The organism is Streptococcus agalactiae ATCC 13813 (genome assembly GCF_000186445.1).
GTDB classification, from domain to species: Bacteria; Bacillota; Bacilli; order Lactobacillales; family Streptococcaceae; genus Streptococcus; species Streptococcus agalactiae.
Genome location: NZ_GL636070.1, coordinates 478,418 through 523,947 on the forward strand (window position 1 = coordinate 478,418; position 45,530 = coordinate 523,947).

At 35.5% G+C, this 45,530-nt stretch carries 39 protein-coding genes and 2 pseudogenes; 28 read left to right on the top strand and 13 right to left on the bottom strand.

Annotated features, from left to right (window positions below):
* Nucleotides 1-583: 583 nt before the first annotated feature.
* From HMPREF9171_RS110690 to cydC, 6 genes are all read left to right on the top strand, one after another.
* Nucleotides 584-1,483, top strand: a complete 900-nt coding sequence (locus HMPREF9171_RS110690) for a prenyltransferase (protein WP_000174552.1) — start codon at nucleotides 584-586, stop codon at nucleotides 1,481-1,483.
* Between the two features lie 12 nt (nucleotides 1,484-1,495).
* On the top strand, nucleotides 1,496-2,704 hold the full coding sequence (locus tag HMPREF9171_RS110685) for an NAD(P)/FAD-dependent oxidoreductase (protein ID WP_000659003.1): 1,209 nt from the start codon (nucleotides 1,496-1,498) through the stop codon (nucleotides 2,702-2,704).
* Nucleotides 2,705-2,806: 102 nt separating this feature from the next.
* Complete coding sequence (locus tag HMPREF9171_RS110680; RefSeq protein ID WP_000151494.1) at nucleotides 2,807-4,234, top strand: cytochrome ubiquinol oxidase subunit I; 1,428 nt, start codon at nucleotides 2,807-2,809, stop codon at nucleotides 4,232-4,234.
* Nucleotides 4,235-5,254 (top strand): cytochrome d ubiquinol oxidase subunit II, encoded by a 1,020-nt coding sequence (gene cydB, locus HMPREF9171_RS110675; protein ID WP_001275290.1) that lies wholly within the window; start codon nucleotides 4,235-4,237, stop codon nucleotides 5,252-5,254. It abuts the gene before it with no gap.
* Nucleotides 5,254-6,972, top strand: a complete 1,719-nt coding sequence (gene cydD, locus HMPREF9171_RS110670) for a thiol reductant ABC exporter subunit CydD (RefSeq protein WP_000884539.1) — start codon at nucleotides 5,254-5,256, stop codon at nucleotides 6,970-6,972. Before cydB ends, cydD begins: the two co-directional genes overlap by 1 nt.
* Nucleotides 6,965-8,713: a thiol reductant ABC exporter subunit CydC gene (gene cydC, locus HMPREF9171_RS110665; protein WP_000472831.1), complete on the top strand. Its 1,749-nt coding sequence runs from the start codon at nucleotides 6,965-6,967 to the stop codon at nucleotides 8,711-8,713. Before cydD ends, cydC begins: the two co-directional genes overlap by 8 nt.
* An 83-nt stretch (nucleotides 8,714-8,796) precedes the next feature.
* On the opposite strand, the pseudogene HMPREF9171_RS01000000112930 reads toward cydC, so the two are convergent.
* From HMPREF9171_RS01000000112930 to HMPREF9171_RS110650, 4 genes and pseudogenes are all read right to left on the bottom strand, one after another.
* A pseudogene (locus HMPREF9171_RS01000000112930) lies at nucleotides 8,797-9,776 on the bottom strand (polyprenyl synthetase family protein).
* 45 nt (nucleotides 9,777-9,821) lie between these two features.
* A complete protein-coding gene (locus HMPREF9171_RS110660) occupies nucleotides 9,822-10,181 on the bottom strand; it encodes a hypothetical protein (protein WP_000771943.1) in 360 nt (119 codons plus the stop codon).
* A 3-nt stretch (nucleotides 10,182-10,184) separates the two neighbouring features.
* Entirely contained in the window at nucleotides 10,185-12,470 is a 2,286-nt protein-coding gene (locus tag HMPREF9171_RS110655; protein WP_001270170.1) for a Xaa-Pro dipeptidyl-peptidase, read from the bottom strand.
* 23 nt (nucleotides 12,471-12,493) lie between these two features.
* Complete coding sequence (locus tag HMPREF9171_RS110650) at nucleotides 12,494-13,153, bottom strand: Crp/Fnr family transcriptional regulator (RefSeq protein WP_001016379.1); 660 nt, start codon at nucleotides 13,151-13,153, stop codon at nucleotides 12,494-12,496.
* 155 nt (nucleotides 13,154-13,308) lie between these two features.
* Here HMPREF9171_RS110650 and HMPREF9171_RS110645 point away from each other — a divergent pair, with 155 nt between their 5' ends.
* The 3 genes from HMPREF9171_RS110645 to gla all read left to right on the top strand — a co-directional run bounded on the left by HMPREF9171_RS110645 (nucleotide 13,309) and on the right by gla (nucleotide 15,998).
* The gene (locus HMPREF9171_RS110645) at nucleotides 13,309-14,511 is read left to right on the top strand and encodes an MFS transporter (protein ID WP_000389617.1); all 1,203 of its coding nucleotides are present in this window, start codon (nucleotides 13,309-13,311) and stop codon (nucleotides 14,509-14,511) included.
* 17 nt (nucleotides 14,512-14,528) lie between these two features.
* Nucleotides 14,529-14,981 (top strand): universal stress protein, encoded by a 453-nt coding sequence (locus HMPREF9171_RS110640; RefSeq protein WP_000192462.1) that lies wholly within the window; start codon nucleotides 14,529-14,531, stop codon nucleotides 14,979-14,981.
* A 168-nt stretch (nucleotides 14,982-15,149) separates the two neighbouring features.
* A complete protein-coding gene (gene gla, locus HMPREF9171_RS110635) occupies nucleotides 15,150-15,998 on the top strand; it encodes an aquaglyceroporin Gla (protein ID WP_000570241.1) in 849 nt (282 codons plus the stop codon).
* Nucleotides 15,999-16,075: 77 nt separating this feature from the next.
* On the opposite strand, the gene HMPREF9171_RS110630 is transcribed toward gla, so the two are convergent.
* Nucleotides 16,076-16,972, bottom strand: a complete 897-nt coding sequence (locus HMPREF9171_RS110630; RefSeq protein WP_001006192.1) for a sulfite exporter TauE/SafE family protein — start codon at nucleotides 16,970-16,972, stop codon at nucleotides 16,076-16,078.
* A gap of 124 nt (nucleotides 16,973-17,096) precedes the next feature.
* Here HMPREF9171_RS110630 and HMPREF9171_RS110625 point away from each other — a divergent pair, with 124 nt between their 5' ends.
* Nucleotides 17,097-17,852 (top strand): CppA family protein, encoded by a 756-nt coding sequence (locus HMPREF9171_RS110625; protein ID WP_000171846.1) that lies wholly within the window; start codon nucleotides 17,097-17,099, stop codon nucleotides 17,850-17,852.
* On the top strand, nucleotides 17,849-18,778 hold the full coding sequence (locus HMPREF9171_RS110620) for a serine hydrolase domain-containing protein (RefSeq protein ID WP_000598171.1): 930 nt from the start codon (nucleotides 17,849-17,851) through the stop codon (nucleotides 18,776-18,778). Before HMPREF9171_RS110625 ends, HMPREF9171_RS110620 begins: the two co-directional genes overlap by 4 nt.
* Before the next feature lie 34 nt (nucleotides 18,779-18,812).
* Here HMPREF9171_RS110620 and HMPREF9171_RS110615 read toward each other — a convergent pair whose 3' ends face one another.
* Together HMPREF9171_RS110615 and pflB are read right to left on the bottom strand one after the other, a co-directional pair.
* Nucleotides 18,813-19,187, bottom strand: coding sequence for a pyridoxamine 5'-phosphate oxidase family protein (locus tag HMPREF9171_RS110615; RefSeq protein WP_000931881.1), 375 nt, complete (start codon nucleotides 19,185-19,187; stop codon nucleotides 18,813-18,815).
* Nucleotides 19,188-19,287: 100 nt separating this feature from the next.
* Nucleotides 19,288-21,600 carry a formate C-acetyltransferase gene (gene pflB, locus HMPREF9171_RS110610; protein WP_000246713.1) on the bottom strand — a complete coding sequence of 771 codons (2,313 nt, stop codon included), beginning with the start codon at nucleotides 21,598-21,600 and terminating at the stop codon, nucleotides 19,288-19,290.
* Between the two features lie 184 nt (nucleotides 21,601-21,784).
* On the opposite strand from pflB, the gene dinB reads away from it, so the two are divergent.
* Nucleotides 21,785-22,879, top strand: a complete 1,095-nt coding sequence (dinB, locus tag HMPREF9171_RS110605) for a DNA polymerase IV (protein WP_000904560.1) — start codon at nucleotides 21,785-21,787, stop codon at nucleotides 22,877-22,879.
* A 70-nt stretch (nucleotides 22,880-22,949) separates the two neighbouring features.
* Here dinB and HMPREF9171_RS110600 read toward each other — a convergent pair whose 3' ends face one another.
* The 4 genes and pseudogenes from HMPREF9171_RS110600 to rnhC all read right to left on the bottom strand — a co-directional run bounded on the left by HMPREF9171_RS110600 (nucleotide 22,950) and on the right by rnhC (nucleotide 27,597).
* The gene (locus HMPREF9171_RS110600) at nucleotides 22,950-23,432 is read right to left on the bottom strand and encodes a hypothetical protein (RefSeq protein ID WP_000255474.1); all 483 of its coding nucleotides are present in this window, start codon (nucleotides 23,430-23,432) and stop codon (nucleotides 22,950-22,952) included.
* Nucleotides 23,433-23,763: 331 nt separating this feature from the next.
* Nucleotides 23,764-25,966: pseudogene (gene recD2, locus HMPREF9171_RS110595) on the bottom strand (SF1B family DNA helicase RecD2); the annotation flags it as partial.
* 128 nt (nucleotides 25,967-26,094) lie between these two features.
* On the bottom strand, nucleotides 26,095-26,688 hold the full coding sequence (gene lepB / locus HMPREF9171_RS110590) for a signal peptidase I (protein WP_000657514.1): 594 nt from the start codon (nucleotides 26,686-26,688) through the stop codon (nucleotides 26,095-26,097).
* A 15-nt stretch (nucleotides 26,689-26,703) separates the two neighbouring features.
* Nucleotides 26,704-27,597, bottom strand: a complete 894-nt coding sequence (gene rnhC, locus HMPREF9171_RS110585) for a ribonuclease HIII (RefSeq protein WP_001092529.1) — start codon at nucleotides 27,595-27,597, stop codon at nucleotides 26,704-26,706.
* Nucleotides 27,598-27,707: 110 nt separating this feature from the next.
* On the opposite strand from rnhC, the gene zapA reads away from it, so the two are divergent.
* The 5 genes from zapA to trxA all read left to right on the top strand — a co-directional run bounded on the left by zapA (nucleotide 27,708) and on the right by trxA (nucleotide 31,886).
* The gene (zapA, locus tag HMPREF9171_RS110580) at nucleotides 27,708-28,019 is read left to right on the top strand and encodes a cell division protein ZapA (RefSeq protein WP_000448289.1); all 312 of its coding nucleotides are present in this window, start codon (nucleotides 27,708-27,710) and stop codon (nucleotides 28,017-28,019) included.
* 2 nt (nucleotides 28,020-28,021) lie between these two features.
* Nucleotides 28,022-28,564, top strand: coding sequence for a CvpA family protein (locus HMPREF9171_RS110575; RefSeq protein WP_000949955.1), 543 nt, complete (start codon nucleotides 28,022-28,024; stop codon nucleotides 28,562-28,564).
* Between the two features lie 84 nt (nucleotides 28,565-28,648).
* Complete coding sequence (locus HMPREF9171_RS110570; RefSeq protein ID WP_001060314.1) at nucleotides 28,649-30,988, top strand: endonuclease MutS2; 2,340 nt, start codon at nucleotides 28,649-28,651, stop codon at nucleotides 30,986-30,988.
* Nucleotides 30,989-30,991: 3 nt separating this feature from the next.
* Nucleotides 30,992-31,492, top strand: a complete 501-nt coding sequence (locus HMPREF9171_RS110565; protein WP_000446808.1) for a phosphatase PAP2 family protein — start codon at nucleotides 30,992-30,994, stop codon at nucleotides 31,490-31,492.
* Between the two features lie 79 nt (nucleotides 31,493-31,571).
* Complete coding sequence (trxA, locus tag HMPREF9171_RS110560) at nucleotides 31,572-31,886, top strand: thioredoxin (protein WP_001162959.1); 315 nt, start codon at nucleotides 31,572-31,574, stop codon at nucleotides 31,884-31,886.
* A 45-nt stretch (nucleotides 31,887-31,931) separates the two neighbouring features.
* Here the strand turns inward: trxA and HMPREF9171_RS110555 are convergent, their stop codons facing one another.
* On the bottom strand, nucleotides 31,932-32,525 hold the full coding sequence (locus tag HMPREF9171_RS110555) for a helix-turn-helix domain-containing protein (RefSeq protein ID WP_000402391.1): 594 nt from the start codon (nucleotides 32,523-32,525) through the stop codon (nucleotides 31,932-31,934).
* Nucleotides 32,526-32,701: 176 nt separating this feature from the next.
* Entirely contained in the window at nucleotides 32,702-33,856 is a 1,155-nt protein-coding gene (gene mutY, locus HMPREF9171_RS110550) for an A/G-specific adenine glycosylase (protein ID WP_001872062.1), read from the bottom strand.
* Nucleotides 33,857-34,916: 1,060 nt separating this feature from the next.
* On the opposite strand from mutY, the gene rpsF reads away from it, so the two are divergent.
* The 11 genes from rpsF (at nucleotide 34,917) to HMPREF9171_RS1000000113315 (ending at nucleotide 45,409) form a co-directional block, all read left to right on the top strand.
* Nucleotides 34,917-35,204, top strand: coding sequence for a 30S ribosomal protein S6 (rpsF, locus tag HMPREF9171_RS110545; protein ID WP_001151773.1), 288 nt, complete (start codon nucleotides 34,917-34,919; stop codon nucleotides 35,202-35,204).
* 11 nt (nucleotides 35,205-35,215) lie between these two features.
* A complete protein-coding gene (locus tag HMPREF9171_RS110540; protein WP_000609586.1) occupies nucleotides 35,216-35,707 on the top strand; it encodes a single-stranded DNA-binding protein in 492 nt (163 codons plus the stop codon).
* 44 nt (nucleotides 35,708-35,751) lie between these two features.
* The gene (gene rpsR, locus HMPREF9171_RS110535; RefSeq protein WP_000068665.1) at nucleotides 35,752-35,991 is read left to right on the top strand and encodes a 30S ribosomal protein S18; all 240 of its coding nucleotides are present in this window, start codon (nucleotides 35,752-35,754) and stop codon (nucleotides 35,989-35,991) included.
* A 169-nt stretch (nucleotides 35,992-36,160) separates the two neighbouring features.
* A complete protein-coding gene (locus HMPREF9171_RS110530; RefSeq protein WP_000812121.1) occupies nucleotides 36,161-37,105 on the top strand; it encodes a magnesium transporter CorA family protein in 945 nt (314 codons plus the stop codon).
* Between the two features lie 24 nt (nucleotides 37,106-37,129).
* A complete protein-coding gene (locus HMPREF9171_RS110525) occupies nucleotides 37,130-37,801 on the top strand; it encodes a DUF1129 domain-containing protein (RefSeq protein ID WP_000174846.1) in 672 nt (223 codons plus the stop codon).
* A 131-nt stretch (nucleotides 37,802-37,932) separates the two neighbouring features.
* Nucleotides 37,933-40,761 carry an excinuclease ABC subunit UvrA gene (gene uvrA / locus HMPREF9171_RS110520; protein WP_001152951.1) on the top strand — a complete coding sequence of 943 codons (2,829 nt, stop codon included), beginning with the start codon at nucleotides 37,933-37,935 and terminating at the stop codon, nucleotides 40,759-40,761.
* A gap of 333 nt (nucleotides 40,762-41,094) precedes the next feature.
* Nucleotides 41,095-42,594 (top strand): MDR family MFS transporter, encoded by a 1,500-nt coding sequence (locus tag HMPREF9171_RS110515; protein WP_000208365.1) that lies wholly within the window; start codon nucleotides 41,095-41,097, stop codon nucleotides 42,592-42,594.
* Nucleotide 42,595: 1 nt separating this feature from the next.
* A complete protein-coding gene (locus tag HMPREF9171_RS110510) occupies nucleotides 42,596-43,312 on the top strand; it encodes a DUF4811 domain-containing protein (RefSeq protein WP_000584722.1) in 717 nt (238 codons plus the stop codon).
* 99 nt (nucleotides 43,313-43,411) lie between these two features.
* Complete coding sequence (locus HMPREF9171_RS110505) at nucleotides 43,412-44,479, top strand: M24 family metallopeptidase (RefSeq protein WP_000505344.1); 1,068 nt, start codon at nucleotides 43,412-43,414, stop codon at nucleotides 44,477-44,479.
* Nucleotides 44,480-44,490: 11 nt separating this feature from the next.
* Complete coding sequence (locus HMPREF9171_RS110500; RefSeq protein ID WP_001081097.1) at nucleotides 44,491-44,943, top strand: deoxycytidylate deaminase; 453 nt, start codon at nucleotides 44,491-44,493, stop codon at nucleotides 44,941-44,943.
* Nucleotides 44,944-45,244: 301 nt separating this feature from the next.
* The gene (locus HMPREF9171_RS1000000113315; protein ID WP_000927757.1) at nucleotides 45,245-45,409 is read left to right on the top strand and encodes a hypothetical protein; all 165 of its coding nucleotides are present in this window, start codon (nucleotides 45,245-45,247) and stop codon (nucleotides 45,407-45,409) included.
* Nucleotides 45,410-45,530: the final 121 nt, after the last annotated feature.

Genomic DNA, 45,530 nt, shown 5'->3' on the forward strand with positions numbered 1-45,530 from the left:
AACACTTTACAAACAACAAAATGCAGCAGTGACACCGCAAGTATCAAGCCCTAAATCAGAACGTCAGTTAACAGATTCAGAAATCTATGAACGTGCTCAAAAACAAGTATTGCCAAATTATATTCAAGGTTCTCTCTCAGGTATCCTTAACCAACATTCAACTTTAAATGCTTAAATATATAAAGTAGATTAATGATTAAATAGTTAAGCTATTTAAAACAAATTGGAGCTAGTGTTACACTTTTCAAAGTGTAACACTAGTTTTTTTAGTATGCTGATGGCTCTTAGAGACCATACAGCTGATGAAAATACTAACTAAGCAGTGCAATCAGAGGACCTTCAAAGGCTGGTGCCAACATAAGGAGTAACTGAAGGTTGCAATACTATTTTTCCGAATATTACATGGCATAGTGTGATGAATAGGACTCCTCAAAATAGTATTTAGTGTTCTAAGTGTGATTAACTCATTTTAAGAAAAATTTTTTGTATTTTTAATCAAAAATCAAGCCCTATTGTTTTAAAAATGGTAGAAATTGCATTATAATAGTATTGTTGAAGATTATGTATAGAGAGGACTTTAATAATGACATTACCAATCTTTCTAGAGTTGGTAGAAATGAAAGCCAAAACAGCTAGTGTTTTACCATTTTTGATTGGTTTGTGTTTTAGTGCTTATTACTACAATTCAGTACACCCTGTATATGTCGGTTTATTCTTCGTTGCTATGTTTTTATTCAATATGTTCGTTGACATTTGGAATAATTACAATGATTATCGGAATGCTGTGGATTTGGATTATAAGAATGACACTAACATTATTGGTCGTGAGAACCTATCCCTACGCCAAATAGAAGTTATTATGGCAAGTTTAGTCATTACTTCTAGTATGATTGGTTTAGTTTTAGTTTCCCAAGTCGGTCTGCCTCTTTTATGGATGGGACTTTTTTGTTTTGGAATTGGTGTTTTATATTCCTTTGGTCCGAGACCTTTATCTAGTCTGCCCTTAGGAGAAGTATTTTCTGGCTTGACAATGGGATTTATGATTAGTTTAATTTGTGTATATCTAAACACTTATCAAAACTTTTCGTGGGATATCCTCAACTTAAGCAAAATTTTCTTGATTTCCTTGCCGAACACCTTATGGATTGCCAACCTAATGTTGGCGAATAATCTGTGCGACAAAGAAGAAGATGAAAAAAATCATCGCTATACCCTTGTACATTATACAGGGATAAGAGGTGGACTCTTGCTGTTTGCTATTTCTAATAGTATAGCTTTATTGGCAATTGTTTTTGAATTTCTTTTTGGACTTGCGCCTGTTACAGTACTCTTGAGTTTGTTATTAATACCATTTATTTATAAGCAGACAAAACTATTGTGGCAAAAACAGGTTAAGAGAGAAACATTTGTTTGTGCGGTACGTATTCTAGCACTGGGATCTGCAACCCAAGTCTTAACGTATCTAATTGGAATCATTTTTTAGAGGAGTTTTATCATGAAAGAAATCCTAGTTTTAGGTGCTGGTTATGCCGGTTTGAAAGCAGTTCGTAATTTACAAAAACAATCAGGTGATTTTCATATTACCCTTGTTGACATGAATGATTATCACTACGAAGCTACAGAATTACATGAAGTAGCTGCAGGCTCTCAGCCAAAAGAAAAAATTACATTCCCAATTAAGGATGTTATCAACACTAATAAGGTTAACTTCATGCAAGATGAGGTGCTTAGAGTCGATGCTGAAAATAAAACAGTAACAGTTAAAAATAACGGTGAACTCCATTATGATTATGTCGTAGTTGCCTTAGGCTTTGTATCTGAAACTTTTGGCATCAAGGGTGCTATGGAGAATGCTTTGCAGATGACCAATATTTCGCAAGCAGAAAACATCCATAATCACATTGTTAATACAATGAAGTTGTATCGTGAGACAAAAGATGAAAATCTTCTCAAACTCTTAGTATGTGGTGCTGGTTTTACAGGCATTGAGTTAGCCGGAGCTATGGTTGATGAGCGACCAAAATATGCTGCTTTAGCGGGTGTAAAACCTGAACAAATTGAAATTATTTGTGTAGAGGCAGCAACTCGCATCCTACCAATGTTTGATGATGAATTAGCGCAATATGGTGTCAACTTAATTAAGGATTTAGGTATTAATTTGATGCTTGGAAGTATGATTAAGGAAATCAAACCGGGTGAAGTTGTTTATGGTACTAGTAAAGAGGATGAAGAACTCAAATCTATTACCGCAGGTACTATCATTTGGACAACAGGTGTTAGTGGAAGTCCGGTTATGGGAGAATCAGGATTTGATCAACGTCGTGGACGTGTAATGGTCAACAGTGATTTGCGTGATCCAAAATACGATAATGTTTATGTTATCGGTGATGTGTCTGCATTTATGGACACTGAGTCTGGTCGCCCATTCCCAACAACAGCTCAAATTGCAACTCGTATGGGAGCTCATGTTGCTAAAAACCTTTTACATCAAATCAAAGGTGAAGCCACAGAAGACTTTTCGTATAGTCCGCAAGGCACAGTTGCTTCAGTAGGAAATACGCATGGACTTGGTGTTGTTGGAAAAACTAAAATTAAAAAATACCCTGCATCGGTTATGAAGAAGATTATCATGAACAAATCACTTGTTGATATGGGTGGACTTAAAGAACTTCTAGCTAAGGGACGTTTTGATTTATATCATTAAGATATTAAAGTAAGTTATTTACCAATTGTTACGAAGCTAGGAAACTAGCTCTTGCAGATATTTCTATAAAAGAAATGATTAAAACAAAATAAGAGGTTTTGTATGACAATTGAAACTTTAGCTCGTTTTCAATTTGCGATGACTACAGTTTTCCACTTTTTCTTTGTACCATTTACAATTGGTACATGCCTAGTGGTTGCTATTATGGAGACAATGTATGTTATCACAAAAAATGAAGAGTATAAAAAATTGACAAAATTTTGGGGTAATATCATGCTCCTTAGTTTTGCAGTTGGTGTTGTGACAGGTATCATTCAAGAGTTCCAATTTGGAATGAACTGGTCAGACTATTCACGTTTCGTAGGTGATATTTTTGGAGCTCCATTGGCTATTGAAGCTTTATTAGCTTTCTTTATGGAATCTACTTTCCTTGGTTTATGGATGTTTACATGGGATAACAAGAAAATTAGTAAAAAATTACATGTGATATTCATTTGGCTAGTGGTTTTTGGCTCATTAATGTCAGCGATGTGGATTCTTACTGCTAATAGCTTCATGCAACATCCTGTTGGTTATGAAGTTGTAAACGGTAGAGCGCAAATGACTGATTTTCTTGCACTTATAAAAAATCCACAGTTCTTCTATGAATTTACCCATGTTATTTTTGGTGCCATTACGATGGGTGGTACAGTGGTTGCTGGTATGTCAGCCTTCCGCCTCTTAAAATCAGAACAGCTGAAAGATACAACGGTTGAACTTTATAAGAAATCAGTTCGTATTGGTTTAGTAGTAGCACTTCTTGGTTCAATTTCAGTTATGGGAGTTGGGGATTTACAAATGAAAGCCTTGATTCACGATCAACCAATGAAATTTGCTGCTATGGAAGGTGATTATGAAGATTCGGGTGATCCTGCAGCTTGGAGTGTAGTTGCTTGGGCAAATGAAGCAGAACACAAACAAGTTTTTGGGATCAAGATTCCCTATATGTTGAGTATTTTATCTTACGGAAAACCATCTGGTTCTGTGAAAGGTATGGATACAGCTAATAAAGAATTGGTTGCTAAGTATGGTAAAGATAACTACTACCCAATGGTTAACCTACTTTTCTATGGTTTCCGTACAATGGCGGCGATGGGAACAGCTATTATGGGTGTTTCTGTTTTAGGACTCTTTTTAACTCGTAAGAAAAAACCAATTCTTTATAAACACAAATGGATGCTTTGGATTGTTGCTTTAACAACTTTTGCACCATTCTTAGCCAATACATTTGGTTGGATTGTGACAGAACAAGGACGATACCCTTGGACTGTCTATGGTCTTTTCAAGATTAAGGACTCTGTCTCTCCAAACGTTTCAGTTGCATCATTATTTGTTTCCAATACTGTGTACTTCTTGTTGTTTGGTGGTTTAGCGGTGATGATGATAAGCCTAACAATAAGAGAATTGAAGAAAGGGCCAGAGTATGAAGATGAACACGGACATCATGGTGCCTATACTTCAATTGATCCCTTTGAGAAAGGAGCATACTAAATGAGTGCTTTACAATTCTTTTGGTTTTTCCTAATCGGCCTCCTATTTTCAGGATTCTTCTTCCTTGAAGGATTCGACTTTGGGGTTGGGATGGCTGTTCAAACTTTAACACATAATGAGCATGAAAAAGATCAAGTAGTAGAAACCATTGGCCCAGTTTGGGATGGTAATGAAGTTTGGCTTCTTACCGGTGGTGGAGCAATGTTTGCTTCTTTTCCATACTGGTATGCTTCACTATTTAGTGGTTACTATTTGATTCTCCTTACGATTCTCTTTGGATTAATTATTCGTGGTGTTTCCTTCGAATTTAGACATAAAGTTCCTGCAGAGAAAAAGCAGTTTTGGAACTGGACCTTAACAATTGGTTCTGCTATTGTTCCATTCTTCTTTGGGATTATGTTTATAAGTTTGATTCAAGGTATGCCACTTGATGCTAGTGGTAACTTATCAGCTCAATTCAGTGATTACTTTAATATATTCTCGTTGGTGGGTGGAGTTGCAATGGTATTGCTAGCCTATCTTCATGGTTTAAACTACATTGCATTGAAGACAGAAGGGCCAATTAGAGAGCGTGCCCGTAATTATGCTCAGTTGCTTTATTGGGTACTCTATCTTGGTTTAGCCTTGTTTGCAGTTCTCTTGTATTTCAAGACAGATTTCTTTAGCAATCATCCGATAGTTACGACAATTATGGTTTTGGTTATTGTTGTATTAGCTGTATTAGCGCATGCTTCAACTTTTAAAGGAGCAGAGATGACAGCATTTTTAGCGAGTGGTCTCAGTCTTGTTTCAGTGGTTGTTCTGTTGTTCCAAGGTCTATTCCCACGAGTTATGATTTCATCAATTAGCCCTAAATATGATTTGCTGATTCAAAATGCGTCCTCAACGCCATATACTTTAAAAGTAATATCGATTGTCGCAATTACTCTAGTTCCCTTTGTTCTAGCTTATACAGCATGGGCATATTATATCTTTAGAAAACGTATTACCTTGCCAGTGATTGTGACAGGAGAAAAATAATGCTAGATAAAGCGGTTATGCGCTTGTCAGGTATTCATAAGTTGTTAGGATTGCTTGCGGGACTTGATGTTCTTCAAGCAATCTTTATTATCGGACAAGCTTATTATTTGAGTCTTTCTATAACTGGTTTGTGGGAAGGACAAAAACTTTCTTCTCAAACGGTTTATATTTTGTTATTTATGGTCTCATATTTAGGCCGTCATGTTATTGATTACATCAAAAATAGAAAACTTGATGACTTTTCAACAGCACAATCTAGTCTTTTGAGACGTCAATTATTAGATAAGTTATTTGATCTAGGTCCTAAAGTCGTTCAAGAACAAGGAACTGGTAATGTTGTTACAATGGCACTAGATGGTGTTTCTTTAGTTGAAAATTATTTACGTTTAGTCTTGAATAAGATGATTAATATGTCTATTATTCCATGGATTATTCTAGCTTATATTTTCTATTTAGATATTGAATCAGGTGCAATTTTACTTATCGTTTTTCCTTTAATTATCATCTTTATGATTATTTTAGGCTATGCGGCTCAAGCTAAAGCAGATAAACAATATGAATCCTATCAAGTACTTTCTAATCATTTTTTAGATTCATTACGAGGCATTGATACTCTCAAATATTTTGGTCTTAGTAAACGTTATGGTAAAAGCATTTATCAAACTAGTGAATCTTTTCGTAAAGCAACAATGAGTACTTTGAAAATTGGTATTTTATCAACGTTTGCTTTAGACTTTTTTACAACTTTATCCATTGCTATCGTTGCTGTTTTTCTAGGTTTACGATTATTAAATGAGCAGATTTACCTTTTACCGGCTTTAACAATTTTGATTTTATCCCCTGAATACTTTTTACCCGTAAGAGATTTTTCTAGTGATTATCATGCAACGTTAGACGGGAAAAATGCATTTCAAGCGATTCAAAAAGTTCTAAACAAAACTGGTATTAAAGGTGAGCAATTAGTCATAGATGATTGGTCTAAAGAGAGTCATTTGGATTTAGAAAACATTGCTATTGCGTACAACCAAAAACGTGTTGTTGAGGATGTAACCTTACGATTTAGAGGGCATCAAAAGGTTGCTTTAGTAGGAGTTAGTGGTTCAGGTAAGTCTAGCTTAATTAACCTTCTGAGTGGTTTTTTAGAGCCTGATAATGGTTCTTTAAAAGTGGATGGTAGAGAAGTGACTAACCTTGATCAAGAAGATTGGCATAAACAGATGATCTATATTCCTCAAACTCCTTATGTTTTTGAAATGTCATTACGTGATAATATTACCTTCTATACTCCCAATGCTAGTGACGAAGAGGTGATAAGAGCGATTCATATGGTAGGTTTAGATAGCTTGCTAAGCGAGTTACCTGACGGTTTAGAAACGCGTATTGGTAATGGAGCGCGTCCGCTTAGTGGAGGACAAGCCCAGCGTATAGCTCTGGCTCGTGCTTTTCTTGATCAAAATCGTCGTATTATGGTTTTTGATGAACCAACTGCTCATTTAGATATTGAAACAGAGTTAGAATTAAAAGAGAAAATGTTGCCACTGATGTCAGATCGTTTAGTTATCTTTGCAACTCATCGTCTTCACTGGTTGAACCAAATGGATGTTATAGTCGTTATGGAGAAGGGGAGAGTTGCAGAAGTAGGCACTTATCAGGAATTATTAGCTAAAAAAGGATATCTCTATCAACTGAAGCATGCTATGGGAGGAAATAATGTTTAAAATCCCTTTGTTTAAAGAATTAAAGACAGATCAATGGGTAAAACCATTTTTCAAACAATATAAAGTTTCCTTAGTAATTGCTCTTTTCCTTGGTTTTATGACTTTTTTTTCTGCCAGTGCTCTTATGTTTAATTCGGGCTATCTGATTAGTAAGTCAGCTTCACTACCGAGTAATATTCTTCTAGTATATGTTCCAATTGTACTAACACGTGCTTTTGGTATTGGACGCCCTGTTTTTCGTTATATAGAACGCCTAACGAGTCACAATTGGGTATTACGAATGACTTCACAACTGCGCTTGAAGCTTTACCATTCCTTAGAAAGCAATGCTATCTTTATGAAGCGTGATTTTCGTTTAGGAGATGTTATGGGGCTTTTAGCGGAGGATATTAATTATTTGCAAAATTTGTATCTTAGGACAATATTTCCAACGATTATAGCGTGGTTATTATATAGCTTTATTATTATTGCAACAGGCTTCTTTTCTCTAGGGTTCGCTTTAATGATGTTGCTTTATTTAGCTATTATGATTTTTGTTTTTCCACTTTGGTCGATTTTAGCTAATGGTGCTCGTCAGACTCGTGAAAAAGAATTAAAAAATCATCTTTATACTGATTTGACAGATAATGTCTTAGGTATTTCAGACTGGATTTTTAGTCAACGTGGTCAAGAGTACGTCGCCTTGCATGAGCGTTCGGAAAGTGAACTCATGGCTGTTCAGAAAAAAATTCGTTCCTTTGATAATCGTAGAGCTCTTATTGTGGAATTAGTTTTTGGCTTTCTAGCTATTTTGGTTATTATTTGGGCTAGTAATCAGTTTATTGGTCACAGAGGTGGCGAAGCTAACTGGATTGCAGCATTTGTTCTAACAGTATTTCCCTTGTCAGAGGCATTTGCTGGTTTGTCTGCTGCTGCTCAAGAAACAAATAAATATTCTGATTCAATTCATCGTCTTAATGAATTATCAGAAACGTATTTTGAAACAACTCAAAATCAATTGCCTAATAAGCCATACGATTTTTCCGTCAAGAATTTAAGTTTCCAGTATAAACCACAAGAGAAATGGGTTTTGCATCATTTAGATTTGGATATTAAAGAAGGAGAAAAAATTGCTATTTTAGGGCGTAGTGGTTCTGGCAAGAGTACCTTAGCTAGTCTACTTCGTGGCGACTTGAAAGCAAGTCAAGGGGAGATTACCCTAGGCGGTGCTGATGTTTCAATAGTTGGTGATTGCATTTCTAACTATATTGGAGTAATACAACAAGCGCCCTACCTTTTTAATACAACCCTGCTAAATAACATTCGCATTGGAAACCAAGATGCTAGTGAAGAAGATGTATGGAAAGTTCTTGAACGAGTTGGATTGAAAGAGATGGTCACTGATTTATCAGATGGTCTCTATACAATGGTTGATGAAGCTGGACTTAGGTTTTCAGGTGGCGAAAGGCATAGAATTGCTTTGGCTAGAATCTTACTAAAAGATGTCCCAATTGTTGTCTTAGATGAGCCAACTGTTGGACTTGATCCTATTACTGAACAAGCCTTACTAAGGGTATTTATGAAAGAATTGGAAGGTAAGACCTTAGTTTGGATTACACATCACTTAAAAGGTATTGAACATGCTGATCGTATCTTATTTATAGAAAATGGGCAATTAGAGTTGGAAGGTTCTCCTCAAGAATTGTATCAAAGTAGCCAACGTTACCGTCAGCTGAAAGCCGCTGATGATGGTGATCTATGATAATTGATAGGTGCGATAAATAAATGATAATAAAAAACATTCCCTAACTGCTTTTCTAGCAATGTGGAATGTTTTTTTATTATTTAGATTTTGCGTTTTAAAAGGTAATTAGTTAATTGTAGCAACTGTTTTTTTGGAGAGCTTTGGGGTAGCTTATTTATGTCACTAATAGCTTTTTCAGTAAATTTACGAGCTAGATGGCGAGCTTTGTCAACACCTCTATGGGAAACGACGAGATAAGCAATTTTTTCCATGTCTTCAGTAGTCATATCTGTTTTTTTATCTAAAATAGGTTTGAAAATATCAGGATTTTCTTCAATGGCAAGAAGTAGAGGAAGACCGTAAACGCCTTGTGCTAAATCCTCTAAGACAGGCTTGTTAAATGTTTTTTTATCTGCAGTATAATCCAGGATATCATCCAAAATTTGGAATGTCATACCAATGTTAAAGCCGATATGGCCTGCTAGACGAACAACCTCCTTCTCTGCACCACCAAAGTAAGCTCCTTCTTTGCTAGCTAATTTAAAGAGTTCGGCTGTCTTACCTGAAATCGCACGTAAATAGTGATGGATACCTTGTTGTTGATTGTAACGAAGGTGCATCTGGTCCAATTCTCCCATGAGAATTTTACGCATAGATTTTGCATTAATCCTCATAAATGGTGTATCAGCCATAGATTCTAAAATAAGATCGAAAAAGACTGTGAAAAGTAAATCCCCAGTATAAACTGCGATGTCTTTGCCAAACTTGCTTTGAATGGTCATATTTCCACGTCTTAGTGGTGAGTCATCAATGACATCATCATGGATTAATGTAGCAACGTGAAGGATTTCTAAAGAAGCAGCGATTTTCTTTAGTTGCTGAGTATCTTGATTCTCCTTATTACCAAGTTGAGAAAAAAGGTAAAAGAATGCTGGTCTGAGCTGTTTTCCTCCCGCAGCTGTGAGTTGGCTTAGCGCCGCTTCAATATCTTTATTTCTGACCTGTATTCTTTCTTGAATTAGTTGATTGGTTTCATCAATATTTTTTTTAGTTCAGGATAGTTATTCCAATAAGATGACATTAATCAGTCTCCCTCGCGTTGCTTTGTCACTCCATTCTACCTTATTTATTGAAATATTGCTAGGGTATCGTTTAGAGCTTCAAGTTGAGTTTGGAGGAGACTCTTCCAATTATTTATAGCTATTAAATTGAGTGCAAAGTCAAAGTCCTTTAAATTAACCTGAATATAGAATTTTCGATTTAAATGAGCAATCATAAGGATGGAAGTATCAGTAGTATTGCCAAAATACCAGAAATGATTCGAACTTCCAGAACCTTGTAAATCATCAACAATAGTTGCAACAACCTGTGGAATGTTTTTATTATCATGGTCAAAAACTGCTCCGAAGTTACTCTCTTGTAATAAATTGATCTGGTACCAAAAGTGTTGAGAATCATCAAACCGTTCTTTAGTGAGAAGTTTCATAAGTTAATTTCCTTGATTAGTTGGGATAGTTAAATAAGATTGACTCAAATCTACTGTTATAGAGTAACTAGCATTATCTCGAATGGTATGTTCAAAATCAGTTGTATAAAGGATAATCCTTAGATTATCACCTTTACTCAATTGATATATACTTGGTTGGAGGCTAAACTCGATATCAAACCATTGTTCTGGCTCGATAGCCTCAATTGTAAGTAAGTCTGTACGATTTTGAAGGTTCAAGACACCTTTACTGATGACACGATAATGATCTTTAGTAAACGGGAGTTCACGTAAAGCTTCTCTGGCAAAATTTTTACCATTATCAAGGCTGTTTAAGAATTTGATGGTTGGTGTATCTTTGAATCGTTTTTTAGGACCATAGTCTAAGATTTGGGCTGATAAAATGGCCTTTTTGTCACTAGTTTTAACACGTAGATGGAGTTTGCACTGTCCATTCAGGAGATAATTTTTCTTTAGAGGAAGATTAATAGTGATTTGATTGGTTTTATTATTTCCCTTGAAAAGATCATTTTTGAACACATTGAAGTCTTTACAATAAGTATCAAAGGCTTCTTTGTCATAATGGTTATCAATAAGTTTTTTACTATCACCTAAGCCAATTTGCTCTTGATGGTTTCCTCCGAAAGCATCTAAAACTTGCCAAGTTTGCTCAGTAGTATTATCTTGCCAAATGACCTCTTCTAATTGGAAATGATTGTCAATGCCAAGTAGTTCTTGGCTTAGTAAGGCATTCATGCTTTCACGAAAATCAATCGACTGCCAATTATGCATATACACATGTTGACCTTGATGTAAAAAAAGGTGTTTTTTGATGGTTTGAGGAAATGCATTGAAAACTTTGTAGACATGTCTTGGCTTAACATTCCAATCCTGTAGTCCATGAGTGTAAACTACTCGACTTTTGACATTATTGACGTGAGTTAGGTAATTACGGTCATGCCAGTATTGGTTGTAATCCCCACTTTGACGGTCAATTGCTTTTGATTGTTCATTTAACAATGCTTGATAGCAATCGTTGTTTTTGATGTAATCACCAGCTAAGAGGTTTCGTGAGTATGTTAATTCTGTTAAAACGTCTAAATCTTCACCGGGGTAGCCGCCTGGACTACACACAAGCCCATTTTCTCGATAATAATCATACCATGTGGAGATTGCGGCTTCAGCGATAATGACTTTCAACCCCTCAACGCCAGTTGTTGCTAAACCAGTTGACATGGTACCGAGATAAGATTTACCTGTGGTTGCTACAAGGCCATTTGACCAATCAGCCTTGACTTGTTTATCTCGTTTATGACTTGTGAATGCAGTAACCTTACCATTTAACCAATCAATGACTGCTTTAAAGCTTTGTATTTGTTGGTAATCCCCACTGGTCATGAAACCCGTAGAGCCAGCAGTACCCACACCTGAAACGTATATATTAGCAAAACCACGAGAAAGAAAATAGTCATTGAGACTATAACTGTCAATGTGTGTGAAGCTTTCAGTTGCAGGGCTGATGGGTAATTTTGAAGGATATTTTACTTCTTCTTTAAATGGTTTTGTATCAACTTGTATGTGTTTAGGTTGTTTAACTGCTAGCGCACCCTCCATTTGGTATGTTTTTTGGTCTGCGGCAGGATCATTGATACCTTGATGATAGGGGCTAGCTGTCATCATCGTAGGGATAGTATGCTCGGTAGTGGGTCTGATAATGTTAACTTTTACTAAATCATGTTCACCACTAGACATAGTATCTAAGGATGTTTCAACATAGACAACTTCGCGAATCAATTGGTTAGTATTGAAAGTGGCCAGAGACTTCCCATTGAAAAAATGGTAGTGATTATCTGCATGAAGTAAACCATCAGCAACTAATTGGTCGATTAATGTATTGCCAGATTTTCCACGACAGGTGAGTAAGTGATGTAGACTTTGAAAAATATTGTCATATGAGACTGGGAAGTTAATATCTTGTAAGAATGCTTTAGGGTCTTTAAAGTCTACAAAGGGGATAAAGCCTAATAACTGTAAATAAATCCATTGTAAATTTTCTAGTGTTAAGTCACTATTTGATTTAAAAAAGGTTAGAGCATCGGTTTTTGCATCAACGATAAGGAGACTAAGAGCGTAATCAGTATCAGTTTGATTTAAAAAAGAATGTCTGAGAAAAGCTTCCAAATTAGCTTTATCAGAATTCTTTTTGTTTAATGGAAAACCTAGCTCTTTTAGCTCTTCAAAAGCTTCGTTAGGTTTAGTTGGAATGTAGCTGAATTGATTATAACGCATAATATATCCTTTCTATTGTTATATTAAAATACAATATGATCTTTTAATTTCTCAATATTTGTAATAATGATATGTTGTTTTTCAATACGAATAATATGATCGTCTTTTAGTTGTTTCAAAATGCGGCTCACGCTACTTCCTGTGGATATACCGCAAAATTTGCCAAGTTCTTCGTTCGTGATAACAAAATTAATATAGATATCACCGTTATCTCGTTCTTCGCCAAACATCTTACTGAGGTCATATAATTGTGTGGAGATAGCACCAATTCGACCATTAGTGAGCATGCACTGCATTTTTTTCATAGATTTTTCAAGGCGGTTATGATAGAAATCTTTCACATATCCTTGCAGTTCAATATCATTATTGATATCTTTTAGGAAGGTAGAGCGACGTACTTTGTAAAAGTGGGCAGTTTCGGATTCGATTCGAACATTGTAAGGTTCTCCCATGTGTTGGGAGTAGTCTGTATTTAGGATAGAAGTGATTTCTAAGCCTGTCACATAACGCAGATTGAACTCAGTACCATATTTAGAGAGAACACTTTGTTTAACAATACCATCTTTTAGGATATAAGTATAGTCTTCTTCTAAACTTTCAAATGTAAGGTATTTATGGTAGTCTTTTTCGATAATTGGAAGATTATGACTATTAATGTAATTTTGTAAAATTTGATGATTCATGACTTCCTCCAAATGTTTTAGGTTTGATAGACCACCTTAACATTTGTTAATGCAGTCTGATACTAGCACTTATATTATACCATTGAAATATCGTATCTTCTAATATTTTTGTAAAATGTTTATGAAAATGAAATTGAAAAAAGGAGCCATTTGCATTGGAAGACAAATTATTCAACAAACATTTTATAGGCATTACTATTTTAAACTTTATTGTTTATATGGTCTATTATTTGTTTACCGTTATCATAGCTTTTATTGCGACTAAAGAGTTAGGTGTTAGCACTAGTCAAGCAGGATTAGCAACGGGGATTTATATTGTAGGGACTTTGATTGCTCGTCTTATATTTGGCAAGCAATTAGAAGTTCTAGGACGTAAGTTAGTTTTACGTGGAGGGGCTATTTTTTACTTACTAACAACTTTAGCTTATTTTTATATGCCAAGTATCGGAGTAATGTATTTAGTTCGTTTCCTAAATGGTTTTGGTTATGGCGTCGTGTCAACAGCAACTAATACTATTGTAACAGCCTATATACCAGCTGATAAAAGAGGTGAAGGGATTAACTTTTACGGTCTATCAACAAGTTTAGCCGCAGCTATTGGTCCTTTTGTAGGAACATTTATGCTAGACAACCTTCATATTAACTTTAAAATGGTTATTGTATTATGTAGTATTTTAATTGCGATTGTAGTGTTGGGAGCATTTGTTTTCCCAGTCAAAAATATTACTTTAAATCCAGAACAGTTAGCTAAATCAAAATCATGGACTATTGATAGTTTCATTGAGAAAAAAGCAATTTTTATTACAATTATTGCATTTTTGATGGGTATCTCCTATGCTTCCGTGTTAGGTTTCCAAAAATTATATACAACAGAAATTAATTTGATGACAGTAGGAGCTTATTTCTTTATTGTTTATGCACTTGTCATCACTTTAACCAGACCATCTATGGGAAGATTAATGGACGCTAAGGGAGATAAGTGGGTGCTTTATCCAAGTTATCTGTTCTTAACTTTGGGACTTGCTTTATTAGGGAGTGCTATGGGAAGTGTTACCTACCTTCTATCAGGTGCTTTGATTGGTTTTGGTTATGGCACCTTTATGTCTTGTGGCCAAGCAGCATCAATCAAAGGTGTTGAGGAACATCGTTTCAATACAGCAATGTCAACTTACATGATAGGTCTTGATTTAGGGTTAGGTGCTGGACCTTACATTTTGGGACTTGTTAAAGATGGTTTTCTTGGAGCTGGTGTGCAATCCTTTAGAGAATTATTCTGGATAGCAGCGATTATTCCTGTTGTTTGTGGTATTCTATATTTCTTAAAATCATCTCGACAAGTTGAAACTAAAACTATATAAAAGGGAGGAATTAAGCTATGACACAAAAATATGAGCGTATTCTTATTGCTATCGATGGGTCTTACGAGTCAGAATTGGCGGTAGAAAAAGGGATAAATGTTGCTCTTCGTAATGATGCTGAATTACTGCTAACGCATGTTATAGATGCCCATGCTTACCAAAGTGAGGGAGTCTTTAGTGATTATGTTTTTGATAGGCAAGAACAAGAGTCAGCAGATGTGCTAGCCTATTTTGAGAAATTAGCACATTCAAAAGGCCTTACAAAGATCAAAAAAATTACTGAAATCGGAAATCCTAAGACACTTTTGGCAAAGGATATCCCCATAAGGGAAAAAGCAGATTTAATTATGGTAGGCGCAACAGGATTAAACACTTTTGAAAGACTATTGATCGGCTCAACTTCAGAATACATTTTACGTCATTCGAAAGTTGATATGCTAGTCGTTCGTGATAGTAAGAAAACCTTATAAACTAAATAAAATAGAGTACTAGGTAGTCCGAACCTAGTACTCTATTTTTTTATCAAATATATTTGGTTAAAAATTTTATTAATTTTATTTTGTGATAAGCTTTACAATATTAAGCTTACTTGGTAGAATGGTTAATGTTGTAAATATTTTTTTGGGAGGAAACAAGGATTGATCGAAATCACTTGGACTGTGAAGTATATCACAGAATTTATCGCAACCGCTTTTCTTATCATCTTAGGAAATGGGGCTGTAGCTAACGTTGACTTAAAAGGCACAAAAGGAAATAATTCAGGTTGGATTATTATTGCAATTGGTTATGGTTTAGGTGTTATGATGCCAGCGCTTATGTTTGGTAATGTCTCTGGAAACCATATTAACCCAGCTTTCACACTTGGATTGGCATTTTCAGGTCTTTTCCCTTGGGCACACGTTGGACAATACATTCTTGCACAAATTTTGGGAGCAATGTTTGGACAGTTAGTTGTCGTTATGGTTTATCAACCTTACTTTGTTAAGACAGAAAATCCAAATCATGTTCTTGGATCATTTTCAACTATTTCTGCATTAGATGATGGACAGAAATCAAGTCGTAAAGCGGCTTACATTAATGGTTTCTTAAATGAATTCGTTGGTTCTTTTGTTCTTTTCTTTGGAGCTTTGGCTTTAACGAAGAACTATTTTGGTGTAGAACTTGTTGGTAAACTTGTTCAAGCTGGTTATGACCAAACGACAGCAGCAACAAGGATTTCACCATACGTAACTGGTTCACTTGCTGTAGCTCACTTAGGTATTGGTTTCTTGGTAATGACTCTAGTTGCTTCTTTAGGTGGACCGACTGGACCTGCATTGAACCCTGCGCGTGACCTTGGTCCACGTATTGTTCACCGCTTATTACCAAAACAAATTCTTGGACAAGCTAAAGAAGATTCAAAATGGTGGTATGCATGGGTGCCAGTTTTAGCACCAATCGTAGCAAGTATACTCGCTGTAGCCTTGTTCAAACTATTATATCTTTAATAGTTAAAGAAAGATCGGTTTGCCGGTCTTTTTTGTTTTAAATATAAAAATCAGCCAGTCTTGCTAGCTGATTTTGTTTAATGATGACTTTTGGGCATAGTTTTTTTAAAGGAAGAACGTATTAACATTGCTCCAGTAAATAAAACAATACCTACAACCAGTGTTTTCAAGCTGTTAAGGTCAAGGTTAGTTAAGAAGAGAACAGCGACAATAACGCCTAATATTCCCCCAGTAACCAGACCGGCAAAGCCGTTCCAATTAACACGACCACTCTTGATAAATTGTGTACTAGAAGCTGTCATTATCATAGCTGCATCTAGCATCATGACAGGCATAGCAACTGCAGGACTCAGTCCCATTAGGGAGAAGAAGATAAGTTCGGGAGCATAATTACCTAGTCCCATAGTCATTAATACACCAATAATAAAATTGAAGACGATACCAACAAATAACCAAATGCCGTGTAGACCATGTACTGAATCTGAAATACCAGCGCCAGGGTTAGTGATCATACGATAGAGCATAATAATAGCAGCTGTGATGAGCAGTGTTCCTAGAATACGTTGAACAGTAGGAGCGTGCCAATTTTTAGTCATTTTAGCTCCAACAAAAGCCCCAATAAAAGCTGCACCAGCCATTGTTATTAGTGTTAAAGCCTCTACTTTTACAACAAAAATAAAACAGAGTGACTGCAACAAAACTGGAAGTACGTGTGCAGCTGTCATTGTTGCGGGTATTTTACGATCGTCTTCAACAAGCTTAGTTAGTTTAAAAAATGTGGTCGTTGTTGCAAAAGAGCCGATACCAAGAGTATCGAGAGCATCAGTTACAAAACCGATCCACAAACCAGTGAAAAATCGTTTGAAAGGATTTATTTTTTGAGACCTAATATGTCTAACAATCTGATAAAAAGTGATAATCATGGCGATAATCAGAATAAGCTGAATCCCATGTAATAGTAGTGTTTCATTCATAATATCCAGTCTACAAAAAAATAGTGAAACTGTCAATTTGACTTTATGGTATTGAGAGCACAAAGATTCTTGCTAAATTATCTAAAATTATCTAAAATAGACTAGACTGAACAAGGAGGAATTTATGACGTTATTTCATTCATTGACATTTAAACACCCAGTATTACGTGTTAATAATAGAGACTTGAATATTGCATTTTATCAGGAGTCTCTTGGATTTAAATTGATAAGTGAAGAAAATGCAATCGCAGTTTTCTCAGCATGGCAGAACAAAGAGGCTAGCTTTATTATTGAGGAATCCCCAACTTATCGTACTCGTGCGGTGAATGGTACTAAGAAGTTAGCAAAGATTATTGTTAAGTCTCAAGATGCAAAAGATATTGAAAAGCTTTTGGCAAATGGTGCGCAAGCCACTCAAGTATATCAAGGTCAAAATGGTTATGCCTATGAAACAGTTTCGCCCGAGGGAGATCCTTTCTTACTTCATGCTGAAGATGATTTGTCACAATTAGTAGCAATTGAGCGCCCAGAGTTAGAAAAAAATGATGACACTACAAGTCTATCAAACTTTGTTTTCCAATCTATTAGTTTGAATGTACCTGATGCCGTGAAAGCTGAAGCTTTTTACGATAAAGTATTTGCTGGGAAGTTCCCAATTAATTTATCTTTCAAAGAAGCACAGGGACAAGATTTGCAAATTGCTCCAAATGAAACTTGGGATATTGAGATACTAGAATGCTGTGTTAATGAAGATACTAATTTAAATGACTTGAAATCAACTTTTGAATCATTGGGACTTGATGTTTACCTTGATTCTAAAGAAAAGATTTTAGTCATCTCTGATACTAGTAATATTGAGATTTGGATTTCAAAAGAATGATTAAAACTAATACCGTTTTAGAACTCATTAAAGAGCAAATCAAAGATAATCTTTATCATGGTGCAAGCTTAGCTATTTATGAAAATGGAGAGTGGCACGAACATTACTTGGGGACAATTGATGGCAATGAGAAAGTTAAAGCGGGATTGGTCTATGATCTAGCCAGTGTATCAAAAGTTGTCGGCGTGGGAACTTTACTAGCAAAGTTAGTTTATCACGGGACTATTGATATTGATAAGCCATTAAGGTATTATTACCCTACGTTTGATCATCAGACGTTAACTGTAAGGCAACTAGCTACACATAGCAGTGGGATTGATCCTTTTATTCCAAATCGTGATCAGTTGAATGCTACTCAGCTGAAAGATGCCATTAATCATATCAAGGTTTTGGAAGATAAATCTTTTAAATACACTGATATTAATTTTCTTTTACTTGGTTTTATGTTAGAAGAGGTATTAGGGGATAGTTTGGATAAACTTTTCAAACGTTATATTTTTACTCCTTTTCAGATGAAAGAAACCTCTTTTGGTCCTAGAGTAGAAGCTGTTCCAACTGTAGCCGGTATTAACGATGGTATTGTACACGATCCTAAAGCTAAGGTATTAGGAAAGCATACTGGTTCTGCAGGTTTATTTTCAACTATTGATGATTTACAAAGATTTTCTATTCATTATTTAAAAGATGATTTTGCGAAGCCTTTGTGGAATAATTATAGTTTGAGTAAATCAAGATCATTAGCTTGGGATATAGATAAGGATTGGATAAACCATACTGGTTATACTGGTCCTTTTATTGCACTAAATTATCAAAAGCAGGCAGCAGCTATTTTTTTGACAAACAGAACCTTTTCCTATGATGACCGTCCACTTTGGATTAAGAAACGACGACATATACAAGAGGCGATAACATCGTGCTTTGAATAAAAAACTTCTCCTAGAAAATTCTAGGAGAAGTTTTTTATAAAAGTTGGATAACATTTATGGGAGTTACTTCCAATACTTTACGCAGAAAAGGATATTTTTCTTTAACAATTTCAAAATCGCTTCCGCCTTCTAATAGCTTAGCAGTTCCTTCAATTCTAAAGCCTGTACCTTGATAACCATCACTACCCTCGACTTCACGGCTGCCCAGAGTCATAATAATTTTAGAATTATTATTGAGATCATTTTCAAGATGAGTCATTCCTGCTGCAGGAGCTAATATACGCTGGTCATCTGTAATAGTCAGGTAACTATTCCAAGTGTTTGTAACGTGAGGAGCTAATTCGGTCCAGCTTGTTATCGAAACGACACCCTCATATTTTAGAACTTGAAGAAATTTGTGATTTAACATTAGGCCCCTCCTTGAGGTTATATAAAGAAGTAATTAGTACTATTGATAATATAGATAAAAGTAGGTTTGATATAATCAAACCTACTTCATCGAATACAAACTAGTTAGTTAATGCATCGTCCATTGAAAGTACTTCATGGAAGACACGTTGTGTTAACTCAGTTTTTTGCTCAGGAGTTAGATATTTAGTATTGACACAGTAACCTGAGATACGAACGATAACATCTTCACCATTCATAATCTTGTCATAGACATCTTTAAGGTCCATGACATTCAAGTTAACGTGTTGACCACCGTTTTCAAAGTAACCATCAAGGACTGTTACCAAGTTATCAACTTGTTCATCAAATGTTTTACCAAGAGCGCGTGGAGAAACTTGAGTTGTCAATGAAATACCATCATTTGCATGAGCGAAATCAAGTTTAGAAAGTGAATTCAAGTTTTGTAACCAGCCACCTTTAGCTTTGTTAGAAGGGTTAGCACCTGGTGAGAAGAATTCTACTTTAGAAAGGTTTACACTACCATCTTCATTGAGATATACTCCTTTATGTACCGGTGAGTTACCAGTTTGTTTAGAGTAAGCAACGTTTGATGTGATTGTAAGAAGAGAAACAGTTGCTTCAGCTTCTTTATAAAGTTTGTGTTTAGCAAGGCGTCCATGGAAGGCTTCAAGTAACCATTCAGCGATTGAGTCAACACGATCATCATCTTCACCATAACGTGGGAAGTCACCAACTGTTTCGTAGTCGTAGATGTAACCATCTTCGTCACGGATTGGTTTAACAGTAGCGTATTTAATCGCAGATAATGAATCGACAGTATTTGCAAAACCACAGATACCAAATCCCATATTAGCACGTACATGTGAAGGTAAGAATGCCATTTGTACAGCTTCATAGTTGTATTTATCAGTCATGTAGTGGATGATATTCATCGCATCAACATAAGTATCAGTCAACCAGTCAAGAGATTTTTCAAAGTTAGCTTTTACAGTGTCAAAGTTGAGTACTTCGTCACGAATTGGGTCGATGTCAAATACTTTGTAATCTTTATGAACATCATCATAACCACCGTTAAGACCAGTAAGAAGTGCTTTCATAACGTTAACACGAGCACCAAAATATTGAAGGTTGTGACGTTTGTCTTCGTTTTCTGGATCAAGTGGAGATACACAACATGAAATACATGACATTTCACCGTAGCCTTCTTTAGCCATTGTTGATACACCTTCATATTGGATTGAAGAGTGTTTATGACTCATTGACATACAGTAGCGACGGAAAGCATATGGTAATTGGTCTGACCAAAGAACAGTTAAGTTTGGTTCTGGTGAGTTACCGATATTGTCAAGTGTATTTAAGAAACGATAGTCCATTTTGGTAACACGATGACGTCCATCAGCTCCCATACCTGCCATTGAAGTTGTGATAAAGGTTGGGTCACCTGAGTAAAGGGCATCATAAGCTTTAGTACGAGCAAATTTTACAGTACGGAGTTTAAGGACAAAATCATCAACAAATTCTTGGATTTCTGATTCTGTGAATGTACCGCGAGCGAGGTCACGTTCTGCAAAGATATCAAGGACAATAGGAACACGTCCAAGTGATGTTGCAGCACCATTGATAACACGACATACAGCCATGAAAGCAATGTTCACCCATTGAATGGCTTCTTTAGTGTTCATGGCTGGTTTACGAACATCTACGCCGTAAAGGTCACCAAGTTTTACAACTTCACCAAGAGCTTGGTATTGAAGGTTGATTTCTTCACGAAGACGAATTGACTCTTCATCAATATCATTCAATGCATTCCAGTCATTAACTTTTTCTTGCATCAAGTAGTCAGCACCGTAAACAGCTAGACGAGCATATACACCAATGATACGTCCGCGTGAATAAGCGTCTGGGAGACCAGTAACAGTGTGTGCATGGCGAGCACGACGAATGTTAGAAGTATAAGCGCGGAAGATACCATCATTTACTGTTGTAGCGTACTTAGTGAAGATTTCGTGAACAGCTGGATCAGGTTCATAACCATTTTCTTTAAGTGTAGTTTCCGCCATACGGATACCACCTTTAGGCATGAAGTTCAATTTGAAAAGCTCGTCGTTTTGAATACCAAAGATAAGTTCGCTATCTTTGTCGATAAAACCAGCTGGTAATTCAGAAATTGAAGCAACACGAGTATCCATTGGGAAGCGAGTTTCTTCATAGTGAGCTTTTGTTTCTTCAATCACTTTTTTGATGTGAAGTGAACGTTCAGTTGCTCCAGCTAAGAAGCTTTCATCTCCATCGTAAGGTGCATAGTTTGCTTGAACGAAGCGAGCAATACTTGCTTTTTCTTTCCAATCAACACCTTTAAAGCCTTCCCAAGCTTGTTCAAAGATATCTGTGTTTGTTTTAACTGTTGCCATAGTTTTCTCCTTAAACATTGTGACAGATTTAATTTTGTTTACATATCCATTTTAGGAAAAAGTAAACGTTTTCGCAAGCATATTTCTTGACAAAATTATGATTCTTTTATAATACAGTTTTTTTAATCTGTATCATTAAGTTGTAATCTGTTATAATGGAGTAGAGAGAATGGGGGAGAGAACAATGTTAATTTTTCCTTTAATAAATGATACGTCGCGTAAAATTATCCACATTGATATGGATGCTTTTTTTGCATCTGTGGAAGAGCGTGACAATCCCTCTCTTAAAGGAAAGCCTGTTATTATTGGTTCTGATCCCAGAAAAACCGGCGGCAGAGGGGTTGTTTCTACTTGTAATTATGAGGCTCGAAAGTTTGGAGTTCATTCAGCTATGTCTTCAAAAGAAGCGTATGAACGATGCCCTCAAGCTATCTTTATTTCGGGAAATTACCAAAAATATCGCCAAGTAGGAATGGAAGTACGAGATATATTTAAAAAGTATACGGATTTGGTTGAACCGATGAGTATAGACGAAGCTTATTTAGATGTAACTGAAAATAAAATGGGAATAAAATCTGCTGTTAAACTTGCTAAAATGATACAATACGATATTTGGAATGATGTCCATTTGACCTGTTCAGCGGGTATTTCCTACAATAAATTTTTGGCAAAATTGGCTTCTGATTTTGAGAAACCAAAAGGACTTACCCTCATCCTACCAGATCAAGCCCAAGATTTCTTGAAGCCCTTACCAATAGAGAAATTTCATGGTGTTGGTAAACGCTCCGTCGAAAAATTACATGCTTTAGGGGTTTATACTGGTGAGGACCTCCTTTCCTTATCTGAAATCTCTTTAATTGATATGTTTGGTCGTTTCGGGTATGACCTTTATCGTAAAGCAAGAGGGATTAATGCTTCCCCGGTAAAACCTGATAGAGTTCGTAAATCAATAGGAAGTGAGAAAACCTATGGGAAATTACTATATAACGAAGCAGATATCAAAGCTGAGATTTCAAAGAACGTTCAGAGAGTTGTTGCTTCTCTGGAGAAAAATAAGAAAGTTGGTAAGACAATCGTTTTAAAAGTTAGATATGCGGATTTTGAAACATTGACGAAACGTATGACATTAGAAGAGTATACTCAAGATTTTCAAATCATTGATCAAGTTGCTAAAGCGATATTTGATACCTTAGAAGAGTCAGTTTTTGGCATACGACTCTTAGGTGTTACAGTAACGACCCTGGAAAATGAACATGAAGCTATCTATTTAGATTTTTAAAAGTTGGGACGATGACTATATTTAACTCTCTTTGAAAAGAAAAAAGCACTAGATTCTAGTGCTTTTACTTTTAGTTAGCCTCTTCAAGGTCACGTTCGTTGAGTTTTTGTGCTTTTTGATAAGCATGGAAATAAAGAAGACCGAAAATAGCTTGGAAGACGATATTTATAGCTATTGCCCATGGTGCTTTAGTAGTTAGAAAACCCAAAATAACAAGTCCTACAGTAATGGCGAAGCCAAGGTAATAAGGAAGGTAATTAACCATTTGATTTCTTTTAATTGCTCTTAAATTTTTAATACAGAAAATAACAATGGCAATGTTGACTAATACTATTAAAGCAGTGACAAATAGCATAAATGGTGTTGTGGCGCTCAAGACTGCTTCGATATGTTCTTTAGGAAGATTACCTGTGTTCCCTTTATTAATTTCAGTTTTGGCTAGCTGCACTGAAATTCCTGTAAACAATCTGAATACTAAAGACAAACTATTTAATACAATGATAGTGATTGTAGCTGTGCGCAGAGAGCGGCGGACTTTTTCATATGAAACCATAATATCTCCTTTTTCTAAATAAACCTTAATAAAAGTATTAAATTTGAACTACGTTCTTAATACAATGATATTATAACATATTTGGAAGAGTTTTCAAGATTTTATGAAAAAATTTATTTACTATCAAAAATCGCACTTATATCTTGTTGATTAATACCAATCATTGGGTCGATTGTTAAATAATTTTCTTCAGTTAGGCGATAAGTTATTTTTGAAAGATTAGTCTGCTCAATTGGCGTTGCTGTTTTTGGAATGGACGTATTAATTATTGTGCTGTCAGTCTTTTGATCTATTGAACTATCTTCAATTTTTTGAGAATTAGCTATTTCTTGCTTGTTTTCAAATCTTTCTATCAGATAAGTATTGCGCTTTGCCCCCTCGTTTTTAACAGCGAAATCAAATGCACCAATTTCTCCTAAAAGTATTAGTTTACTTTTAGATCTCGTAATAGCTGTATAAATAAGGTTTCGCTGTAACATTCGACCACTCTGTCTCGTTATTGGCAGAATAACAACTTGAAATTCAGAACCCTGTGATTTATGAATACTCATAGCATAGGCTAGCGTTATTTTAAGCCATTCTTTGCGTTGGTAGATAACTTCTTGACCATCAAAAGTCATATAAATCTCATCTTGCTTGCTCTCAGTATATTTAGCTGGTATAAGGTCCGTTATGTAACCAATATCCCCATTAAAAACATTAAGCTCTGTATCGTTGACTAAATGTAACACTTTATCTCCTATTCGGAAATTTATATCATTAAAAGTAAATTGGTTATTATCTTTTAATGGATTGAGGAGATTTTGCATGATAAGGTTAAGATTATTAATACCTGCTTGGCCGCGATACATAGGAGCTAAAATTTGAATTTCATGAGCTTCAATACCGCTCTTAAGTGCAGATTGAACAATTTTAGAAATCATATTTGGGATGATATTAGCAGATGCTTCAAAGTATGAGCGATCGGCTTTTTTAGCTGTAAAGTCCTCTGGCAAAAAGCCCTGTCTCATTTGATTAGCTAAAGTCACAATAGTTGATTCTTCTGATTGTCTAAAAATTTTTTCAAGTTTAACGTGTGGAAGTGCATTTATATTTAAAAGATCTGCTAGAACTTGTCCTGGACCTACAGATGGTAATTGATCACTATCTCCGACAATAATAACTTGTGTGTGCGAGTCCAAAGCGTCAAATAATTGATTAGCAAGCCAAGTGTCAACCATTGAAAATTCATCAATGATAATTAAGGAACAATCTAGATAGTCATCTAGACTTTGATAGTCACTATCTCCGTTTAATCCCAAATGTCTATGAATAGTAGCACTCGGTAAACCGGTAAGTTCATTCATGCGTCTAGCAGCACGACCTGTAGGAGCAGCAAGTACAATAGGAATATCATTTTTGTTTAAATCAATATGATGTAACTCGGAATAGGCTTCAATAATACCATTTATAACTGTTGTTTTACCTGTTCCTGGGCCACCAGTCAAGATAAATACCTTACTTAGTAAAGCTTCTCTAATAGCTCTTTCTTGGATATTATCGTAGTGGATATTTAAAGATTTTTGAATATCTCTGATTTCACGGTCAATATCTTTGTGACTTAGTTGTTTATCAAGAGGCTGATTTAGTATTCGTTGTAAGTTTTTTTTGATGCCTTCTTCGGCAAAAAATAGAGTATTACTAAAAATTTTAGTTCCAATATGTTGCACTTTATCTTCTGCAATTAAATTTGTCAATTCCTTAGCAACAATTGAAGGATCTAGTTCGATTTGACGAGCTTCTTCAAGGAGAGTAATGGTTTTTTCCAAGAGAGTACGAGCCTCAATATAGGTATCTCCTTGCTCCATAGAAGACTCCACTAAAGTATGAATAATAGCAGCACGAAAGCGTTTAGGAGAATCACTTTCAATACCGACTTGTTCAGCAAGTTGATCAGCTATTTTAAAACCGATACCTTGGATATCCTCAACAAGTTGATAAGGATTTTCGTTTATCACTTCAAGTGATTCTTCTTTATGGTGATCAAATATTTGAATAGCAGCACGATTGCTTAACCCATATTCAGCGAGTTTAGCTAAAACTTGCTCTGTTCCATAATTGAGTTTCAGTTTAGCGATGAATGCTTCTCTATTAATTTTTGATAGTCCTGAGATTGTACTTAACTGTTCAGGGGATTCAAGGATTTTATCAATGGTATTATCTCCATAGAGTTCTACGATGCGTTGGGCAGTCTTTTTACCAATTCCTTTAAATTGTTCGCTAGAAAAGTATTTCACAAGGCCACCTGAAGTAGGCTTGGCTCTTTCATAGCGTACACTTTGTAGTTGCTCGCCGTATTTTGGATGTTGGGTTAGTGTTCCCCAAAAAGTATATTCTTCTCCCTCTATAACGTCGGCCATAGTACCAGTAATAATTACTTCTACATCATCAAAATCGCTATCCGTATCTTCGATTTCCAGAAGTAATATTTTAAAAAAATTGCTGGCATTTTCAAATATAATGCGTTCAATGGTTCCTGTAAAAAATACTTCCATTGTACCTTCCTTTTTAATAAACAGTTAAAGGGAGTGATTGTAAATCCCTATTTTAAATGGATTTGTCACTCCCTATTTTCAATATAATATGCTATTTCAACTTTTGTCAGGTGAATTTTTAATTTCCTTTAGTTGATAGTTCCAAAACGACGAATTGGCCAGAAGCGGAATTTAACCTCTCCCACAATCGTTGATTTTTTGAAGGGGCCGACGGCACGACTATCTTTAGAGACAATTCGGTCATCACCAACAAGATAGTAGTGGCCTTTAGGCACGACAGTAGTAAATTCGCTGCTGCCATTGCTGTCAGTAGTGAAAGCGGTAGAGCTTTGTGCTAGGTCTTGGAAAAGTGGGTTATATGAATATTTTTCCTGTAATTTATCCTTTTTAAATAATTTAGTATATTCCTTGAGGTAAGGTTCTTCTGTTTTTTTATTGTTAATAGTTAAGGTGTCATTTTTATATTTGATGACATCACCTGGCATACCAATGACACGTTTAACAATTTTTTTCTTTTGGCCGCCTTCTTCTTCGTTAGCCACTACAATATCGAATCGATTGATTTTTGTTTGTTTGAGAACTACTAGCTGTTCCTTGTCAGCTAAAGTTGGATCCATGGAGTGTCCGTCAACTTTAACGAATTGCCATAAAAAGATACGCGATAGTAAAAAAAGTGAGAGGATGAGGATAAAGACACCCCATTCTTTAATAAATTCTTTCATAATTTTCCCTGCTATTTATTTTAATAATGCTTGTGCTTTTTTGGTGTTAGCAAAATGAAGTTTTGCGCAGTGTTCAAGCGAAGAGATACCATAAGCTTTGAGTAATTGGCTAGCGACCTTATCAGATTGGTGACCAGCTCCACTTGGAAGTTTATATCCTACGTCGTCGCTTAATTTGTTAAGATTTTCTAAGAATAGATTACGTGCAATAATAGAACTGACCGCTACAGCTAGATATTTATTTTCAGCTTTTTCTTCCAGAGTAATCGTTTGTTTAAATTGATTCTTTTCATTTTTCAAATAGTTTTGATAGTTTTTGGAGCTAGTAAAAGCATCAATAACGATTTTTTCTGGTTCAAAACCATCTTGAAGAAGAAGGAAGATAGCTTGGTTGTGTAAAGCAACTTTTACGGAGACAGCATTATGTTTGTTATTTGGACCAACCACTTGATTATATTTTTGAGGCGATAACAATAATGCTTTGTGTGGAATTGCTTTTTCCAAAAGAGGCGCGATTTGCTTAATTTTTTGATCAGTAAGTGTTTTTGAATCACCAACCTCTAATTTTTTGAGGTAAGCATGGTCCTTAGGAGTTACAAAACTAGCTACCACTGCCAGTCCACCAAAGTAAGAGCCATTTCCCACTTCATCAGTACCAATTATGGGAATATCTTGACTCTCAGAGGAACAACTTTCTTTTTGCTCAATAAAACCATACTTTTGGGCGATATGTGAAGCGTTAGAACCCTGGAAGACAAGTTTTCCAGAAGTATATAAAAGAACAGTAGTTCCTGATATTTTAGCTGAAAATACCACATAAGGATTATTATTACTTATATGATGTTGAGCTAAATCGGTTCTTATCTTTTCTTGCAATTTTTTATCTGCTTGCATGACGATTGTGTTCATAGACAATATTCTATCATAAAAAAGAGGAATAAGGGAATAGACAAGTAATGATAAGGGGTAGAATTTTACGAAAGCCCTATTTTACGGTATAATGCTAGCAGAGGTATAGTATGGAAACAAAAATAAATAATAGTCAGAAAAATCGTTATAAATTTGTCTTTGGAGATAAGCCTCTCACATTGACGACAGATAAAGACAACCTTTTTATGGAAGAGATTGAGCGTGTAGCTACAGAAAAGTATGAAGCCATTAAAGAAAAATTACCTAATGCTGATAATGAAACGATTGCTATTCTCATGGCAATTAATGCTTTATCAGTGCAACTAAGTCGAGAAATTGACATTGAAAAAATGGAAGATGAGCTCAATAAGTTACGCTCCAAAACGATTTCGGACATTAAAGAAAAAGTGAGTGAGGATTAATCATGCTATCATTGCTTTTGCTGATTATTGTTATTTGGCATTTTTATATTGGCTACAGTAGAGGTATTTTTTTACAAGTCTTTTACGTGTTAATGTCAATGGTATCTTTGATGATTGCTAGTCAATTTTACCAAGAATTAGCTAGTCAGATTACGTTATGGGTACCGTATTCTAATCCTGTACAAGGAGTAGAAGTTTACTTTTTTAAAGATATTAGCAAATTTCAATTGAGTCATGTTTATTATGCAGGTGTTGCCTTTGTTTTTATCTACAGTTTATCTTACTTAGTAGGTCGCTTGCTAGGTGTTTTACTACATTTAGCACCAGTTGAACATTTTGATAGCTTGCAAAATAATATTATTAGTGGTTTTTTATCCGTTCTGGTTTGTCTCTTATTTATGAGTATGTGTTTGACTATTCTGGCAACAGTCCCTATGTCATTTGTTCAAGAAAAGTTATGGAATAGTCTGTTTGTTAGATTTTTAATTAACGACTTACCATTCTTCTCTCAGTTTTTGGTAAGGACTTGGGCGGTAGGTCTTTGAATATAATGTTTAGTAAGGTTGGAGTAAGAGTTCCAACCTTTTTAACGTTGTCATTTTGTGATAAATTTAGGTATAATGAAGAGTATGAATAACAAGATTTTAGAACAGTTAGAATTTAACAAAGTTAAGGAATTGATATTACCTTATCTCAAGACAGAACAATCACAAGAAGAATTATCAGAGCTGGAGCCGATGACGGAGGCTCCTAAAATAGAAAAAAGTTTTAATGAAATTTCTGACATGGAACAGATTTTTGTTGAACATCACTCATTTGACATAGTCAGCCTAAGTTCAATCTCTGAGAGTTTAAAACGCTTAGAGCTTTCAGCTGATCTTAATATTCAAGAACTTTTGGCTATCAAAAAAGTTTTACAGAGTTCTTCGGATATGATTCACTTTTATTCTGATTTGGATAATGTTTCTTTCCAATCTTTGGATCGTTTGTTTGAAAATTTGGAACAATTCCCTAATCTGCAAGGGTCTTTTCAAGCTATCAATGATGGTGGTTTTTTAGAAGATTTTGCGAGTCCAGAATTAGAGCGTATCCGTCGTCAATTAACAAACAGTGAACGACGGGTTCGTCAGATTTTACAGGATATGCTTAAGGAAAAAGCAGAGCTTTTATCAGAGAATCTAATCGCTAGTCGTAGTGGACGGAGTGTCCTACCAGTAAAAAATACTTATCGGAATCGTATTTCTGGTGTGGTTCATGACATCTCTTCTTCAGGAAGTACTGTTTATATTGAGCCTCGTGCTGTTGTTACACTAAACGAAGAGATAACGCAGCTTAGAGCTGACGAACGTCATGAAGAAAGTCGTATTTTACACGCATTTTCAGACTTGTTAAGACCCCATGTCGCCACTATTAGAAATAATGCATGGATTCTTGGGCATCTTGATTTTGTAAGGGCTAAATATCTTTTTACGACTGATAATAAGGCGACGATACCTGAGATTTCTAATGACAGCACGTTAGCATTAATCAATGTTCGTCATCCTCTGTTAAGTAACCCTGTGGCTAATGACTTACATTTTGATCAAGATTTAACTGCAATTGTCATCACTGGTCCCAATACTGGTGGTAAGACGATTATGCTAAAAACACTCGGTTTAGCACAATTAATGGGACAGTCTGGTTTGCCAGTATTAGCGGATAAAGGTAGTAAAATTGCAGTATTTAACAATATCTTTGCAGATATTGGCGATGAGCAATCTATTGAACAAAGTCTATCAACCTTTTCTAGTCATATGACGCACATAGTTAGTATTTTAAACGAGGCTGACCACAATAGTTTAGTTCTCTTTGATGAACTGGGAGCAGGAACGGATCCTCAAGAAGGTGCTAGTTTGGCTATGGCTATTTTAGAACACCTTAGGTTAAGTAATATCAAAACGATGGCGACCACGCACTATCCAGAATTAAAAGCTTATGGGATTGAGACAAATTTTGTAGAGAATGCGAGCATGGAATTTGATGCCGAAACGCTTAGCCCTACGTATCGCTTTATGCAAGGAGTTCCTGGACGATCAAATGCATTTGAAATTGCTTTTCGCCTTGGTTTAGCTCCATTTATTGTTAAACAAGCTAAGCAGATGACAGATTCTGACTCAGATGTTAACCGTATTATTGAACAGTTAGAGGCACAGACACTTGAGACACGTAGAAGACTGGATCATATTAAAGAAGTTGAACAAGAAAACCTCAAATTCAATCGTGCGGTTAAGAAACTCTATAATGAATTTTCACATGAGCGCGATAAAGAGTTAGAAAAAATCTATCAAGAAGCTCAAGAAATTGTAGATATGGCTTTGAATGAGAGTGATACTATCTTAAAAAAACTCAATGATAAGAGCCAATTAAAACCTCACGAAATTATAGATGCTAAGGCACAAATAAAAAAATTAGCACCTCAAATTGATTTATCAAAAAATAAAGTCTTAAATAAGGCTAAAAAAATCAAAGCAGCTCGTGCCCCTAGAATTGGTGATGATATTATAGTGACTAGCTATGGACAGCGAGGTACCTTAACTAGTCAATTAAAAGATGGACGTTGGGAAGCACAAGTGGGAATTATCAAAATGACATTAACACAAGATGAATTTACCCTTGTTAGAGTCCAAGAAGAACAGAAAGTCAAAAGTAAGCAGATTAATGTGGTTAAAAAGGCTGATAGTTCTGGACCAAGAGCTCGACTTGATCTTAGAGGTAAAAGATACGAAGCAGCTATGCAAGAGTTAGATAATTTTATTGATCAAGCATTGCTTAACAATATGGGACAAGTTGATATCATTCATGGTATTGGTACAGGCGTTATCCGTGAGGGAGTGACAAAATATCTTCGTCGTAATAAGCACGTTAAGCATTTTGCTTATGCCCCACAAAATGCAGGGGGATCTGGCGCCACAATTGTAACGTTAGGGTAAATTATGGAATCATATGAACAATTTTATGCCAAACTATCTCAACCTTTTAGAAAAAAACCACAGTTAATAATTCTTTTAAATTTTTTACTAAAAATAGTCACAGGAATGATGTACATACTCTATCCATCTTTTCTGATATTTACTCTTTGGCAAGGGATGACATTTCAATTATGGTTAAGGCTATTAATTATCCCTGCTGTTGGCTTTATAGCTTTGTCTTACATTAGGAAACGCCTTGATTTTCCACGACCATATGAAAAATGGAATATTAAACCTTTAATTTATAAGGATACTGAGGGAAGGTCGATGCCTAGCAGACATGTTTTTTCAGCTACGATGATTAGTATGTGTTTGTTACGATATTATGTTTACTTTGGAATAGTTTGTTTAATATTATCGGTTCTATTGGCAATTTGCCGTGTGATAGCAGGTATTCACTATCCTAAGGATGTTATTGCAGGTTACCTTATTGGCTTGATTTTAGGGCTTTGTTTATTTATTTAGCGAGTTCGTAGCAAATAGTTTCAAAAACAACTAAATTCTTGTACAATAGGCTTATCATTAAGATGAAATGGAGAAAAAGATGGCATTAGAAGTAACAGATGCTACATTTGTAGAAGAAACTAAAGAAGGTTTAGTACTCATTGATTTTTGGGCAACTTGGTGTGGTCCATGTCGTATGCAAGCACCAATTTTAGAACAGTTATCTCAAGAAATCGATGAAGATGAACTCAAAATTTTGAAAATGGATGTTGATGAAAATCCGGAAACTGCTCGTCAGTTTGGTATTATGTCAATTCCAACATTGATGTTTAAAAAAGACGGAGAAGTGGTTAAACAAGTTGCAGGTGTTCATACTAAAGACCAACTGAAAGCTATTATTGCTGAATTGAGTTAAATAAAATAAAGCCCAGTGTCACGCTGAGCTTTATTTTATTATCTACTAACTTAAATGGAATAACCATGTAAAAATAAAACGACTTGCAAAAAAGGTGGCTACAGTAATGAGGAAAAATACAGTGACAATAAGGAGTTTCTGATAAGGAAGCTTTGCTCTTTCTTCCCGTTTTTCGATTTCGTCTAATAATTTTCCATTTGAAACAGCTAGGATTTCCTTATAAGTTTGCACATCATATTTTTTCTTAAAACGTTCCACACGATTAGCATAAGTCATAGTAATTATCGATAATAAAACGAAAATGCCAAGTCCTAGCCACTCTAAGAAATAGACTAATGGATAACTTGAAATCATTAATAGTATCATCAATGTCACCATTACTTTGGTATCTCGTTCAAAATTCTTTTTATCAACCTGAGTGATGGTATATTTCATTTTCTCAATGTCTCCTTTAATTAGTTGGTCTAAGCTCACTTGAAAAATTTGACTTAGGAGTAAGAGGCTATGGATGTCTGGGTAGGTTTTGTCATTTTCCCAGTTAGATATGCTCTGACGGCTTACATAGACTTTCTCGGCTAATTCTTCTTGCGAGAGCGCTTGTTGTTTACGGTAGCGAATAATTTGCTGACCAATTTCCATAAATATCTCCTTTCATAATATTAGTATAAGGATGATAAGCTAACGGGTCTATCAAATGTATTTGACATTAGGGATAGACCACTATTTATAGGGTATTAAAAGATAATCTGAGGAAAACTTTACAGCGGCGTAAAGGAATTGTAAACAAAAAGTGAACTGTCATAGTTCACTTGTGATTAAGCATTTTTCTGTTTTAAGTAGGTCTCTAGCATTTTCTTTTGTGGTGTTGCAAAGGGATACAGAGAAAAGTCCTCAATTGCTACCCACTTTAGGTGAGGAGCATTAGGTAAATCTGTTGCTTTGACCACCCCCTCTATGAGTTCTATTGTCCACTTCTGGTGACTAAAAGTGTGCTTAATATTTGGAAAGTGATTATCAGTCCATTGGGGCTTTAATTGATATTCTCTTTGGAAAGTTTCATTTTGGGTTTGCCAGATTATGGGGTTGGATTGATTGTCATCAAATAAATCTAATTGTTGAGAAAGAGGTGACGTTTCGATAATAGGAAATGACCAAAACCCTCCTAGAAGTCTCCCTTTAGTATTTTTCTCCAGTAGATACTGGCCATTTTGGTTATGAATGACAAAAGCCTGAATTCGCATTGGTTTAGGCTTTTTCTTAGGATTTTTTATGGGGTATTTACCATAAGTACCATTCAAATAAGCAGCATTAAAGAAACGAATAGGGCTTTCATCAGGTCTAGGTGTCTTAGCGGATTCGATGTCTGTACCCAGATCCATAAGTGCTTGGTTAAAATCACCGGGTCTGTCAGGGTCAATTAGTATTTCCATAATAGCTTGAAAAATTTTACGATTTTTAGGGTCACCGATGTCATAATTAACTTCAAACAAACGAGCCATGACACGCATCACATTGCCATCAACGGCAGGCTCTGGTAAGTTGAATGAGATGCTGGCGATAGCACCTGCAGTATAAGGACCAATCCCTTTTAATGAAGCAATATCATCATAAGTGTGAGGAAATATGCCACCAAAATCAACCATCACTTGCTGTGCAGCCTTTTGCATATTACGCACCCGAGAATAATAGCCTAGCCCCTCCCATGCCTTTAGTAATTGTTCTTCAGGAGCGTCTGCCAAATCTTTTATTTGAGGAAACCACTCTAGAAAACGTTTATAATAAGGGATTACCGTATTAACTTGTGTTTGTTGCAACATGATTTCAGAAACCCAAATATAGTATGGATTAGTAGTTCTTCGCCAAGGGAGATCACGTTTTTCTTGGTCATACCACCCTAAAAGTGTGCGACGAAAAGAAGCGATTCTATCTTCAGGCCACATCTCAATTCCATAGTCTTTTAAATCTATCATAGATTAATTGTATCAAAGAAAGAGGATTTGACAAAGAGGTATGTTGACTAGATCGTAATTAATGATGAAGAAAAATGTTGCATCAATATTTTTTTCTTGACTTAAGGAAGCGTTTACACTATAATTAAATTATAAAGATAAAGTTTAAATCAAGGAGGTTATCCATGATCTATTACAATATCTCTAGGTATAAGAATGGAGACTAGTCTCCACAAGAAAGATTGGTAGGCAAGCTAACTTTAGTTAATGGAGGTAGCGCTTATGTTAATTTTTAATATGGGTCGCTATAAGAATGGCGATACACTAAAATTGTTATCAATGCATTGATGTTGCAAACAGTCACAAGGATTTGAAGTTTTCTTCATTTCCTAGAAATAGTTGGAGGGGCACTTATGTTGGGTTTAGATGTAGGTCGCTACAGTAACGGTGACACATAAGTCCTTATATAATTTAAGGAAGACAGACAATGTGGTAATAGTTCATTACCATTAGCGCATGCTCGCTTGAGGTAATCATGAACAAATATAAACTAGGGTATACCCCTAGATGTGTTAGTAATTTTTGTTAGTCAAGGAGGTATTGCTAATCAAATATCTCAATATGAAAGATGTAAAATGGTAACACATATGAATAAAAGTTCGTGTATGTTTTGGTGTTACCAAAGGTAATAAAAAATAAAAGGGACTCCCTAAATAGTATTTTAATATTTAAAAATATAAAATCGGAGACACTGAATTTTTCTCCAACGAAAACTTAAACCAATAAAGAATTCTTTAAATAATATGTTGAAGGTGAGGTGTAAACCTCGCCTTTTTATTTTTTAATTGAATTATAGAATGAGGATTGAACATAAGTCAGTAAAAGAAAATGGCTACATAGGTTTGATATAAGGCACTTTCAATAAAGAAAAATAAAAATGTCTTTAAAGGATATCAGGGAAATAAAAACATAAAAACCTTGCATTATTAACTTATTTCTACTATAATAATATCTTGTGAGCATAACCTCACTTACTCATGAAAAATTCATGAGTCATTAGACCAAAAGGAGGAACATATCAATGGCTAAATACGAAATTCTTTATATTATTCGTCCAAACATTGAGGAAGAAGCTAAAAACGCTTTGGTAGCACGTTTTGATTCTATCTTATCTGACAACGGTGCAACTGTTGTTGAATCAAAAGATTGGGAAAAACGTCGTCTTGCGTACGAAATCCAAGATTTCACTGAAGGACTTTACCATATCGTTAACGTTGAAGCTGAAGATGCAGTAGCTCTTAATGAGTTTGACCGTCTTTCAAAAATCAACGGTGACATTCTTCGTCACATGATCGTTAAAGTAGACTAAGAAGGTAGTTTATGATTAATAATGTAGTACTTGTAGGTCGCATGACCCGTGATGCAGAACTTCGTTATACACCAAGTAATCAAGCGGTAGCCACTTTTTCACTTGCAGTTAATCGTAATTTTAAAAATCAATCTGGCGAACGTGAGGCTGATTTTATTAACTGTGTTATTTGGCGCCAACAAGCTGAAAACTTGGCTAACTGGGCAAAAAAAGGTGCTTTGGTTGGAATTACAGGTCGTATCCAAACACGTAATTATGAAAACCAACAAGGTCAACGTGTCTATGTAACAGAAGTTGTTGCGGAAAGTTTCCAATTATTGGAAAGTCGTGCTACACGAGAAGGTGGTTCATCTAACTCTTATAATAACGGTGGCTATAACAATGCTCCGTCAAATAATAGTTATTCAGCTTCTTCTCAACAAACGCCTAATTTTAGTCGTGATGAGAGTCCGTTTGGTAACTCAAATCCAATGGATATTTCAGATGATGATCTACCATTCTAATATAATAGATGGACAGAATTTAAAACTATAAAGGAGAAATAAACATGGCTCAACAACGTCGTGGCGGATTCAAACGCCGTAAAAAAGTTGATTATATCGCAGCTAACAAGATTGAATATGTTGATTACAAAGATACAGAGCTTCTTAGCCGCTTCGTTTCAGAACGTGGAAAAATTTTACCACGTCGTGTAACAGGAACTTCAGCTAAAAACCAACGTAAAGTAACAACAGCAATCAAACGTGCTCGTGTTATGGCTCTTATGCCTTACGTAAATGAAGATTAATATAAAATAGCCCTAGCGGCTATTTTTTTATTCTTTTTACCATTATTATTGGTATTTACGAGTCAAATAATAGAAAAATTTAGGATACCACCGTATTAACCGTGCAAAACAAATGGTTTTCTTGTATAATACTAAGGTATGGATTTTTTATAACAAAGGAGGAATCGCCATGAAGCAAATGTTTCTTTCAACGGCAATTGAATTTAAAGAAATTGAAACATTCGAGCCAGGTGCTTGGATAAATCTGGTTAATCCCTCCCAGGAAGAATCCGAACAAGTAGCTGATCAATTTGGTATTGATATTGATGATTTACGTGCTCCCCTCGATGTGGAAGAAACTTCCCGTATCTCGGTTGAAGATGATTATACTTTAGTTATTGTTGACGTTCCTACCTATGAAGAACGCAATAACAAAAGTTATTATATGACTATTCCTATGGGCATTATCGTTACTGACAACGCTGTTATTACTACTTGCCTAGAACATTTGACGCTGTTTGATCACTTTTATAGACGACGTGTCAAAAATTTTTATACCTTTATGAAGACACGTTTTGTTTTCCAATTGCTTTATCGCAATGCCGAATTATACTTACAGGCTTTGCGTACTATCGATAGGCAGAGCGATAAAATTGAAGCACAACTAGAGAGTGCAACTCGAAATGAGCAATTGATCGATATGATGGAATTGGAAAAATCTATTGTCTATCTAAAGGCCTCTTTAAAATTTAATGAGCGAATCGTCAAAAAATTGACCAGTAGTACCAGTAGTTTAAAAAAATACATTGAAGATGAAGATCTGCTTGAAGATACATTAATCGAAACTCAGCAGGCTATTGAAATGGCAAATATCTATGAAAATGTCTTAAATGCCATGACAGAAACGACTGCTTCAATCATCGGTAATAATCAGAATACCATTATGAAAACCTTAGCCCTAGTAACCATGACATTGGATATTCCAACGGTTATTTTTTCGGCGTATGGGATGAACTTTCAAAATAATTGGATGCCTTTGAATGGTCTCGCACATGGCTTTATCTATGTTGTTCTTTTGGCCTTTTTGATGAGTTCATTTGTTGTATTTTATTTTATTCGTAAAAAATGGTTTTAATAGTATATTAATCAAGGAGTTCACATGACTTTACAAGACTTAACTAAAAAGAATCAAGAGTTTGTTCATATTGCAACTAATCAACTTTTAGCTGATGGAAAATCAGATGCAGAAATCAAAGCTATTTTAGAAGAACATCTCCCAGAGATTATAGATAATCAGAAAAAAGGAATTACCGCACGCTCACTCTTAGGAGCACCAACTACTTGGGCAGCCTCATTCACTGAGCGACCTGAGGATAAAGCTAGAGTATCTGTACAAAAAAATACCAATCCTTGGTTGATGTGGTTAGATACTTCCTTACTATTTCTTGGCTTAGTAACTGCTTTGAATGGTTTAATGTTGCTATTTGGTCAATCTAATGTCAATACAGGGCTTATTTCAATTTTAACTCTTGGTTTTGGTGGTGGTGCGGCCATGTACGTTACTTATTACTATATTTATCGCCATATGGGTAAACCAAAATCTGAAAGACCAGGCTGGCTTAAATCTTTCGCAGTACTGGCACTAGTTATGTTAGTTTGGTTTGCCTTATTTGCAGTAGTACCTCTTCTACCTGCAACTATTAATCCTAAACTTCCTGAGGTTGTTTTGTTTATTATTGCTTTAGCATCGTTTGGTTTGCGCTTTTATTTACAACGTAAATATAATATTCAAAGCTCAATGGCACCAGTGGCACCACAACAAAGAAGATAATAACAAAGAGTATGAACGTATTAGTTCATCTCTTTTTTCTATGAAATTTAAAACTAAAAAAATACTGACTTTATTAAAATTTGATATAATAAGTCAACACTATTCAAAAAGGAGTGCTGAGGCACAACATTATGCAAGATAAATTAATGATAAGAGGAGCAAGAGCTCACAATTTAAAAAATATAAGTGTCGACATTCCACGAGACAAGTTAGTTGTCGTTACGGGACTATCAGGATCAGGTAAGTCTAGTTTGGCCTTTGACACTATCTATGCAGAAGGACAACGTCGTTACGTTGAAAGTCTTTCTGCTTACGCGCGCCAATTTTTGGGAAATATGGAAAAGCCTGATGTAGATTCTATTGATGGCCTTAGTCCAGCTATTTCTATTGATCAGAAAACAACAAGTAAGAATCCTCGCTCTACTGTTGGGACTGTAACAGAAATTAACGATTATTTACGTTTGCTTTATGCTCGTGTTGGAACTCCATATTGTATCAATGGTCACGGAGCCATCACAGCATCTTCTGTAGAGCAAATTGTGGATAAGGTACTAGCGCTTCCAGAGCGAACAAAGATGCAAATTTTAGCCCCAATTATACGTCGAAAAAAAGGACAACACAAATCAACATTTGAGAAAATACAAAAAGATGGTTACGTTCGTGTTCGTATTGATGGTGATATTTACGATGTTACTGAAGTGCCTGAATTATCAAAAAGTAAGATGCACAATATTGATATTGTAGTAGATCGATTAATTAATAAAGAGGGCATTCGTTCCCGCTTATTTGATTCCGTTGAAGCGGCTCTACGTTTGTCGGATGGTTATGTCGTTATTGATACAATGGATGGCAATGAGTTATTGTTTTCAGAGCATTATTCTTGTCCTGAATGTGGTTTTACTGTTCCTGAATTAGAGCCACGCCTTTTTTCTTTTAATGCTCCCTTTGGTTCTTGTCCGACCTGTGATGGCTTAGGAATTAAGTTAGAAGTAGATATAGATTTGGTTATTCCAGATAAAAGCAAGACCCTTAGAGAAGGGGCCTTAGTTCCTTGGAATCCAATTTCATCAAATTACTATCCAACGATGCTAGAGCAAGCTATGACTCAATTTGGTGTTGATATGGATACGCCATTTGAAAAATTAAGCAAGGCGGAGAAGGATCTAGCTCTATATGGTTCAGGCGAACGAGAGTTCCATTTCCATTATATTAACGATTTTGGAGGTGAGAGAAATATTGATTTGCCTTTTGAAGGGGTTGTCAATAATATTAATCGTCGTTACCATGAAACTAATAGCGATTACACACGCAATGTTATGCGAGAATATATGAACGAACTAAAATGTAACACTTGTCATGGTTATCGTCTAAATGATCAAGCACTTTGCGTAAGAGTTGGGGGAGAAGAAGGTCTTAATATTGGCCAAGTCTCAGATTTATCGATAGCAGACCATTTAGAACTTTTAGAAACGTTGCGTTTATCTTCAAATGAACAATTAATTGCTCGACCAATTATCAAAGAAATCCATGACCGCCTAAGCTTCTTAAATAATGTTGGGCTTAATTATTTAAATCTGTCACGTTCTGCAGGAACGCTTTCCGGGGGCGAGAGTCAACGTATTCGTTTGGCTACTCAAATTGGGTCTAATTTATCAGGTGTCCTTTATGTACTTGATGAACCGTCCATTGGACTTCATCAGCGAGACAATGACCGTTTGATTGATAGTCTTAAGAAAATGCGTGATTTGGGTAATACGCTTATTGTTGTTGAACATGATGAAGATACAATGATGGCAGCTGATTGGTTAATCGATGTGGGACCTGGCGCTGGTGCGTTTGGTGGTGAGATTGTGGCCTCTGGCACACCGAAGCAAGTAGCTAAAAATACTAAATCTATTACAGGACAATATTTGTCAGGTAAGAAAGTGATTCCTGTACCATCTGAACGAAGAGTAGGCAATGGTCGCTTTTTAGAAATCAAAGGTGCGGCAGAAAACAACCTACAAAATTTAGATGTCAAGTTCCCTCTCGGTAAATTTATTGCCGTAACTGGTGTCTCAGGTTCTGGAAAATCAACCTTAATTAATAGTATTTTGAAAAAAGCTGTTGCGCAGAAGCTTAACCGTAACTCAGATAAACCAGGTAAATATGTTTCTTTAGAAGGCATTGAATATGTTGATCGATTGATTGATATTGACCAAAGTCCAATTGGTCGGACTCCACGTTCTAATCCCGCAACCTATACAGGTGTTTTTGATGATATTCGTGATCTTTTTGCTCAAACTAATGAGGCAAAAATTCGAGGTTATAAAAAAGGACGCTTCTCATTTAACGTCAAAGGTGGACGTTGTGAGTCTTGTTCTGGCGATGGTATCATCAAAATTGAGATGCATTTTTTACCAGATGTCTACGTTCCTTGTGAAGTATGCCATGGCACGCGCTATAATAGTGAGACTCTGGAAGTACATTACAAAGAAAAAAATATTGCACAAATTCTTGATATGACAGTGAATGATGCAGTTACATTTTTTGCAGCTATTCCTAAAATTGCTCGTAAGTTACAGACTATTAAGGATGTTGGTTTGGGATATGTCACTTTGGGGCAACCAGCTACAACCTTATCAGGAGGAGAAGCTCAGCGAATGAAGCTGGCAAGTGAATTACATAAGCGTTCGACAGGTAAGAGTCTTTATATATTAGACGAACCAACAACGGGGCTTCATGCAGATGATATTGCTCGTTTACTTAAGGTTTTGGATCGTTTTGTAGATGATGGTAATACAGTGCTTGTTATTGAGCATAACCTTGATGTTATTAAAACTGCTGACCACATTATTGATCTTGGCCCTGAAGGAGGTATTGGTGGCGGACAAATTGTAGCTATCGGAACACCAGAAGAAGTTGCTGAAAATCCTAAATCCTATACAGGATATTATTTAAAAGAGAAGTTAGCAAGATAGTTTATTGGGAGCTGAGTAATATTACTCAGTTCCTTTTTGTAAGCTAACATTGCGTAGAAGTCATTAAATGGAGAACGCTTTATTAGGAAAAATAGTGGGGAGATATTTTAGAAAAAGGAAATAATGAGGTTTTGAAAAAAATAGTTTCTATGAGAATCTTTTTCTTGACAATAAAATTTAGCTATTATAAAATAGTTCTCACGATAACTAAAATAATGATTTTTTCAGAAAATAATATTTTTTTGATTAAAAAATCAAAAAATAACCTTATAAGACCTATTTGTTATTCTTAAAAGATATTAGTTAAAATCAGAAATAGAGATTGGAGATAAAATGACTACAAAAGCAAAACATGATATTCATGGCAAACCATATAATCGTACAGCCATGATCACCTTATTGTTGATTGCTACATTTGCAGGGGTGTTAAATCAGACAAGTTTAGGAACGGCTATCCCAACTTTGATGAATAGCTTTAACATTTCGTTGTCAACGGCTCAACAAGCAACAACATGGTTTTTATTAGCGAATGGGATTATGATTCCTGTTTCAGCTTATTTAGCGACACGTTTTTCAACAAAATGGTTGTATGTGACATCCTACGTTGTTTTACTTATTGGACTGTTAATGACAACGTTAGCACCTACATCTAACTGGAACCTTTTTTTAGTAGGACGTATTATTCAAGCGATTTCTGTAGGGATTTCTATGCCTTTGATGCAGGTTGTTATGGTGAATGTTTTTCCTCCAGAGCAGCGTGGTGCCGCTATGGGACTTAATGGTTTGGTGGTTGGTCTTGCCCCAGCTATTGGGCCTACATTAGCAGGGTGGATTTTAAAACAAGAATTTCATTTTGCAGGGCATGATTTAACATGGCGTGCAATTTTCCTTCTTCCTTTACTAATTTTAACGGTCACTACAATTTTATCCCCCTTTGTTCTAAAAGATGTGGTTGATAATAAGTCAGTTAAATTGGAAGTGCCTTCCCTTATCCTTTCAATAATTGGTTTTGGTAGCTTTTTGTGGGGCTTCACAAATGTGGCAACTTATGGATGGGGAGATATTGGATATGTTATTTCTCCTATTATGGTTGGTATTATTTTTATCGCCTTATTCATTCATCGTCAATTAAAACTAGAAACACCGTTCTTAGATATCCGTGTTTTCAAAAATAAACAATTCTCAGTAACAACAGCAGCTATTGCACTTTCAATGATGGCGATGATGGGTGTTGAAATGATGCTACCGCTTTACTTGCAAAACGTTCATGGTCTCTCTGCACTTGATTCTGGTTTAGCTTTATTACCAGGTGCCTTGATGATGGGGATAGTTAGTCCAATTTCTGGAGCTGTATATGATAAAGTTGGTGCAAGACGTATGGCTATGATTGGTTTTACCATACTAGGTGTAGCGACGTTACCTTTTGTTTTCTTAACGACTACAACACCAGATCATTTTATTACCCTCTTATATGCAGTACGTATGTTTGGTATTGCTATGGTTATGATGCCATTGACAGCAAGTGCGATGAGCGCACTTCCACCACATGAGGCCGCACATGGAACAGCAGCTAATAATACTGCTCGTCAAATTGCTTCAGCAGTTGTAGTTGCATTGCTCTCAAGTGTTGCTCAAAATATTATCACCAACAATAAACCATCAAAAGATTTGCTAACAATGAATCCTTTAAAATATGCAAATCAGATGTTGAATGCTAGTCTTGATGGCTTCCATGTTTCTTTTGCCATTGGTTTTGTATTTGCGGTTCTTGGTTTACTGGTATCTCTTTTCCTGAGAAAAGGGAAAATTATTGAGACGGAAAAGGAGGTATAGCATGATTATTTTGATTATTGCACTGGCAACTATTTTGACATTTGTCACATGGATGTTGATTCGTCCAAAAGCTCTACGGTATATTCTAGGTCTTCTCTCATTAGCTTTGTTGTTTGCCTCAGTTTGGATGTTAACGGATCACTTTGTTAATCATACAGGTATGACTATTGAAACTAAGACAAAGACACGTGAGATTTATAGTGCGGGTGATAGTAATGCTCCATTTGGTCTCATGATTTATAAAGAGATTGGTACTCATTCGAGTAATAATGTTTTAGTTTATCGAACAGATTTAAATCAAAAAGAAGCAAAAGCTCACTTTGTTCCAAATACAAAAGAAGTGACAAGTGCTGTGAAAAAATCTGCTAGCTACCAATTAGCTGATGTGAAAAAAGCCACAGTAACAACAAAGACTAAACGTTATGTGTGGAAAGATAGTCTTTCGAAACTACTTTATGGCTTTGCAGGTGAAAATGGAGAATTGATTTCTCAGAAATCAGTTGCTAAAATACCACGAAAAACTTGGCTAGTTTTGACTAAAGAGCAGTCTGAACACTTAGAATCGGCTGCGGCTAAACTAAAAGAACAGATGGCTTTGCAAGCAAAAGTAAACCCAGTGAAAGCTATGGAGATAAAGACATTAGCTAAGACAAAACCAGAAGCTTATGCTGAGATGCAAGTTAAAGCATTAAAAGAAGCTCTTAATATAAAAGAATAGTAAAGTAAAAGCAACTGAAATGAGTTGCTTTTATTATAGCTAAATGTCTTAAAAGATGATAAAATTAACCTAATTAAGGTTAGAATAGCGAGGTTTCTTATGGGTTTTGAACAACGTCTAACTAGATGTCAAACAGCAATTTCACAATTATCATGTGACGCACTCTTAATAACGAATTTAACAAATATTTTTTATTTGACTGGTTTTTCAGGAACTAATGCAACGGTACTCATTAGTCCAAAACACCGGATTTTTGTTACAGATTCACGATACGCCTTGATAGCAAAGAATACTGTAAGGGAGTTTGATATTGTCGTTAGCAGAGAACCGCTCGCGGCTATTTTGAAAATTATTCGCGATGACGCATTGATGGCGATTGGTTTTGAAACTGATATCTCTTATCATATGTACAAACATATGGTGGAAGTTTTTGAAGATTATCGCTTGATAGAAGCTCCATCTGTTGTTGAAAAGTTACGTATGATTAAAGATGCAACAGAACTTGCGATCATCCGTCAAGCCTGTCGTATTTCGGACCAAGCTTTTTTAGACGTGTTGGATTTTATAAAACCTGATCGAACAACTGAATTGCAAGTTGCTAATTTTTTAGACTTTCGCATGAGAGAATTAGGAGCAACTGGTCCTTCATTTGATTTTATTGTAGCATCTGGACATCGATCAGCGATGCCACATGGGGTTGCGAGTCAGAAGACTATTCAATCGGGAGAAACTCTGACTTTAGATTTTGGTTGTTACTATCAGCACTATGTTAGTGATATGACACGTACGATTCATATCGGTCATGTCACTGATCAGGAACGCGAGATTTACGATATCGTTTTGAAAAGTAATCAAGCTATTATTGATAATGTAAAATCAGGAATGAAGCGTTGTGATTATGATTACTTGGCGCGACAAGTCATTGAAAATTCTGGATACGGTAATCATTTTACCCACGGTATAGGGCATGGTATGGGGCTTGATGTTCATGAAATTCCTTATTTTGGTAAGTCAGAGGGAGTGATTGCATCTGGGATGGTAGTGACTGATGAGCCAGGAATATATCTCGATAATAAATACGGTGTTCGTATTGAAGATGATTTATTAATAACGGAAACAGGTTGCGAAGTATTGACATCTGCACCTAAAGAATTAATTGTACTTTAAAGGAAAATAGAATGAATAGACTTTCTTGGGAAGATTATTTTATGGCAAATGCAGAGTTGATTTCTAAACGTTCTACCTGTGACCGTGCTTTTGTTGGAGCTGTTTTAGTCAAAAATAATCGCATCATTGCTACAGGTTATAACGGAGGAGTCTCTGAGACAGATAACTGTAACGAAGTGGGACATTATATGGAAGATGGTCACTGTATTAGAACTGTTCATGCTGAGATGAATGCCCTTATTCAGTGTGCTAAAGAAGGTATTTCTACTAATAATACAGAAATTTATGTGACGCATTTTCCTTGTATCAATTGCACCAAGGCGCTCTTGCAAGCAGGGGTTAAGAAAATTACTTATAAAGCTAATTATCGCCCACACCCATTTGCTATTGAACTCATGGAAGCAAAAGGAGTTGCTTATGTTCAACATGATGTTCCAGAGGTAACACTAGGGATGGAAGAGTAAAGAGGAAGATAGTGCATATGCCTATCTTCCTTGAAGGTTTTATCGTTTAAGCTAAGGGCCAGTTATGTTAAATATATTGAACGAGATAATTCTCAAAATTGGTCAATTGTTAGTCATGGGATTACTGAAAATGGCCTAAAAAAGGTGATCACCAGTTAATAGTCATTATTCCTAATGATTTTTCACAGAAAGTTTTAGATGTTGATAATAGAATAGCTGATCCATCTATTATCAACATCTAAAATTAGTACTGCTGGGAATCTCGAATTGCAAAAATAATTTACAAAAAAGAGAAAAGATATTGTTGCTGACCTCAATAGATGTAAATCCAGTTTATGCTAATATGGCATTTGATTGGGTGTATGATAACTATAAAGATGATATCATCAATTATGGACAAGAAACTATCAAAAATATTGGTAAGTCCATTTCAACTAATAATAGTTTAGGTACTTTATATAATTAAGGAGCAAGATTTGAAAACGGAAATAGAAACAAATAATCTTATTAATTTAGGATGGTTTTATGATAATGCTGTTTATTATGATATGAAAACGAAAAAATTATATAAATCTAATCTAAAAAAA

Excerpts from the sequence above, each read along its gene's own strand:
- HMPREF9171_RS110690 (WP_000174552.1), top strand. The coding sequence starts at position 584 with ATGACATTACCAATCTTTCTAGAGTTGGTAGAAATGAAAGCCAAAACA.
- HMPREF9171_RS110685 (WP_000659003.1), top strand. The coding sequence starts at position 1,496 with ATGAAAGAAATCCTAGTTTTAGGTGCTGGTTATGCCGGTTTGAAAGCA.
- HMPREF9171_RS110680 (WP_000151494.1), top strand. The coding sequence starts at position 2,807 with ATGACAATTGAAACTTTAGCTCGTTTTCAATTTGCGATGACTACAGTT.
- cydB (WP_001275290.1), top strand. The coding sequence starts at position 4,235 with ATGAGTGCTTTACAATTCTTTTGGTTTTTCCTAATCGGCCTCCTATTT.
- cydD (WP_000884539.1), top strand. The coding sequence starts at position 5,254 with ATGCTAGATAAAGCGGTTATGCGCTTGTCAGGTATTCATAAGTTGTTA.
- cydC (WP_000472831.1), top strand. The coding sequence starts at position 6,965 with ATGTTTAAAATCCCTTTGTTTAAAGAATTAAAGACAGATCAATGGGTA.
- HMPREF9171_RS110660 (WP_000771943.1), bottom strand. The coding sequence starts at position 10,181 with ATGAAACTTCTCACTAAAGAACGGTTTGATGATTCTCAACACTTTTGG.
- HMPREF9171_RS110655 (WP_001270170.1), bottom strand. The coding sequence starts at position 12,470 with ATGCGTTATAATCAATTCAGCTACATTCCAACTAAACCTAACGAAGCT.
- HMPREF9171_RS110650 (WP_001016379.1), bottom strand. The coding sequence starts at position 13,153 with ATGAATCATCAAATTTTACAAAATTACATTAATAGTCATAATCTTCCA.
- HMPREF9171_RS110640 (WP_000192462.1), top strand. The coding sequence starts at position 14,529 with ATGACACAAAAATATGAGCGTATTCTTATTGCTATCGATGGGTCTTAC.
- HMPREF9171_RS110630 (WP_001006192.1), bottom strand. The coding sequence starts at position 16,972 with ATGAATGAAACACTACTATTACATGGGATTCAGCTTATTCTGATTATC.
- HMPREF9171_RS110625 (WP_000171846.1), top strand. The coding sequence starts at position 17,097 with ATGACGTTATTTCATTCATTGACATTTAAACACCCAGTATTACGTGTT.
- HMPREF9171_RS110620 (WP_000598171.1), top strand. The coding sequence starts at position 17,849 with ATGATTAAAACTAATACCGTTTTAGAACTCATTAAAGAGCAAATCAAA.
- HMPREF9171_RS110615 (WP_000931881.1), bottom strand. The coding sequence starts at position 19,187 with ATGTTAAATCACAAATTTCTTCAAGTTCTAAAATATGAGGGTGTCGTT.
- pflB (WP_000246713.1), bottom strand. The coding sequence starts at position 21,600 with ATGGCAACAGTTAAAACAAACACAGATATCTTTGAACAAGCTTGGGAA.
- dinB (WP_000904560.1), top strand. The coding sequence starts at position 21,785 with ATGTTAATTTTTCCTTTAATAAATGATACGTCGCGTAAAATTATCCAC.
- HMPREF9171_RS110600 (WP_000255474.1), bottom strand. The coding sequence starts at position 23,432 with ATGGTTTCATATGAAAAAGTCCGCCGCTCTCTGCGCACAGCTACAATC.
- lepB (WP_000657514.1), bottom strand. The coding sequence starts at position 26,688 with ATGAAAGAATTTATTAAAGAATGGGGTGTCTTTATCCTCATCCTCTCA.
- rnhC (WP_001092529.1), bottom strand. The coding sequence starts at position 27,597 with ATGAACACAATCGTCATGCAAGCAGATAAAAAATTGCAAGAAAAGATA.
- zapA (WP_000448289.1), top strand. The coding sequence starts at position 27,708 with ATGGAAACAAAAATAAATAATAGTCAGAAAAATCGTTATAAATTTGTC.
- HMPREF9171_RS110575 (WP_000949955.1), top strand. The coding sequence starts at position 28,022 with ATGCTATCATTGCTTTTGCTGATTATTGTTATTTGGCATTTTTATATT.
- HMPREF9171_RS110570 (WP_001060314.1), top strand. The coding sequence starts at position 28,649 with ATGAATAACAAGATTTTAGAACAGTTAGAATTTAACAAAGTTAAGGAA.
- HMPREF9171_RS110565 (WP_000446808.1), top strand. The coding sequence starts at position 30,992 with ATGGAATCATATGAACAATTTTATGCCAAACTATCTCAACCTTTTAGA.
- trxA (WP_001162959.1), top strand. The coding sequence starts at position 31,572 with ATGGCATTAGAAGTAACAGATGCTACATTTGTAGAAGAAACTAAAGAA.
- HMPREF9171_RS110555 (WP_000402391.1), bottom strand. The coding sequence starts at position 32,525 with ATGGAAATTGGTCAGCAAATTATTCGCTACCGTAAACAACAAGCGCTC.
- mutY (WP_001872062.1), bottom strand. The coding sequence starts at position 33,856 with ATGATAGATTTAAAAGACTATGGAATTGAGATGTGGCCTGAAGATAGA.
- rpsF (WP_001151773.1), top strand. The coding sequence starts at position 34,917 with ATGGCTAAATACGAAATTCTTTATATTATTCGTCCAAACATTGAGGAA.
- HMPREF9171_RS110540 (WP_000609586.1), top strand. The coding sequence starts at position 35,216 with ATGATTAATAATGTAGTACTTGTAGGTCGCATGACCCGTGATGCAGAA.
- rpsR (WP_000068665.1), top strand. The coding sequence starts at position 35,752 with ATGGCTCAACAACGTCGTGGCGGATTCAAACGCCGTAAAAAAGTTGAT.
- HMPREF9171_RS110530 (WP_000812121.1), top strand. The coding sequence starts at position 36,161 with ATGAAGCAAATGTTTCTTTCAACGGCAATTGAATTTAAAGAAATTGAA.
- HMPREF9171_RS110525 (WP_000174846.1), top strand. The coding sequence starts at position 37,130 with ATGACTTTACAAGACTTAACTAAAAAGAATCAAGAGTTTGTTCATATT.
- uvrA (WP_001152951.1), top strand. The coding sequence starts at position 37,933 with ATGCAAGATAAATTAATGATAAGAGGAGCAAGAGCTCACAATTTAAAA.
- HMPREF9171_RS110515 (WP_000208365.1), top strand. The coding sequence starts at position 41,095 with ATGACTACAAAAGCAAAACATGATATTCATGGCAAACCATATAATCGT.
- HMPREF9171_RS110510 (WP_000584722.1), top strand. The coding sequence starts at position 42,596 with ATGATTATTTTGATTATTGCACTGGCAACTATTTTGACATTTGTCACA.
- HMPREF9171_RS110505 (WP_000505344.1), top strand. The coding sequence starts at position 43,412 with ATGGGTTTTGAACAACGTCTAACTAGATGTCAAACAGCAATTTCACAA.
- HMPREF9171_RS110500 (WP_001081097.1), top strand. The coding sequence starts at position 44,491 with ATGAATAGACTTTCTTGGGAAGATTATTTTATGGCAAATGCAGAGTTG.